The sequence below is a fragment of the Prochlorococcus sp. MIT 0701 genome (assembly GCF_000760295.1).
Taxonomy (GTDB): domain Bacteria; phylum Cyanobacteriota; class Cyanobacteriia; order PCC-6307; family Cyanobiaceae; genus Prochlorococcus.
On record NZ_JNBA01000039.1, the window covers coordinates 345525 to 401932 of the forward strand.

A 56408-nucleotide genomic window follows, 5' to 3' on the forward strand; every position below is an offset into this window, starting at 1 on the left:
CTCTGCTATTAGGTTGAATACGTATATTCAGTAGGACCTAAGTGTTTAGGTTTTTATTGATTAACGAAGAAGGATTGAAAGGCTTGGATTGAGATTGACTAGGGCCTTGATTTGCCAGGTTAAGGATAGAAGCATTAAGCTCCATCTCGGAAATCCCAATATTATCTCCACACACCTCAAAAATATTCTTAGAGATGAGTGAAGCCATATCTTCTTTTGGAACTGCCATGACTTCTTTTAAAGCACCTGAGCGCATTAAGCTACTTATCATTTGACGGCCAGCAACTAAGGCCGCTTTATCTGCAGTGCTTCCATCTGAAATCGCGACACAGTACTTATCTGAGAAAGTCTCGCCTATTTCAGATACCGCAGGGGATAACTCGAAGTCACTTGCGAATGCTGGAGGCGGGGTGAGAACAGAAGAGAACAGAAGTACTGTTGCAAGAAAGATGGGCAAGAAATACTTGGAAAAATTACGCATCGGGCACATAACCTATTTTAGGTCTTGACTAACTCAAAGATAAGTGATTGTGGGCCAACAAACCGCCTGGCAGAGTAAGCTGAAGTGATTATTGATTTAATGCTGAGGGCAGAGCAAATCTATCTCATTGATTTTGAGTGCGATTGCAATTAACTTAAGTAGTGGTACTAATTCCACTATTTGACAATCAGATTCAGCTTGTCAAAAAATGGCTAAATGGCCTGTTAAAAAGTTATGAGCCTGGACTCATTTCTAGTTTATTTGTTCACAACCCATGCAAAGGCAGAGGCTGTTGTTGCGTTGCTAGTCCGACCGCCAGAGCACGCATAGACTTCAAGGCTGTTGCCTATATCATCAGCGACAACACCATCGATGCTGAACCAAGAAATTCAGCGGCGCATTAGCAACATTGCGGTAGTCAATCATGTTGGGGCTAAGCAAGTTGAATTAAAAGCGCTGCAGCAGCCACTAGAGATGCATTGATCAACTTTTTTCGTCGCATCAACAATAGATCATGGGTAGAAAGACCTAATGATTATTGCTTTATCTAACCGCTGATCAACCTTTAAAACCACCATGCTTATGCCAGATTAAGCTGAGTGTACTATCGGAAATCTACAATGTTGGCTGAATTCAAGACTCTTGTCGAGCTTAGCCAAGAAGGATACTTTAAAAAGCTGCTGGAATCAGTCAGGGAGTCATTAGATGTCCCAGTCACTACTTTTAGTAACAGCACAGTTAGCAGTCAAATCGTGATTGGAATTATCGCAATTGTAATCCTGGGTGTAATAATTTTACCCTTTGGAGCAACCGAAGCTTCTATCAAGGCTTGTCAAATCAATACAGACAAAAAGCTTGTCAAGGTTGGCGGCTCTGTAATCGTTGTGATGACCTCCCTTAGTGCCATACTCTACCTAGAAGTTTTGAAGCTATATGGAGTGTTTGGCAGTAGCTAAAGATTGAGGTCTGCATCTCACTAACAACCAGCAGGCACATCTTTAAATTTATCATTAACCTCATAAGGCATGTCTTCTTGTCAAAAAAAGCTGGTTTCTATCCATTAAAGAATGCTGAATATGTTGATGGGCGTCAAGTAAAGGCGCTGACTTACTATGCTTACTATGCAAGCCTAGGTCATCTTCTACTTCAAGAAATGGAGCTGTATTGACTGCAGGAGAAGCAATCATTCTCTATCCGCAGGGTTCCGATCTCTTCAATCTACCCAAAGTATTTATTTATGAAGGTTGAAAAGGGATAAGGGCACTGGAGACATTTAGCTTAGATTACCCTATATCTCTTAATATATTGCGCCTCGCTTTGCAGTTCCTTGACTTAAACTTAGCAGTCTCTTTCAACCCCATTGCATCTGAAGCCATGCCTACTTACACACCTAGGATGTGAATCCCGGTCAATTTTTTAGCTAGACAGCTACCGAGACAGTGTCCCTAAGCTGCCAAAGCATCAGGCCACGCGTCACAACCAGAAGAAGGGAGAGGAATGCTATTCCAACGCATAAAGGACAATGTGGAAATCCCACTCAGCACTTAGTCAACTAATCAATTATTAGCCAGAGCTTCAAAAAATGTCCTCGAATAATGACACATTGATACTTAAAGGTCCGGTTCGCTGATCTGCCAATAGGGTAGCAACGCCAAAAAAATCACCCCCTAGCGTGCCTCCAAACTAGCGATAAGCTTGATCAAAATCTTCTAGCGAGCACTCTTTCACTATTAAGAGCCGTCACATCCATTGCATTAAAAAGGGCACCCGCGTCGGGTGCCCTCAAGTCCAGGACTCATTTTCAGGGTATCTGCGTCCTCGGACTCCTATTTGATCTCTAGCCAGGAGTGGAACATGGCGTCATGAGTCAAAACACTTGTTCTGGCTATGGGCTACATCTTTGAGATGCATCTTGCATCGCTGGTTCATGCAGGGGGGCTCTGAAGCAATAGCATCCCTTTTGCCAGACTGAAGAGCATCGATGCTATGCAGCCAAATCAAGTCATAGCAATAGTTTTTTTACTCAAAGGCCTCAGTGTGCAAGATCACAGCAATGAGTGAGTGAGATCATCACATCCATCATTGATCGAGGTGATGGTGTGTTGATTGGGTACACGCAAAACCCACACCCCACACCATCCAATGAACTTCAAATCCGCCCTTGCTGGTACCGCACTAGCACTGATTAGTACAACATCCGCACTGGCCATCAGCACTCCAGCACAAGCAGCTGATGGTTGCGGTCGCGGTTGGCGCTATTCCCACACTTACCGCGGCTGTGTCGTGAAGCGCCACGTGCGACCTGTTTATGTTCCTGTATCACGCCCTTATGCCCCCATTTACCGTCATTCGATCTATAGACCCGCCTATCGCAACGTCTATAGACCCGCCTATCACCCTTATCACTTGCGTCGTAGGCCGGGAATTGGTGGTGTCATTTCGATTGGATTCTAAGAATCAAACATATTAAAACCCAGCACATAACCCGCCCTAGTGCGGGTTTTTTATTTGACAACATTTAGCCCTGCCTGAAGATCGGTCGGACCTTTGAAAGATCACTGATTGCTATCGCGGCTCGGCAAACGGGGCCTCTAGGAGGAGGTCTGTTGTCGATCACAGATTCATCAGCGCATGGTTGCAAGGCCGCCTGGAAGGCGACCTTTGCCACGTCGTTTTCTCTTGTCCTACTCCCTTGCTGCCAGCGCGATATTTAATTGCCGCCGTTGCAAATCTGGACTCGCTTCCAATTAGTATCGAGTTGGCCATCAGACTCTGCCATAAGTTCCTCCACGCAACGATGAAAGAATCGTGACTGCTGGGCAATCGGTTCAATCTGAATCGCGAAATAGATCGTTGAAAAGGTTGCTAGTCCTGTTGCAAAGATCGCCAGGGTGGGATAAAGGTGAACACGAGTAATCTCAAGCAGTGTGAGCTTCTGTCCTTCGAGCTCGGTCAATAGTGGTTCGCAGGATCGATAGCGGGTTCTCTATTTTGCCGCTCGACACACCTTCGTCTTCAAAACTTCGCTCTCAGTAGTGATTCAGCACAAGAAGGGGCTGCTCTGACGAGGGAGTCTGGATAGCAGATATGAATACAAGTAGGACAGGGAACTAAGCGGAGAGATGCGATAATCAGACAATCTAGACTCAATAAGTCCCTCTCCAGAGGGACTTATTGGGGAATAGACCTTGAGAGAAGCAGCATTTCGGGGTCGCTCAATGAGCACGAATCAATCCATTCAATATTGATTGAACCCAAGATTCACTTTGCCGAAAGGAAAATGAATCCTCATTATGTAGAGAAAGCCTCCATGGATAGGATGGCCCCAAATGATTCATAATGGTTCACCGTAGGCTTATTTTCATCACAGGTCATAAGAGGTTTCATCTTCAATGATTTGTAGTTGGTAAAGATGTCAAATCTGCTTGGGCGAACAAATTGATCCGAACTAGCCCTATATTGCATCGTTTTGAAATAGCGGTCAAAAGCATTGCAATAAGAACAAAATAGCTATCTGCATTGGTTGGGCCTTTGTAAATAGATGCTGTCTCACATACAGAGCGTATGACGTGCCTGTATCGCCGTCTTCGCTGCATTGTTTTTGAGCTATCGTTGAGGAACTTAGGTTGGCGCGCTGACAGAGAGCTGGCTATAGACAAGACAATACCCTGAATTGTCGAGTTAAAATGGTGACATAAATCTAGTTATGGCTTGTAGACTCAAACTGAAGTGACGCTAGAGACTCCTGAAGCAATGGTAAGCGATTCATCCAATCAATCTGTGTCTGGGCAAAGTGCAAATTATTACTTTATAGATGGCGAAAGCAAATTTCGTTCAAATGATTATCAAGGGGCAATTGACAGTTACACTAAAGCAATCGAGATCAATCCATATAGTGCCATTGTCTACAATAATCGAGCGAATATTAAAGATGAATTAGGCGATTATCAAAGTGCACTTAATGATTATGATAAAGCAATAGAAATAGACGCATTTGATCCTAGTTATTACATCAACAGAGGCGTTACCAAGAGACACAAGAATAACATCGAAGGAGCAATCTCTGATTACACTAAGGCTATTGAACTAGATCCACAACATGCAACTGCCTATTACAATAGGGGGATTGCTAAAGTCAGTTGCTGCGACCACAAAGGTGCAATCTCTGATTACACTAAGGCACTTGCCGCAAATCCAAAACATGCTAAATCATACTACAATAGGGCGATTAGTAAAATCAATATTAATGACATAAAAGGGGCAATTACTGATTACACAAAGGCAATTGAAACCATGCCACTTTTTGCCTCTGCCTATCACAATCGCGGCAATTTAATGGAGATACTGGGCCGAAGACAGGCAGCGATTACTGACTTTGAGAAGGCGCTAGAAATCAAACCACAACTTATCACTACGAGGAACGAGCGTGGCAATAATAAAAGCGTTGTACAGAGTAAGATTGTAAAAGATTTGAGCAATGAAGAAGACATCATTCAGCAAGATGCATTTGATTGTTATAGACAAGGGAATATTGAACAAAAGCGAGGAGAAAGCCAATCAGCTATTACCTTTTACACAAAGGCGATAGAAATTGATATAAACTATGCCGAGGCATACAACTACAGGGGGCTCGCTAATTACAAACTTTGTGACTATCAAGCTGCTCTTGATGATTACAACAAGGCAATAGAGATTAACTCGACATATGAAGATGCATACATTGGTTGCGGTCTTGCAAAGTCTGCTTTAGGTGATTACAAAGGGGCCATTGGGGCATATGAGAAGCTACTAGTAATTAACCCTAAGAATGTTGCTGCCTATAGAAATCGTGGAATTGCTAAGGAATTGGATGGAAATCTAGAGGGTGCTTGTTCTGATTGGGAGCAGGCCTCCTCTCTGGGAGATGCAGATGCTTCAGACTGGGTGAAGGAACAATGTTGTTGATGATTCACTCTTCTGCACTCTGTGCAGTCACAAAAGATGGGCGGGGCAGAGCCCATACAAGAAGCTTACAATTTAACGCTACAAAGATGCTAATAACATGGGTCTATGACACTGATACTGCTAAAAAGTTTTCTCTTGTTGCTGGATTGTCAGCTATATTCAGAAGCCAGTCAACTCTGTAACATCAAGATAGCTTTGGTTATTGGCATATGCGACGATAAGATCATTCATCTAAAACCATGACAGCACTTATGCCATATGCTGCAGGCGAAAGTCTATCCCTACGGAAAAAACACATGCGCGAATTCTGTCGACTAGCGATGTACAGCGCTATAAATACTTGCTTAGATGGCAATGGCAGTAAACGATTACATTTGCAATCACATGTCTGAGGCCCTCCTAAATGAACTAATCGATACAGTTCAACAATGCTTAGCTTGTATATCCCATCAGATTAAAGGTGAACCAAATATTGAAAAAGCTGATCTTAATTTCTGGCTTGATCCAAAGTCAGTAATTTTCATGACCTCCCCTGAAACGGATGACATCTATTGTGCGCAACTTGATGATTTGGATACAAAGAGTGAATTTCTTGAGATCATCCTAGATCAGGCTATTATCTCTACTTTTCTAACAACTCAAGATTTAATTCTAGTACTTGCTGCTCAGGACTCACCAAATTTATATGATGTCAGGATGGCCGCTATTGATAGATCTACAGGATGTGCACTTATTCGCACTGAGAATCTGTTTAATAAAAGCATGCTGGAGCGTAATATCGACAAGACTATTGAAGACTCCACAGAACTATCAAATCAATTCTGGCTGCGTCGCTACTCCGATAATAAATCATGGCAATTTAGACAGCATGCTTACAAGCGAATCTCATATCCAGGCAATAATTTTCACAAACGCTTTATTAGTAATTCATACCGCAGACTGCAGTCTTTTCTTTTGGATATCGAGGAACATATCCTTTCTAAGTTTAATGGAGTCTAGAGACAGGAGAATGAGCAGCATGGATCATAATTCTCCGACAAATTAGCTGCTCTATCTTTATTCGATAAGAGACACATCATTTTGGATGATCCTGATTCCTTACATTGTTTTTTCTGGCTCTCCAAATAAACAAAAGAGGTATACCGACAAGCATCAGCCCTCCGTCTGCCAATAAGAAATTGTTCCATAAATCCATTGGGTCTATCCCTTTTAATGCTCAATCTTAAATCAAACATATAAAACTTTAGGAAACCATGCCAATATTGATCAAAAAAAAGACGTGGAATGTCTAAGGGCCGCCCATGGCGTGGTTAGAAGAAAAAGTTTTTATTATCTAGATCAGCAAAATAATTAATTAACCAAGAGACCTCTGCTGATCTGAGTCACCTGGACACCTAGTCTATCAAATTGAGCGAGGAGAGTTATGGCACTTAGAAATTGCAAAGCTTGCTCATGCTGCAGCACAGCAGTTTAGAATTAACTCTTCTACTTGATGTATCATCGCTGATAAGGGAGCTAACTGATGGGTTGGAAAGTTGAAGACATCCCTGACCAGAAAGGAAGGGTGGCATTAGTCACAGGTGCCAATAGTGGCCTAGGCCTTGAAACGGCTAAGGCATTGCTTAACAAGGGTGCCAAAGTCATCATGGCTTGTCGCTCACTACCCAGAGGTGAAGCTGTTCGACAAATTATTCTTCAGAGAAATGATTCCACAAACCTTGATCTAATTGAGTTGGATCTCGCTGATTTGGCGAGCGTTAGACGTGCAGCTGAGCAGGTTGAAAGTCAATACTGCAGACTAGACCTACTAATCAACAATGCTGGAGTGATGGCTCCTCCAAAGACCCTCAGTAAACAAGGTCTAGAACTTCAGTTCGCCGTTAATCATCTTGGCCACATGGCTTTGACACTAAAGCTCCTACCCTTACTCGCAAAGCAACATGGAGCAAGAGTTGTTACTGTCACCTCTGGCGCACAGTACATGGGTCGAATCGCATGGGAGGATCTTCAAGGGATCAAGCGCTATGACCGCTGGGCGGCCTACTCCCAAAGCAAACTTGCTAATGTGATGTTCGCCTTAGAGCTCGACAAGCGAGTGCGCAAGGCAGCAAGTGGGATCGCATCATTGTTGGCACATCCAGGCCTTGCACGCACTAATTTGCAGCCTAAATCTGTTGCAGCGAACAAATCCTGGCCCGAAGGCCTTGCTTATCGGTTAATGGATCCCATGTTTCAGAGCGCTGCAATGGGATCCCTACCGCAATTACATGCTGCAACCGCGCCAACTGCTCAGGGCGGCGAACAATATGGACCTAGATTTAACTTTAGGGGTTACCCGAAGCTTTGCCGCATTGCGCCGTTGGCACTTAGAGAGGGAGACCGTCAAAGGCTTTGGAGCATCAGTGAAAAACTTTTAGAGATTTGAACTTGCCATTAACAAGTATTTTAACGCTTTACTTTGTTTAAACTGTCAGTTTGACTCTCACAGCTATGATCTAAAGACAGTGAATTCCGCCCATGCCTGAAGAGCCCATTGAGAATCCTTCAGACAATCCAGCCGTTGAACCTGAGGCTGATGAAAAAGTAGAAGCTGAAAAGACCATTCAAATCCCAGAGGGCTCTAGGGTGGTGACAATCATTATTGACAAAGGAGAGGTGACTGAAAAAGTGTATCAATCACCTGATGGAGACAGGATAATCGTGAAGTACTAAAAATATCCTGATCACACTCCCTAAAGTATCAATCCTTGCAACTCACTCAAACCAATACTAGTGACCATTGCAAAATCATACGTGTACCTGTAAAACAATAGATAACCCATGAATCCTTAGGCTATAGCTTCTCCAAACCAATGACAATCAAGTTTACTGCCTAAAAATGAAAGCAGCTAATATCTTGGCTTGATTATATTAAGTAAGCGCTTATATTATTCATCAAGTCAAGCACCTTTATTCAATTCATCTGGGTCTAATGGGATTTTCTTGTAAGCAAGTGCTGTACGTCGGGCCAGCTTTAGGAAAGGATATATCAGCCTCGAGCGAAATGGTGAAGACATCAAAGTCTTAAGAACAGATAATAACTGAGCGGATGGTTCCATTTTTTTACATAACCACTGAATGGCCTCGGCCCCATGAAAAGCCTCATCACCTACGATTAATATAGCTCCATCGCTGAGATCTAAGCCTCGAGATTTTAAATTATCTCGTAAAGGCTTTTCTGCTCGTCCATCACATATCTCCAAGCCCTGAATACCACTACGTAACTCACTCAATTCTGCAAAGTGGAGACAAAAAGGACAGCCGCCATCATAGATAAGTAACGGAATTGATGAGTATTCATCAAACAATGGTGTTTGCAGTTTCATGCATTCATCTGAAGTTCGTGATTGAGGAGGCGAAAGGTGATTACCAAGAATCTTTTCAATCTCCTGAATTATTTTAGTCCGATTCTTTAGGCACTTCGAGAGTTCCAACTCGAAGTCTCAACTGTTCTAAAAGCATGACAGGGTCAAAAAGGATCGGCATCAGATGAGGGCTTTTGACTTCGCGGAAGAACAAGATCCCTGGTATTTCCGGTAAGAACATTCGCCAGGCCAGCCAATTGGCAAATGGGAAGCGACGTAACTCCTCGTCTACTCGCCATATCACGAGATCTTTATCGGTTAATTCCAAACGCAGCAGATAGGCTTGCACCAGCAAAAACACTGCGAATCCACACACCACAATCGTCGCCCAAGGATGTAGAGGGAGAGGTAGCATTGCCAGGCCAATAACGTACACCAATACGGGTAAGCGGATGCTTGGTTTGAGAATCACGCTCTGGCTTTGATCAGGCTGGCTTTCAGGTGTCGATGACATTACCACTGAATTGAGGTTGTTATTAGGTTTTTGCCTCTAGCTCTTTTTAGATGAGTTTCTGCTAAAAGAGTTTTAAAAGGTGTTTTTCGTTATAACTTTACGCTCCATTGTCAGCAGACAAAGAGCTTGTGAAAGCTCATCCACATCCTTATTTTCCTAGGATTAGCAACGGGATGTCACCAGTGTTCTGGAAGGGAACGGAGCTTGCAACAACGAATCGAAAGTGTTTTTTTGGCTTAGCTCTTTAGTCGGGTTCCTTCTTCGCAACTTAGCCACAACAAGATCATCACCAGGATTGGCATTGAAAGGTCTGTAAACAAGGTTGTTCCAACATTGGGGGGAGCGTCATTTGACTGGACAACCAGCGAATCAACATGCCCGAGCCCATCGGCGAAGAACCAGCTGGTATAGGCAACTATTGAGGCCACCAGGTAGTCACGACATCGCCGCCAAAACCACTCAACCCAAGGATGCCAATGGTGAGATTGGTGAATGCCACTTCATTCTGGGATCGGCTATTTGGCCAGCCGATCTGCTCGGCGATGAACTGGCCAAACACTATATGCATTGCGAATCCATAAAGTCCCCCTAGACCCATGACCCAAAAGGCGATCCAGAGCAGGGGTTGCTTCCGACCAGCGAATGATGTTCCCACTACGGCGAACCTGCAGGGCCCCGCATAGCAAAGCAATTAATGCGGTCCAAAGATCGATATGGCCAAAGATCAAGCGGACCAAGTGATTCATCAGATTAATTATTTTCCTCAGGATATTTGAAAAGCATATTGAGAGGTTCTTTTAGAGGGATATAGCCCAAAGAAGCAAACTTCTGCATTTCAAGATCATTTTCTAAGACTGTAAACGTCTATGGATTGATTGATCTGATCTCAATCAGTTTGATGGAACTCTTTTCAGCCAAGCTCTTTGGCGAAATGGTGAAACACAATGTTGAACCCTTGTTTTGCATAAAAGCGATGGGCTCCAAATCGCTCCACTCCTGCATCTAGATGGATCTGCCTGCAACCCGCATCCCTTGCGATCCCCTCCAAGTGGCGCAACATCTGAACTGCCAGACCCTGGCCCTGATAGGTGGGGTTGGTCACAAGATCTCCCAGATAGAAGTAGCTGCCAAGCGATAGGGAAGAAGCCAAGCGATATCCCGCCAGGACTGCCAATGAAGAGGGTTGCTTCTGATCAGTTGGATCGAAGTCTTGAAAGAGACCCAAAAGCACGTAGCCATGATCATTGCGTTGCAGCCCAAGACGGCTGATGAAATCAGCTTTGCCGAGTTTCGGATGAAGGTGGCGGATCAGGCCATAGGCCTCGTTCAACTCCGAAGGGGTGTTGAGTTCATGGATCATCAACCAACTCAGTTGTTTGTTATTGCACCTCCCATCTTGCAAGGCTTCCTTGCTCAAGCAACGTCGTTAAGGTCATACATAGACACAAGAAAAAAGCATGACCATACATCGTTCCAATCCCCGCTCTAACGATCTGGAGGAGCATGCCATTGGGGAAACCGTTGATGAATTGGTCTCCCCCTTACCCTGCGCGACTTTCCCGCAAGAGTGCCGTCCAGCCTTGACGACATTTAATTTGCTCAAGGATGAATTGTTGCTTGACGGCAACAGCAAACAAAATTTGGCCACCTTCTGTCAGACCTACGAAAGCCCCCAGGTGGCTGAGCTGATGGCCCTCGCGGTTGACAAGAACCTGATCGACAAGGACGAATATCCCCAAACCGCAGAGATTGAACGCCGTTGTGTTTCGATGATGGCTGATTTATGGCATGCCCCCAGTGAAGCTGTGGGATGCTCCACCATCGGTAGCAGTGAGGCCGCCATGCTGGGTGGCTTGGCTGCCAAATGGCGTTGGCGTGAACATCGCAAAGCGGCAGGTCAGTCGATCGATCGCCCCAACATCGTTTGCGGCAGTGTACAAATCTGCTGGACGAAATTTGCCCGCTACTGGGACGTTGAGTTGCGGGAGGTGGAGATGACCTCCGGCGAGCTCTGCATGTCTCCAGAACGAATGCTGGAGCAAGTGGATGAGAACACCATCGTTGTGGTGCCTACCCTGGGCGTCACTTATCACGGCCTGTATGAAGACGTACAAGCCATCAGTCAGGCCCTCGATGAACTGCAACAGCGAAAAGGGCTCGACATTCCTATCCATGTGGATGCAGCCAGCGGTGGCTTTCTTGCTCCTTTCTGTGCCCCTGATCTAGCTCCCTGGGATTTCCGTTTGCCGCGCGTGAAGTCAATCAACTCCTCTGGCCATAAGTTCGGCTTAGCTCCTCTGGGTGTGGGTTGGGTTCTTTGGCGTGAGTCCAGTGATCTACCGGAAGGATTGGTTTTCCATGTGAGTTACCTAGGAGGCGATATGCCCACGTTTCAGATCAACTTCTCGCGGCCAGCGGGGCAGGTGATCTCCCAGTACTACGACTTTGTCCGCCTAGGTCGCGATGGTTATCAAGCCATCCATGGAGCGAGCTATGCCAATGCTCAATACGTTGCTCAAGAACTCAAAAAGCTAGGCCCATTTGAGTTAATACATGATGGCAACCCAGCTCGTGGGATCCCCGCGGTGGTATGGACATTGCGAGCCGGCCAAGAGCTTGGTTTTAACCTTTACGACCTCTCTGATCGACTGAGATTGCGTGGTTGGCAGGTGCCGGCTTATCCATTTACAGGTGAACTTGCTGATAAAGCCTTTCAGCGGATCTTGGTAAAACGCGATTTCTCACGTGAAATGGCTGATCTCCTACTTACCGACATCCGCAACGCTATAACGCATTTCGAGAGTCATCCTGTCAAGATCAGTCTTAATGCTGCTGAAGCAGCATCTACTAATCATCTCGGCCGTTCAATGGTTGAATGCCTTGATGCGCATTGATGATGCCCCCCCATTGGGGGCTTTGAATTTAAAGCGGGAGCATCCTCCAAACCTTCAGTCGCATTATTCGAGTCCATGGGGCACGACAGCTTGGCGGGAAGATGTTCCTGTTATCGACAGACCGCATGATTTAGAAGCTCATTCACGTTGGGGGCTGTGGACAAGTCGTCGTCTGCGAAAAGGCCATGGACCGCTGGAGCAAGGAAAGTATCGAACCTTGGCTCCGAAGCATATGGTTCAAGCATTACTGCGTGGGAAAGACGTCCATCGTCTTGAAGTGCGAACGGCCGTGGCGTTCATCATTGGTCCGCTGTTGTTCGTTATTGGCAGTGTTTTGCTGATGAGCAAACTTGGCTCGGGTGCAGCGCTCTTGGCAATTGGCTCCGTTTTTTTTACGGCAGGAGGTTGGTTTCAGTTGGAACAGGCTTTGTTGGTGACCCGTGGTTTGCTCAATCGGAAGCAGCGCTGGGGCTGGTGTGGGATTTGGTGTGCGCTAACGCAAAGCATTGGCACCGTTCTTTTCAACATGGAGACATTTTCAACCTGGGGGTTGCCTACGCTGAATGGAACACCATGGCTAATGCTGGAGGTTGCTCCCAACATTCTCGGGTCCGTGCTGTTTGTTATTTCGGCGATCTTCGGGCTTCTGGAGGTGGGTCATGGCCGCCTCTTCGTCATACAGCCGCACCATCTTGGTTGGTGGGTGGCTGTTGTGAATGCACTCGGATGTCTGTGGTTTATGCAAGCAGCCATCGCTGCTATCCCTGTAGATCTATCCATAGCCACTGTGCTTGATCCTCAGGTTGCAATCAGAGCAACCTTATTGGGAGCCTTAGCTTTTACTGCTGTAGGTGTGCTGAGCCTTGCCGAGTGTAGTGAGGATGAGGTTAAGACCTGAAATTGCCTTAAGGAGGGTGTTATCTCTTTGCTGATGACCAATAAAACTTATCTTACGACATAGAAATCAACTCCTAACTAGAAAGTTAAGGAGTTTTTTTCTTCAAAGTAATATATTTCCATCTCTAGAATGCCACTATTAAGAAGATCGGTGTGCTCGTCTAAATATCCTATGGAGTTTCAGAATCGTCTTTGTGAGAAAACACTCATCTGTACAACTCCTACATTCTGGGGGATGGGATTAGGGCCCCAAGGGATAGCAGAAACCGAATACACGTACAAGCCTGCGGGTGGATTCGTCATGACATTGAAAGCCACAGTGACCTTGGCTCCGGGTGGAACAGCTTCCTGAAAGTTGATAGCGATCGATCGATTGCCGTCCTCGAAATTGGCTGATACCGGTACGGAGGGTCCAACCTGACGTGGCATTCCCAAAAATGCCTTTGGTTGAATAGGACCGTAATAGAAAGCAGGCTGAACACCGCGAATCTGTTTTAAGCTGATTCCGCCGAGACCAGCGTCTGCTCCTTGTGGTAACTCGATCACGAAATAGAACTTTGCTCCACCTTCAAATGCATAGCTGCTGTAGTTAATTAATTTTGCCTTAGTCGGCACTGCCACAAAAGATGTCTGACCATTGATCTCAAGCGCTGGCGTATGGATTGGGAACAGCAAAAACGCCGCAGCCAATGCTGAAGGGATCAGTTGCATCAGCTCGTGAGGAAAGGCTTGGGATTCTGATCAAAGCGATCGTAAATCGGAATTGGAGCTCCCATCTCAGGGCTATCGAGCTGGGCTGTTTGTTCAAGGGCTTGACGCAGCCGTCGAGCTGATATCAGTGGCATGTCTCGCGGAACTGAGATGCGATCCCTGAGGTAGCGCAATCCTCTAGCACTACCTGGATCTGGTGAGCAAGAGGCCCCTAAAGCCATTCGTGTGAGCGTGGCCCTTAAGGGTTGATCGAAGCGAATAGCTCCAAGCGGGTTGAGTTCCAAAAGTCGTTGGTGATGCTTTAACACCCTTGACAGAGCAAGACCATCTGGCCGCGTCTTTGAGTTATCGGGATCAGCCCAGCAGGTTTCCAATTCTGCAAGGCCTTCACCACAATCAATAGCTTCTGCCAGTTCTTGTTGTTTTGGATTAGGTGCAACCCAGCATCCACCCATCTGAGGCGGCAAGTCGTGGGCATGGGTATGGAAGTCACCCTGTGTACCTCGATACACCTCCAATTCTTCGAGAGCCTTAAACCACTTGTGGATGGCGGGATGTTCTTCCCGCAGGCTGAAACCTTTGTAATACGCCAATGAGGCATTCATCCTTTCGACATAGGGGATAAACACCACATCGGCGCTTCCTGGACATGGGCTGGTTGGTGTATTGCTAGCTGGATCCAGCCAAGGTCCTTGTTCTGCTGACAGCTGGTGTTCCATCATCCGAGCTTTGATCTGGAATTGTTCTCGGCAAGCCTGTTCCTGCCTCTGATTCAATCGAGCTGTGCAAAGCCACCGACACCAGGCTCCAAAAAGTTGCCGTTCCAGATCTCGCAACTTAAGGGTGCGCGGTTCCTCCAACTGATGACCTAGAGGACCAAAGGCATGCTCTAGAGCTAACAAGATCTGATCACTTTCCGTAATCAAGCGCCCATCAAGCTCGAGGGCAGGAAGCATTCCTGAAGGCACTTTTTTCTTGAACCAGGCTTCCTTTTCCCCATAGCAGCGCATGGTGACTTTGCGAATCCTGTAGGGGATCTGCTTCCATTCGAGCCAAAGCCACACCTTCTGGCAGTAGGGGCACCAGGCGTGATGGTCCCGATAAAGAGTGACCCTTAAAGCTTTTTCAGATTGCCCAAAGAGGCGCAAGGTGGCTTGGGCATTGGTGGGGCCATTGATTCGATCAGCCTCCGGCACTGTTAGCTCTGCTAAGGCCTGCCAGTCAAGAGCTTTTGTCGACGCTGCAGGAGGCATAAATCCTTGATTTGAAGCCGCATCATCATGCCTGTTTCGAGTGCCTTTAGGTGCTTAGGCAAGAGGTTCTCGATTCAAATCAAATGATCAACCATTGATGTTGGATAAGCCAAGAGTTTCGGCCAATGCTCGATTGCAGAGAATCCATAACTCGTCGTTTTGAATGAGTCATGACAGGTTTACTGATCATTGTCGTCACGATCCCTGAGTAATCCTGGCGTTGCTTTCTTAAGGAGTTGACAATGGATGCAGTGATCCTCGTCTCTTGGAGCATCCTTTTGATCTGATCGTGCTTGGCGCTGGCTCTGGTGGACTAGCCGCTGCTAAGCGAGCCGCAAGCCATGGTGCCAAGGTCGCCATCGTTGAAGGTGACCGTGTTGGAGGGACCTGCGTCATTCGCGGCTGTGTACCGAAGAAGCTGTTGGTCTACGGATCTCTTTATCGGGAACAGCTTGAAGTTGCCCCCAGTTTTGGAGTTGAGTTGAGTGATGCACACATCAATGCGGGGGTGTTGCTAGCCAATGTGCGTCAGGAGGTGGATCGTCTCAATGCTCTTCACATTGACCTGCTAGCCAAAAACGGTGTTGAGCTTGTGACGGGATGGGGGAGTTTTACGAGCCCAAACAGCGTGGCTGTCTCAAGGAACGGAGCCATCGATGCTTCACAGGAACTTCACGGCGATCACATTCTGATCGCGGTCGGTGGGCGTCCCCATCGTCCTGATATCCCAGGTGCGGAGTTGGGCTGGGTTAGCGATGACATGTTCATGCAAAGCAGCTTCCCCGACCGAGTGGTGGTGGTGGGGGCTGGATTTATTGCCTGTGAATTTGCCTGCATCCTCCATGGCCTTGGCGTCGAGGTCATCCAACTGGTGCGAGGGGATCACTTGCTGCGTGGCTTTGATCGGGAGCTCTCCACTGCAGTACAGGAGGGAATGCAGGGGAAGGGCATTGATCTTCGTTTTGGAGAAAACCCAGCCGCTCTAAAAGGCCAACCTAGCGATCTCGTCTTGTCAACCGAGAGTGGGGAACGCTTCTCTTGTGGGGGAGTTCTTCTTGCTACAGGACGACGACCCTTTTTGCAAGGACTCAACCTTGACGCTGCTGGGGTTGTTTTAGAAGGTCGACGTATTTCAGTGGATGCCAACCAATCCACAAATATCCCTCACATCTTTGCCGTAGGTGATGTCACAGACCGCATCAATCTCACTCCGGTTGCGGTTGACGAGGGCAGAGCTTTTTCGGACACTGTTTTTGGTAATAAGCGACGTCAAGTTAACCATGATCTCGTCGCTAGTGCTGTATTTAGTCAGCCTGAATTGGCGACTGTAGGACTTAATGAAGAGCAGGCGATTGAACGTTATGGGGAAAACCAGGTCAAAGTGTATCGAGCTCGTTTTCGTTCTATGGCACAAGCACTACCGAAACGAGGCCCGAGGTGTTTGCTTAAGTTAGTCGTTGAGATCAATACTGACAAAGTTATTGGCTGCCATATGGTCGGAGAGCATGCAGCGGAAATCATTCAAATGGCTGCAATTGCTGTAGGGATGGGTGCGACAAAAGCTGACTTTGATCGCACCATGGCATTACATCCCACGGTTTCTGAGGAGTTTGTCACCATGACTTAGGGAGTATTGCTGAAGATAAATTCCATAGATCCTTTTAGTTGATCACTTGCGCCATTTGAGTCGTCCAGGCAAGGCCTTAGGGGATCTGTTACGGCTCGGCAAACAATGATCTTGCCGATGTATATGTTCTGATGTTCGTGTCACATGATATCGGTATCTTCGAATCAGTTGACTCGATTAGTCTCCATCTTCAGCAGGATGTTTGCTAGATCAATCAACACGATGAGTTATTCGTTCTCTGCGCAGTTGACGCCAATACAACAAGGCTTGAAGCACTATCATAACGAGAACAATCGGTAGAACAATGCAGAGCATTGTCAATCGAAATCCATCCTGCCAAGTGGGTAGGGTGCGGGGGAGAACTTGATCGATCACATAAAAAACGTAGAGCCCTACGAGGATCCCTCCTTCAAGCCGGCTAATTCGTCCCTTGGTCCAAAAAATTGGCATGCAGGCAAGCGTGGTGAGCACCATCACAGGTAGATCTCGCTCAATGATCAAGCGATCGACTTGCAGCCCAGCCCCACCAGAGATCAAGGCACAACTACTCAGGACCAGAAGTTGATTAAGCAAGCTGCTGCCCACCACATTGCCGATCGCAAGATCTGTGCGGCCTCGTAGAGCAGCCACCAAAGATGTGAACAATTCCGGCATTGAGGTGCCAGCAGACACGATCGTGAGTCCGATGACGGTCTCACTCACTCCTAAGAGTGAAGCAGCATCGCTTGCCCCTTTAACCAGCTGGCTCGATCCGACGGTCAACAACAGGATGCCAAGCAAAAGGCGGATACAAGCTTTGATCCAACCGCCATTGGCAGTTTCGCTATTGATCTGCGGCTCAGCCTCCACCATTCCATCCGGTTCCTCACGGGCCGTACGGATTTCCCATACAGAATTGATCACGAGAGCTATCAAGAGGGCTACTCCGGCCTGCCATGTCACACGACCTGCTGAAGCCATTCCCCATACGGCTGCAGACACCGCTAGTAGCAGAGGAACATCACGTCGCACTAAACGACTCTCCACCCTGAGTGGCAGCACAAGGGCACTGCTGCCGAGCACCACCATCACATTAAAAATATTGCTACCAACCACATTGCTCATGGCCAGGGCATCGGAGCCCTTGAGCACTGAACTCACACTGACGAACAGCTCGGGGGCACATGTGCCCAAGGCCACCACAGTGAGACCGATCACAAGCTCGGGTATACCGAAGATCAGTGCAAGGGCGACGGAACCCTGCACAAACAGTTCTCCGCCCCCAAACAACAGGCCGATTCCTGCCAGCACTTGTAAAGCCGGTTCAAGGAATTGCGGCATGTGATCCGAACGGACTAAAGGGATTCTGCATCTGAACGCAAACCCTGACCCTCTCTCTCAAAAATCATGGTTGCTTGCGTAAGACGATCTTAAGGTTTTGGTCTTCATACTTGCAAGATTCGCTGTTGCTCAATCGAACTAACGCTGATTCTCAGATGTCGCTCTACTTAGAAAGCCTAACGCTGCAAAAATGCTTCTATCGATGATCTTGATTTTCGCTTCTTGCTCTTCTGCGCTGGCCAAGGCTCTCTCCTGAGAACACAATGTCATTGTCTGTTCTCAGGAATGACTGAGCCATAGCGTCGAAAACATCATTTTTGGGAGCACTTCCTGAAAGGGTGTATCACAGCAAATTTATTTTTGGGTCTTGCTTCGGTGCTGAAATCTCTACACCTCATTCTGGGTTGATGGCTTTGGATTCTTTGCCCGACCAACTCATTTTGCGTCAACCGGATGACTGGCATGTCCATCTGAGGGATGGTGCCATGCTGCATGCGGTGCTAGGCAGCACAGCTCGGGTGTTTCGACGAGCAATCGTGATGCCCAATCTCAGGCCACCGATCACGAGTGTAGAAGCAGCAAAAACCTATCGCGACCAGATTTTGGCAGCCCTTCCTGATGGTGTTCCGTTTACGCCATTGATGACGGCCTACCTCAACGAGAGTTTGGCTGCAGATGTTTTAGAGCAAGGGCATCAACAAGATGTTTTCATCGCCGCCAAGCTTTATCCAGCCCATGCCACAACTAATTCCGAGCAGGGAGTCAGTGATCTAAGAGCGATTAACTCACTTCTAGAGACGATGGAGAGAATTGGGATGCCATTGCTCGTTCATGGTGAGGTGAGCGATGTCGATATCGACATTTTCGATAGAGAAGCCTTTTTTATTGAGCACCACCTGGCACCACTAATAGCGCGTTATCCAAATCTTCGTGTAGTGATGGAGCACATCACGACCCAAGAGGCAGTTCAGTTCGTGGAAACAGGTGGAGCGAATCTGGCAGCCACTATCACTCCTCATCATTTACATATCAACCGCAATGCAATGTTTCTCGGTGGTTTTCGTAGTGATTTCTACTGCTTACCAGTAGCCAAGCGTGAACGCCATCGACTCGCCCTGCGTCGAGCAGCGACAAGTGGCAAACCATGCTTTTTCCTTGGCACTGATTCGGCACCACATCCTCGCTCTGCAAAGGAGAGTGCTTGTAGTTGTGGTGGCATTTTCAATGCTCATTATGCGATGGAAAGTTATGCCGAAGTCTTTGAGCAGGAAGGAGCACTTGATCGTCTTGAGGCCTTCTCCAGTGAATACGGGCCAGCGTTCTATGGTTTGCCCCTCAATAACACCTCAATCAAACTGATACGACGAGCTCATGTTGTACCAGCTACTTTTACCGGACAAACCAATGCAGATTCTTCTGAACACTTAGTTCCATTTCATGCTGGCGAACTGTTGGGCTGGTCTGTTTCGGTTGATTGATAAAGCACGCCTCAGAGCGCATTAATTGCACCATTGCTCGACCTGGCAATCAAGGATCCGATTGGGGTCTGGCTAGCAACTTGAATCTCTACACAAATGGGGAAAATATTTGGCTCGTTGCGATGATCACCAGTGGGGGCAGGGGGACTTGAACCCCCACGTCCTTTTCAGGACAAGCGATTTTAAGTCGCTTGCGTCTACCAATTCCGCCATGCCCCCGGCAATGGCTGGGCCAAGGCCCGCAATGGCATCCTAGATTTAACACCAAGCAGTTTACTGACAGTGTTTCTACAGGCCGTCACCAGTCCAATCTCGATCAACTCGCTGATGGTGCTCGCTGCCTATGCCTTTTTAGGTGGCCTCTATTTGGTTGTTGTCCCTTTGCTCCTCTATTCCTGGATGAACAGACGGTGGCACTGTATGGGCAAATTCGAGCGTCTAAGCGCCTACGGAATGGTGTTCCTGTTCTTTCCCGGTTTAATTCTATTCGCGCCTTTTTTGAATCTTCGCCTTAATGGTCAAGGAGAGGTTTAAACATATGACGCGTGCCAAGGTCATTCAGCTGGGCTTTCTTGTTTTGATACTCGGAGGGCTCGCTTACAGTGTATTCAGCTTTGCGGGCCTGGATAGTATTTCTGCCGGTATCGCTGCTCAATCACTTCTTGTTGTGGTTGTTGTCGGATGGACGGGATCATATCTACTTCGAGTGGTTTCTGGGAATATGACCTTCATGCAGCAACGTCGTCGTTATCAACAGGCCTATGAAAACCTTTCAACTGCTGAACTTGAGACTCGCTTCGATGCATTACCTGATGCTGAGAAAGTTTCCTTGCTGAAGGATATTGAGGATGAGAAGCCTAAGCAACAAGCCCCCTCCGACCAATAGGTTCTAGGGCGTTTGCCACCCTCACGACTTCTTCTAATGATTGCTATGGCAGATTCCTTGGCACCGAAATCCAATACACAAGCCACAATCAGCAGTCGCTTCCAACGAGTACAAGCTGAGGGACGCCTTGCACTCATGCCATTTCTAATGGCTGGTGATCCTGATCTGGCAACAACTGCTGAAGTGTTGCTCAGCCTGGAGCAATCTGGCGCGGACATGGTCGAGCTGGGCATTCCCTATAGCGATCCTCTCGCCGATGGTCCGGTGATTCAGGCAGCTGCTTCTCGAGCACTGGCTTCTGGTACGACACCAGCTCGGGTCTTGCAGATGTTGATTGACTTGCGGGGCAAACTTTCCATTCCTGTGATCCTGTTCACCTACACCAATCCATTGTTCAACCGGGGCATGGAGCGTTTCTGTGATGAAGCGGCTGAGGCTGGAGTTGCCGGTCTTGTGGTCCCAGATCTTCCACTCGAGGAAGCTGAGCGTCTTTCTCCCTTGGCTTCTGCTCGTGGACTTGATCTGGTTCTTCTGGTGGCTCCTACTACACCTGCGGAACGCATGGCAAGGATTGCAGAAAGCAGCAGGGGGTTTACCTATTTAGTGAGCGTGACGGGAGTTACCGGCGAACGTTCTGTAATGGAGGAACGTGTTGAATCCTTGGTGCAACAACTCAAATTGTCCTGTTCCAATCCTGTAGCAGTCGGATTTGGAATTTCTGGGCCTCAGCAGGTACGGCAGGTGCGAAATTGGGGTGCTGATGGAGCCATTGTTGGCAGTGCTCTAGTGAAACGAATGGCTGCTGCTGCTCCTGGATTTGTTGCTCAAGAAGCGGGTCTTTTCTGCAAGGAGCTGCGCAACGCTGCTGGATGAGTTTTAACTTGCTCATGTCTATCCTCCTGCCTAAAGACATCAACAAAAAAAGCCCTGGAGGATTTCCAGGGCTTGAGTGATTCAAATGAGGTTGGCACGATCTTGGCTGAATCTCCCTTAGCTCAAAATATGAATCAATCGTCGTCTTCGTCGCTTCCTCCAGCGGGAACTAGGCGAATCTGCTTGCGTCCAAGCTTGATTTCAAACTCATCACCAGGCTTGAGATCAAGTAAGGCTGTATAAGCCTTGCCAATCAATAGATTGCCATTGCCCTGAACAGTAGCTACGTAGCTAAGCTTGCGTCCACCCTTACCGATACCTGCAACACCAGTTATACCAAGGCTTACACCTTTAGCTTCTAGTAGAGCTTCGTAGAAAGCAGTGAAATTAAGGCGTTCTCCACCATCCTTCTTCGTGGAGACGTAGCCACAGGCGCGAACAAGATCGGATTTGCTGACATCACCCAGGTCTTTGACTTTCGTGAGGAGGTCGCTGCCGGTGAGCATGATTTGTAAAACAGAAATCTACTTCAACAACATAGCGTTTAGTTACCCATTTGTGCCATCCTTTAAGAGACAAATTTTAGCGATGAGTTTTAAGCTGCAGACATGGCACGATTTGTTCTTTGGGGTACTTACTGCGAGAACGCACTTGAAAAGCGAAGCCCTTTTCGTGAAGAACACCTCAATAGGCTTACCACTCTTAAGAAGCAGGGCATTCTGATCACTCTTGGTCCAACAGAAGGGAGCACTCATGTTTTTGGGATTTTCGAAGCCGCAAGTCTTGATGTTGTTAGGAAGCTTCTAGAGCAAGACGTTTACTGGAAGGAAGGAATATGGACCTCTCTTGAGGTTTACCCTTGGGTCCAAGCATTCTGAGCTTGAGCCCATATCCAGGCCGCCACGAGCTGATCTCCACTATCGCCGAGAACATCCTCATAGCCAGACATTTGCCCGATTCCTTCTCGAGCCACTCTGGCGATTGCTTGAGGATTATCTAGACCGTTTCGCTCTAGTGCTTTGAGCCTAAGGGTTTTGTTACGTCGAATGATATTGCCACCATTTACATGACATCCTGAACAGTGTTGCTTGAATAACGATCCTCCAGCATCGGTATCCAATGCAATGGTGCCAATAGGATGGCTCAAGAGTGTAGAGATCAGGATTAGCAATCCTGCAATTTGGCCCCCAAGTTCAAATACAAATCGCCTCAGACGAATCTGTAGATTCATGCAATCATCAGTAGTAACGCCTCAGTCTGCCGTAGTGATCTGTTTTGGTCTGCTGATAACGCTTTAACAGTTGCGTATGGGCTTGGCATCCCCGTGAAAGAGTGGACTGGGCTATCACAAAGACTTAGAGCAGATCTTCAGCCGAATCAACTGCTGTTCACTGCTCTCATAGGCTGGTTGATGTAGAGCATGGGAATAGGTTTTGAATCCTATTCAGAGGTTTGCATGGTTGAGTATTTCTATGCGTGTTGTGATGAACAAAGCTGGATGAGGCAACCAAAATTTTTCTCGCTGATGCCTTGAGCAATTTGTTTTCAGCATCATTAGTTGGCAATGAATTCTGGAGAAATGGATGGCAGAACAGGATCTGTACCGATTCCTCGACAAGGTGCAACAGCTTCAAAAAATGATTCAGTCGCTAGAAAAGGTCCCTGGCCGACGGGAGCTGCTAGCTGCTTGTGGAGATCACAACCAAGTGGTGAAGTTAGCTCGATCTTGGGGCTTTGAGATTGGACGCCGTTGGGGTGAACTTGATCCTGTCGAGCAGCTTCCTTCCGATGCCAATCTGCTAACGCGGCCATTACCTCCACAAGGACAGGAACAACAGCATCTTCTCCAAGCTGGTTCAAATTGGCGCCTAGAGCTAATTCTCTCTTGTGCTGCATCTAGTCCAGAGGGGTTCTGGTATGACCAGGCTGATCACGAATGGATTGTGCTAATCAAAGGGAGTGCACGTATGCAACTGAAAGGTCCCGATGGGTGGGTTGATCTCAGCGTGGGAGATCAGCTGCATTTGGCCCCTCACCGTCTGCATCGTGTGGAACGAACCGATCCTCACCCTGGGACAATTTGGTTGGCTTTGTTCTGGAACGAGCAGAAAGAACCGGATCAATTGTCGCTCTCTTGACCAGCCAATAAGCCCCGGCCAAAGCAATCGAGGCAATCCCCAGTCCAGCCAGTAACTGAGGTTTATCATCAGATCCTGGTGGCAACACGATCACTTTGCGCGCCACGGCTGTCAACGCTGTGACAAGCACCAGCTCAATCTGTACCACGTGGCGGCGGAGATAACTGGTGACGTTCTGAAGCACTTCAAGAGCAATCAGCACAGTTAACAGATCACCAAGAACCTTGATTAAGTCATCCCCAAGCCAGCTGTGCTGTGAATCAGCAAACAATTCACTGCCAACATTCACGATGAGCTGTGTCAATGCCGCAATGATCACAACAACGGTGATCACTGTGAGAACCTTGACTATTACTGTTTCTCCCCAATCCACTAGGTTGAGGAATGAAGGCATTGCCCGCTTAAGACGGCGCAAGGCGGATCTCAGTTATTGAAAGGATTGTAGGTAGGCCTAGCCGGGGTATCGCCGCTGGGATTCTCAATCTTGGTATCGCAGGTAATGGATCCATCCGCCTCTTCAATGCAGTCGCTGGGCACGACTTTGCTGTTTTCACCTGTACGGCTGTTCGGTCCCAGCAGCCACCCCTCCGACTGTGCCTGCAGGCTTAGAGGAGCAGCTAATTGCACACTGGCAGTCATTCCAAGGCAAGTCACAAGTAAGGGCAAACGCATGATGGAACTGTCATTCAGATCCACTTTGCCTGTCATCTGGTTCAGCTGCCGCAGTCGTCGCGAATTTCTTGCAGAAGTAGGTCTAGTTGGCTGAAAGGATCGGCATCTTTTGGGTTGTCAGATGGAGATGATGCATTCGTTCCAACCCATTCAGCTTCAATTTCACATAGACGTGCGGCCACCCGTGGTATTCCGCCCAGGCGATGTTCACGTTCCAAGACCTCAAGCAAAGCAGGCATGCGAGTCGACACAGCCTGGAGGCTTCGACGCAGGTCTGCCTGGGTACGTCCCTGCTGCTTCAACCAATCCTTCAGCAGGAGGGTCAGCTCATCTTCAACTTGACCAGACCAGCCTGACATCAGCCGCCAACTGGAAACCACCGATCCAGTTTGCGTCGGGCACGATCACGAATCTGGGGGGTCATGTGATTGCTCCAGAGGCCTACGACTGCGGTAAGTGCAACAAGGTCATCACTGAATCCTGCGACAGGGATTAAATCTGGCACCAAATCAATGGGCATGATGAGGTAGGTAAGTGCAGCGAGCATTGTGAGTCTGGCCTGTGCAGGTGTTGATGCATCCAAGAGCATTTCCATAGCTTCTAAAGCTGGCCTTGCAAGGCTTCGCCCAGCCTGACGCAACACCTTTTGAAACAGACTCTGATCAATAACGGAACTTTCCAGCACCGTTGCATCGACGGTGGTGTGAGTTGCGGTGGACTCATCAACCATGGTTTGTCGGCGCCGATGTCATTCCATTTTTACCTGATTTATGGGGATTCATAAGATGAGCACCGCCCCTGCTTGGGGCGGATTTCCTACTTTTCAGTGACGTTTATCGCTTAAAGGGTGCTTTCTACCAAACCACTCTGAATTCCTGTTTTGCGTAATTTTCGCAGTGCCCTTTGTACCACCTGCCTGCAGTATTCGCGACTGCAGCTCATATGTCGTGCAACTTCCGCGAGGGTGCGCCATTCATGAGATCCGTCGAGTCCAAAACGAAGTGTGACCACCATCCGTTCTTTAGGAGTGAGGTTCGCACGATTGAGCAAAGTCCATACCGATGCAGTCCTTTCCGCTATTTCGGCACGCTCCATAGGAGGGATCTCTTCGCTGGGAAGGAGATCCACAAGTTCTGAAGGATCAGATTTTGACTTCACAACTCCTTGAAGGCTCACTGTCACACTGCGTAATTCACAAGCAAGCAGATCTTCCACTTCGGCCATCGGCAGTCGCATGGTTTTTGCCAATTGCTCAGCAGTGGGAGGCAATCCGTTGCTCTGCATCAGTCTTGACTTTGCTGCTCTTAATTTCGTGAGCTTCTCATTCACATTTACGGGAATTCGTATCGTCCTGCTCTGGGTAGATAGTGCCCGGTTAAGCCCCTGGCGAATCCACCAATAGGCATAGGTCGAAAATCGATGGCCACGGGTTGGGTCATATTTCTCCACTGCTCTTGTAAGTCCAAGCGTACCTTCTTGAATCAGATCGAGAAGATCAAGACCCTTGCCCTGGTAGCGCTTGGCCAGATTCACTACAAGTCTTAAATTGGCAGTGATCATCTGATTTTTGGCTTTTTCTCCGCGACGAATGGTGAGGCGCTGATCATCTGAGTATTCGCATTCGGGCCCCGCTCCGCCAGCGAGATGGCAGCGATCAGTAAGCGCAACCATGGCCTGAACCTTCCGACCCATTGTGAGTTCCTGTTCAGGTGTCAGAAGTTGGTGCCGCCCGATCTCCCCAAGATAGGCACTTAAAGAACTCACCATCTAGAACTCAACTCTTAATTGAACCTAGAGCCAAAGTGTTTCCATCCTGGCTGCGTAAGGAAGAGTGCGGAATTAACTTTTTATGCGTTATTAAACAGTTTCTTCAGGATGTCGTGTTGCTTTGATTGGTGCAGCCCCCCCTCACTCCCTTCTTCTATTGAGATAGCCGTTCATTGAGCTTGATGTCGCTAGCGTCAAAGCGAATTTCATTCATCCCATCCACTTGGGAGTCCTCCTCATGCCTGAGATTGTCAACAATGCTGGAATTGCCTACGTCCACTACCTGAGCTTCATGGTTTGCTTTGCTGCCTTGGTGCTTGAGCGAAAGCTGTTGAAGGCTTCCCCAAACCGTGGAGAAGCCACGGCCATGTTAATCACTGACATCGTTTATGGCGTAGCAGGGTTGGCGCTATTGATCAGCGGCATTTTGCGGGTGTTGTATTTCGGCCAGGGAAGTGACTTTTATACTCAAAACCCTTTGTTCTGGTGGAAGGTAGGAGTCTTTATTGTTGCGGGGACTCTTTCGCTTTATCCAACTGTCACCTATATCCTCTGGGCTATTCCACTGCGCAAGGGAGAACTTCCTGAAGTGAGTTCCTCTTTAGTGACTCGCCTCGGTTGGTTCATTAACATCGAAATCATTGGATTTGCATTCATTCCCCTTTTGGCAACCCTGATGGCCCGCGGCGTCGGTCTTCCTTCTCAATAAGCCAAATGGTTCCAGATCCCTGTCCACCAGCGCAAGACGTTCGTGTTTTAAATGGTGGGCTTCAATTACCCGAATCCAGAAATGGGCTCGGGTATGTCGACAAATTAGCGACCACCAGTTTTGGTTATCCAAGCCTGCCGCATTGGTGTGTATGGGTTGAACCAAACCCCAAAGGCTCTGTTGCGGGCCACCGCTGGTTAAAGCGATGGGCCAATGCTGTTGATGCTGCATTCAATAGCTGGTCTGAAGTGATCCCAATAACGAGGGTCGCTGAGATTGAACGCGCTCATGTGATGGTGTTTAGAAAACGCCCTCCGCTGCGACAGCTCCCCTCCGGTTGGCGTGCCAGCAATGGCCGAAGTCTGCTGACAATCGTTGAGGCTCGACGCAAAAAGGCAACCCAACTTGAGCCAAAAGTGAAGGTCTTGGTTTCACCAGAACTAAGAGCGCCTGTCCTTCAAGCGACAGCCTTGCATGAGCTAGGTCATGCTTTTGGCCTATGGGGGCACAGTGATCATGCTGGCGATGTCATGGCCGTATCCCAGGGGGCATTGCCTGTCTTGACTGTTTCCCAAAGAGATCGGCTCACACTTGAGTGGATCCGTTCACAATCCACCAACTTTGGGCAACCACGTTGATGGGAATTTCACTAAAAAGAATCACTCAGTCAGCAACAGTTCAGCATTCAGCTTCGACGTGGTGCTCCACGTCTATTAGCGAGCACCTCAAGCACTTCTCTCCAGTTCACACCGTGGTGGGCAAGAGCGACTTGCAGATGAAAGAGAAGATCAGCTGCTTCATTAGCAATTGCCTTCCCATCGTCGTCTTTGCAAGCCATCACAAATTCCGCACTCTCCTCACCAATTTTTTTAAGGATGCGATTGTCACCACCTTCTAAAAGCTTGTTTGTGTAACTGTTGGTTTCGGGTGTGGTCTGGCGTTGATCAATGACCCGAAAAAGTTCACTGCAGGCATCCATCGGAGGAGGGAGAGTCAGTGAGTCTCCCTGCGAATGATGGTTTACCTCTGCGAAGAAACAGCTTCGAGCTCCGGTATGACAACTGACCAAACCGGTTTGTTCGATACTGAGTAAAAGCACATCAGCATCGCAGTCATAACGAATTCCCTTAAGGATCTGCGTATGACCGCTAGTGGCACCTTTATGCCAAAGCTCCTGGCGCGAGCGGCTCCAGTAATGAACTTCGCCACTCTTTAATGTCTGCTCCAGGGCAGTGCGATTCATCCAGGCCATCATCAAAACGGCTCCATCAAGCCAGTCTTGGGAGATCGCTGGAATCAGACCAATATCGTCAAAACAAAGTTGGTCGATGAAGGCGGGGCTGAGGGGTTGCATTCGTCCTCAAAGAGTGGAGGTGCTGCCGTGCAATCATCCCTCAGCACCAAACGAGTCATCAACTGCTTCGCTCTCGCATGACCCACCCCTCTTAAGGTCTCATAACCTAAAAGCGAATGGAGCCGTGCATCAGCATCTCGAATGCTATGGGTGCTGATTAGAAATTTCACTTCTAGCCATGACTAGGGTTCAGGATCAACAGACACCAGAGACATCAAGGGACGATGGGTGGGGTTGAAGACTGATAAGACCTACTCAAAGCATTAATTACTCAGTATCAAGCAGATAGCTTGTCTCAGGCACATCTAAAAGGGGACGATCCCAACTGCTGATAGGTTGAATTTTAATGCAGCAAGTTTAGCCAATCAACAATCAACTCTTAAAGACCAGTCCGTCGGACTTTTCAAGGTGAAGGCAGCTATCAGCAATTTGCACTTTCAGAAGAAAATAATCTAACCTCAAGCTTCTCGTCAATGAAGGTAGAGATGAGGCATCTTTTAGCGATGACTCTCGCAAGCTTGCACCTATGCTCAAAAGCACAATCAAAGAAACAAAAATAAATTTTCAACTTGCTATTGATGAAGCGAATCCAAATAGGAAAGAAGTCTTAAGATCACTTAGTGATGATAAGTATGGATTTAAAGGCAGCCTCTCCGATTATGTTGGTTTCAATGACTATATCATCGATAAAGTTCTCAATGGAGACCTTCCCGATTTATTTTCTGCTGATGCATGGCAACAAGCTACGCCGATCTTTAACTGGCAACGCATCCAAGCAAATAAATTCAATGAATTCTCGCCCTCTTCTTAGATCAGAGCAATTCAATTCTCCAGATTTCTTAACTGCTATCTCTCATGTCTTATTTGTCACCATAAAACGCCATCCAAGATATTACGACTGATCACAGATCTCAATTTTTCAAAAGAAATCTAATCTGGGTTCCCGCTGAAAAGAACTTGCCACTTGCGGCGAACAGCAAATCTCATGCTTCTTCTTGCAATCGGATTGTAGGCACCAAATTGAAAGCCTTGATCGGAAATCAATGAATACCAGTAATCATGCCGAAATATTGCCTGAAGAGTGTTTGTTCAATTAGGTATACTTTTCCAAATGAGTTAAGGGTCAAACTAAAGAGCTTTGAATCTACACTATGGAATTCAGATGAGTCTTTAGATCTTCTCTCTAGAGTCCATTCCCCGAGGAAACTCCCTGCAATAAAAAGTATTTACAATGCATTGCCTTAAAGATTGGCTTCTATTTGAACATGATTTTATTCGTCGCTTAGGCTGATCCGTATAGTCACATAGATCGATTCACGACATCAAAGTCACTCTCTACTCATAATTTCAAAACACACGCCAATTTCAGCAACTCTCTGGATGAACGACCGTGACTAAAACACTCAAAAATTCTTACACTTGTAGCAAGAATTTTGCTGGATATCCTTGCTGTCATCGTCAATGGCGTCATCCAGGGCACTGTCGATTCGTGCATGGCTATAGCCGCAGTTTTACCTTTTGGTTTGCAGCTCAAGAGCTTGACCCCTACGGGTTTGTCGTCGATTTTTCCAGTCTTAGGCCCCTGGAACAACAACTCAACAACCAATTCGATCACACCTTCCTCGCCAATGCTGATGATCCGCTCCTCCCTCAATGGCAGAGCCTGAATGATCAAGGCGCTATCGATCTAAGGGTGATGGACAATGTGGGCATGGAGTCCAGCGCAGCACTGGTTTGGCAATGGGCCAATGCCCTTCTGCTTGATCGAGATGCTGGGCGCAGCTGTTGTTGGCGGGTAGAAGCGCGTGAGAATGAGGCCAATGCAGCTTGCTACGAAGCAATACCTCAGTGGTATGCGACCAAAACTATGCTCTGATCAATTTGCCCGATCAACTCCCCTGGTGGGCGCACTAATGAAAGGAGGATTAGCGGAAGCTCAGATGCTCCTGATCCACATCCACATGCACAATCTGACCGTCTCCATAAAGGCCCGCCAGGATACTTTTGGCTATTGGAGTTTCAAGCTCGCGTTGTATCGCTCGCTTGAGGGGTCTGGCCCCATAAACAGGGTCATAGCCAGCATTGGCGAGCCAATCAGCTGCTGTATCACTGATCTCTAGGCCAAGCTTGCGATCGCCAAGACGCTCACGCAGCCGATTGACCTGAAGGGCAACGATCTGACGCAGTTCCTCGCGCCTGAGGCTATGAAAGATGATTGTTTCATCCAGGCGGTTGAGAAACTCAGGCCTAAAATGAGCATGCAAAGCATCATGAACTCGACGCTCCATTTCCCCGTATTGACAATCATCCCCTGCCAAGTCGAGGATCGACTGGCTGCCAATATTACTCGTAAGAATTAGCACCGTATTTGTAAAATCAACTGTGCGACCCTGACCATCGGTGACACGTCCATCATCGAGGATCTGTAACATCACATTGAACACATCTGGGTGTGCCTTCTCCACTTCATCGAACAGGATTACCGCATAAGGGCGTCTGCGTACGGCTTCGGTGAGCTGTCCACCGGCTTCATAGCCGACATAACCTGGAGGTGCTCCGATCAGTCTGCTTACACTGTGCTTCTCCATATACTCAGACATATCGATTCGTACCAAGGCAGCCTCGCTGTCAAACAGTTGAGAGGCCAATGCCTTGGATAGCTCCGTTTTACCTACACCAGTGGGGCCTAGAAATAAAAAACTTGCGATCGGGCGGTTGGGATCACTTAAACCTGCCCTGGAACGCTGAATCGCATCCGCAACAGCTTGCACAGCCTGTTCTTGGCCAATCACACGTTGGTGAAGTTCTTTTTCAAGTCCAAGTAGTTTTTCCATTTCCGACTGCACAAGCTTGGCGACTGGAATCCCAGTCCATTTAGCAATGACATCAGCAATATCGTCTTCCGTAACCTCCTCTCGCAGCAGTGATTTATCGCCTGCATCTTCATCTTGGGCCAGGGCAGTTTCTTTCTCGGTGAGTTGTTTCTGCAATCCCGCCAGAGTTCCATACTCCAGTTCAGCTGCTTTGTTGAGGTCGTAGCTACGCTTGGCTTGCTCAACTTGCAATTGCACCCGTTCGATTTCTTCTTTGAGCGAAGAAAGGTCGTCAATCGCACCTTTTTCTTGTTGCCACTGTGCATTGAGCGCGCTTTGTTGCTCTGCTAATTCAGCAAGTTCGCGCTCTAGTTTCTCCAACCTTTCCTTACTAACGGAGTCGGACTCACGTCCTAGGGAAAGCTTCTCCATCTCGAGCTGCAAAATCTTGCGATCGATTTCATCAATTTCCTCCGGCTTGGAAGTGATTTCCATTTTTAATCGTGCAGCAGATTCATCCATCAAATCGATGGCTTTGTCTGGCAAAAAACGATCGGCAATATATCGGCTGCTGAGCACAGCTGCAGCAACTAGGGCGTTGTCAGCAATGCGCACACCATGATGCACTTCGTAGCGTTCTTTAAGACCACGCAGGATGGAGATCGTGTCTTGCACTGTGGGTTGATCCACAAGCACTTGTTGGAATCTTCTTTCTAGAGCGGGGTCTTTTTCAATATGCTGTCGGTGCTCGTCGAGGGTCGTTGCACCAATGCAGCGCAGTTCCCCTCGAGCCAGCATTGGCTTGAGCAAATTGCTTGCATCCATCGCCCCACCGGTGGCTCCAGCTCCTACCACGGTATGGATCTCATCAATAAAAAGTACGATTTGTCCTTCAGATGCGGTGACTTCTTTGAGCACTGCCTTGAGTCGCTCTTCAAATTCACCTCGATATTTCGCCCCTGCAATCAAGGCACCCATATCAAGAGCGATTAACTGTCTGTTCTGTAGGGCTGCAGGTACATCGCCGTTAACAATCCGCTGTGCGAGGCCTTCAACAATTGCGGTTTTTCCCACCCCTGGCTCCCCAATGAGGACAGGGTTGTTTTTGGTGCGCCTGCTAAGAATCTGAATCGTGCGTCGAATCTCATCGTCCCTTCCGATTACAGGGTCGAGTTTGCCTTCACGAGCAGCGGCAGTCAGGTCTCTGCCATATTTTTCGAGAGATTCGTAAGTTCCTTCTGGGTTCTGATCGGTCACCTTCTGGTTTCCGCGTACCGCGTCAATTGCAACCTTTAGTTTGCCCACATCCACGCCCGCTTGATTGAGCAGCTTTCGGCCGCAACGATTGTCCCCGGCTAAGGCAAGCAACAGATGTTCAATCGAGATGAAGCTATCGCCAAAAGCTTGCTTATGTTTCTCAGCTTGATCAAAGAGATCATTGACTCCTTTGCCCAGATAGACAGAGTCTGGCGTGGCCTGCAAAGTGGGCTGTTCCTGCAGGTGTGCCTCTACGGCTGTTTGCAAATTGCCGATCGAAACACCTGCTTTTTCTAGGATTCTCCCTGCTAAGCCGTTTTGCTCTAGCAGCGACAACAGCAGATGCTCTGTTTCCAGTTGCTGCTGCTTGCGTTGTTGGGCAAGTTGTTGGGCCAAAACGATTGCTGCCCAGCCTTTTTCGGTAAATTGATCCGCCTTAGGTTGCATGTGGTCTTTTACGTTGAGTCAACCGTATGTCGACTAACCAATAGTGCCAAGCGGCAAACCGTTCTGATTGGTACGGCTCTTTCGGCAGAGTGTGGTAAATACCACCCTGAGGCAAATCAAAACTTACTGCTAGATTCGTTATCAATGGCTGTCATATATGCATTAAGGCGTTTAATTACTGGCTTCAAGAAGCTTATAGATCAACCATCTAAATAGGATTAGACCATCTCTTCATAGCTTAATCTTTGACCATTCTCTTGATCCAAATAACACAGCCAACCCAACATTCACCTTGCCCTTTGCGTTAAGGAGAGTGTATTACTACTTACACTAATCATACTTATAACTTGATTTAACATAAGCGCTGTAATCTTCAACAACTTCGCCCATAAATCCTTGAAGCCAATTGGATTGAAGTGAATTACTTGCGAATTGGAGAGATTTTGCTATTTCTAAACCAATCTTCTATCCGCTGTGACTCGACCTCATTTTGAAAGTCGCAAAGCTTGACAGTAAAGCCATAATCTGTAGCTATATCTATTAGCTCCTGATAATTAGAGCAATTTTTCAACTTGCTTCGCAGGCTTAAACTATGCTCAGCAGCATGGAGAAGATTAGATAATCCTTCTCGTGTCATTGCGGCAAGCGAATTACGACTCTGATGCTACATCCAAGCTTTAATGCCTGCAAACCTGAGAGAATCCTTTGCATGCTTGCATGATTGATCAAACTTATGTCATCAAATAAAAAGGCTGAGGCAACAAAGCAAGGATTGTCACCTCAGGTTTGATATTTTTAGGATCTTTAAAACTTACTTATCGGCCAGTCAATTCAATTCAATTCAATTCAGTTAACAGTAACCGTTCCAACCATGCCAGCTCCACGATGGGGCTCACAGTAGAAATCGTAGGTGCCGGCAGTTGAGAAGGTTTCTTCCCAAGACTCACCAGGTGCAAAAGCTAAATCTGGATGGCTTAACTCATCGTGGCCTTCAAATACAGCGTTATGTGGGGCCAGATTATTGTTGACGAACTTAATCGTGTCTCCTTCTTGAATCGTTATAGAGCTGGGATCGAAAGCAAGCATGCCTGAATCGCTACCTAGCTTCACTTCAGTAGTGGCGGCCTGAACGGAAGAGACTCCAAGTCCAATTACCAAGAGCAGGGTGCAGCAAGCTGCAGCAATAGAGCGAAGCATTGAGGCCATGAGGGCTTACATCGTGTCTGAGAACACTTTACCCCTGATTATGAACTTTTCCTCGCCGAGGCAGTCCTGAATCTGCCAACACTGCTTTAAGTGTGGCGGCATAACTGTGACCTCCGAAACGTTCTGGTGTAGTAATTGGATCATGCACAAAGTGCCGTTGCTTGATACTGAAGCGATCCCAGGCATTGATTTCGATCGGTAGCACCTTGATCAGAGCCTCAATCAGCCAACCCCAGAGGGGTAGACCAGGCGTCTGCCTGAGCCCACACCAGCGACAAAGAGTCGCTACAGCTTGATTCACAGAGATCGCGGGTTGGCCCATAACCAAACGCCGAACAGCTCCCTGCCCAGCCTCGCGATTGGCATGATGGGGGGTCGTTGCCAAGTGGCCACAAATCCAAGCAATATCTGCTGCGTGAATGAAATGAAAGCTGGCATCAGCCCTTAGCCAGCGTGCCAACCAAAGCCAGCGGCTTGCCTCTGCTAACCCTTCAGTGAGATAGCTGGTAGGGAATGGGCTCGTGCCATCAACCCTTCCCCCGAAAACGAGCGTAGGGAAAACAGCTACGATCCGATCTGCTAACGGATGATGCTCCAGGTCCTGGAGGCACTGAGCCTTGGTTTGAATGTATTCAGTGCCATATGAGAGAGCTTCTGGCAATGGCTGGAGAGCCCGGTTGAGGATGCTTGCCGTAGAGAAATAGGTAATCTGCTCAAGAACCTCTGGATTGAGAAGCCCAAGCAGAGTTTTAACAGCCACAACATTCACTTGATGGGCTCGCTCTGGATCCCCCCAGGCCGTTGCTGTATGAATCACACGGCTGACCGTGGCTAACTGTTCAGCAAAACAATGGGGATCACGTAGATCTCCAACCAGTAGTTGTACACGTGGGTGTTGCGGTGAGATGGCCATGAGTTTGGCCGGATCTCTTAGCCAGAGAAGTAACTCGGCATCGGAGTTTTCGAGTAGCCAGGCGGCTGTGTACTGCCCAACACAGCCGCTGGCTCCTGTTATCAGGATCCGGGCAAGAGTCAAGCGGCAGATCCGATCAGATTGTCAACAGTCTTGCCAGTTTCGAAGAACACCTTGGCATTTTCCTCAGGTGTTCCAGGCAGGATGCCATGGCCGAGGTTAAGGATGTGCCTGCGACCTCGAGCCTTGCGGACTGCATCAACAATTCGCTCTCGAATCGCTTCTGGTGTACCAAACAAAAGGCCAGGGTCAACATTGCCTTGCACACCTAAGTGCTCGGGAAGGCGAGCGCAGCCATCGGCCATATCAACAGTCCAGTCAAGAGAGATGATGTCGACACCTGTGCGCCCCATTCGTTCCAATACTCCAGCGCTACCAGAGATATAGAGAATCATTGGAGTGTCGGGATGAGTGGATTTCACCAGGTCTACGACTCTTTTTTGATAAGGCGCTGCAAAGGTGTCGTAGTCGATCGGGCTGAGCTGACCAGCCCAGGAATCAAACATCTGCACGACCTGGGCGCCGGCATCAATTTGATAACGCAAGTAGGTGGCAATCGATTCAGCGAAATGGTTGAGCAAACGATGCAGAAGATCTGGCTGCTGGAAAGCCATCGCCTTGATAACGGCGTAATTCTTGCTGCTTTTGCCCTCAACCACATAGGCAGCAAGGGTCCAAGGAGCTCCCACAAAACCCAACACAGCAGCCTTATTACCAACGCTCTCGCGCAAGCGTCCGAGCACCTCGCCAACAAAAGGCATGGTTGCGTTGGGTTCCAGTGGATGAAGAGCCTCAATTTGGCTGAGGCTACGAATCGGTTCTTGGATTAGGGGGCCCTTGCTTTCAACGATGTCGAAATCGATGCCCATGCCTGGCAATGGCGTGAGGATGTCTGAAAACAGAATCACCCCATCAGGCTGGAAGGCTTCAAAGGGCTGCATCGAGATCGCGTAAGAGAGATCTGGATTTTCGGAACGCTCTCGAAAACTGGGGTAACGGTCCCGGAGATCCCGGTAGACCTTCATATAGCGTCCCGCCTGGCGCATCATCCATACAGGGGTACGCTCGACCGACTCACCACGCGCAGCGCGTAGCAACAAGGGCTGGGAGTCGCTCATTACAAGAGTCAGGATCAGTCAGAAAACCTACCTGAAGGCCGTTGTTGTTAAGGCCATCAGTGATGTTGAGAACGCAGCTTCGTCACATGTCCATTGGCTTTGGCTGAATTCAAAGACTTCGCTTCGGGTCATGACGGAAGACCAGCACGCTCAGAGCTGGTAGGCAGAGTTCAAGAGACTGCTCATATCCATGAATATTGAATCCATCAGTGTTTTTACCGCCCATATTGCCGAGGTTTCTACCGCCGTAACAAGAACTATCCGTGTTGAAAACTTCCTCATAATAGCCACTAATAGGCACGCCAATTCTGTAATTTGAATGAGTTTGCGGGGTGAAATTGGCGACAACGACAAGCCAAGTTCCGCCACTACTTTCACGACGCATAAAGCTGATTACAGAATGACTATTATCATTGCAATCAATCCATTGGAAACCGTATTGATCAAAGTCATCTTTCCATAGAGCAGGCTCGGCTTTATAGAAAGTGTTGAGGTCATCAACCAATCTCTGCAGACCCTTATGAGGATCATGTGTCAAGAGCTCCCATTGCAGATCTCCCCATACATTCCATTCCGATCGTTGACCAAATTCCATTCCCATGAAGATAGTTTTCTTGCCTGGGTGGGTCCACATGTAGGCAAGCAATGCGCGAACATTTGCACATTTCTGCCAGTCATCTCCTGGCATCTTATGGAGAAGGTTACTTTTACCATGAACAACCTCATCATGACTAAGTGCCAGCATGAAATTTTCGGTGTAGGTATACCAGATAGAGAAAGTGATGTTGTTCTGGTGAAACTGCCTAAACCAAGGATCTAACTCGAAATAATCGAGCATGTCATGCATCCAACCCATATTCCATTTAAGGTTGAACCCCAGGCCGCCCATATCAGTGGGCTGAGTAACCATGGGCCAAGTTGTTGACTCCTCCGCAATTGAAAGTGCTCCAGGAAAATGCTGGAAGAGAACGTGATTGGCCTGTTGGAGGAATCGAACAGCTTCTGTATTTTCTCGCCCTCCATCTTCATTGGCAATCCATTCTCCATCAGGTCGAAGGTAATCGCGATAAAGCATCGAAGCCACCGCATCAACACGAATGCCATCAATATGGAATTGCTCAAACCAATACACAAGATTGGCAACGAGAAAGTTGCGAACCTCGTTGCGGCTGTAGTTGAAGATCAACGTGCCCCATTCCTTGTGTTCACCAATGCGTGGATCGGAATGTTCGTAAAGATGAGTTCCATCAAAGAAGGCCAGGCCATGATCATCCTTAGGGAAATGGCCTGGCACCCAATCGATAATCACACCTAGACCTTCGGCGTGGCAGCGATCAACAAATGCACGGAATTCATCCGGACTTCCAAATCGGCTGGTGGGTGCATACCACCCTGTGACCTGGTATCCCCATGAGCCATCAAATGGATGCTCTGAGATTGGCATCAGTTCGATGTGGGTGAATCCCCGATCTTTCACGTAGGGGATTAACTGGTCGGCTAGTTCGGGATAAGTCAGGAGACGAGCTCCAGGCTTCATATCAGCAGCGGGTACAGGCGCCCGGGGGGTGCCATCCACTTCGATATACGGTTCATCTGCTGCTGCATGAATCCAGCTGCCTAGATGCATTTCATAGACAGAAATCGGCTGATCGAGAGCATTACGGCTATCCCGTTGCTGTAACCATTGCGCGTCCTGCCATTGATAGCGATCAAGCCTTGCCACTACGGAGCTTTTCGCTGGGCGCACCTCGTGCTGGAAACCATAGGGATCAGCTTTCTGATAGCAATGGCCGTCTTGGGTTCGGATTTCGTATTTGTAAAGGGTCCCTTCTTTAAATCCAGGGATAAATAGCTCCCAAAGACCTCCCTGGCGACGCTGCATCGGATGATGACGTCCATCCCATCCGTTTAGATCACCGAGAACAGCCACACTGCATGCGTGGGGTGCCCACAGGCAGAACATCACTCCTTGAACACCGTCACGCTCAATCAGATGGGCGCCCATGCGTTGCCAAATGTGGTGATGATTGCCCTCCGCAAAGAGGTGGCGATCCATCTCCCCCATCCATTCATCTTGAAAGGCCCAAGGGTCGTGCTGCTCATGCTCGATCCCTGCGCGTTTAACCCGCAGCTGGTATGTGCGGCCGGGATCTTGGTTGAGAGGCGCTTCGAAGATCCAGGAGTGATTGGTCGTTGTCATGGCAGTCGTTCTGCCATCACAGAGGAGCTCTACTTGGCTTGCCTCTGGCATCCAGATCCGCACGATCCATTGCCCCTCATGGGATTGAGGACCAAGCACCGAGAAAGGATGGTCATGGCGGCATTCAGCAAGTCGTTGGCCGTCTTGAACCACCCAGTCGAGGGCAACACTGGTGGTCATGGGGCAAGGACATCGATGGCCGGGAGCTTAGGTCGATTCATGGACCTCAAGGGCAGACTGAGCACCAGAGTGAGCAGTTGAATCAGCGAACGCTGATCAATCAGACCAGATCAGCTGAGAAATCCACGTTGATGATCTCCCCTTGACTGTTGAAAATGACAAAAAGGTTGTCTATTAAATCGCCGAACTCAATGGTCACCAGAACAAGCTGCTGTTCCCCTCCTTGGCTAGCAACAATCGCATCTTTCACCTTTTGGAAACCTCCAGTAACGCGGTTGAGTTTTGTCCACTTGCGTTGCAAGTCTTGTGGTTTCAACTCCTGTTGAAAGCTCAGTTCAAGAAAGGAACGTGCAGCGATCCAGCGAGCAGATACCAAATCGTTAACGAAATCAATGGCTGATTGCTCGATCGGCAATGCTTGACCACTCCATTTCCATGCGATCAATTTCCCTTTCTGATCGAGAACCATGATCAAGGGGACGTCTCCGTTAATGGTCTCAACCATGGCGTCGACAGTGGTGTCGTCTATCCCTGATGAGACGTCGACAATGCGACTTGACTTGACTTGAGGGCGCCTTTTCAGACGTTGTTGGATCCGTTCAGTGGTGGTGCTGCTGCGCAGGGCTTCTGAAAGTTGGCCATAGATGGTTTTGGCGTCTTGCACCACTAATGCCCTGAGCAGGATTTGCGCTGTTTTTGTCGCCTCAGCAGGGCTCAAGGTGGTCTTTTGAATGCTCTCCTGCGCTGCCACAGTCGGAAGGGTTAGTGCACTCAGGCCCATGGGCAATCCAAGGGATAGGCTCAGCAGGCAAACAGACAGCTTCAAAACTCTTGGGGCAAATCGAAATCTATTTTGCCGGAGTTCCATGGCAAAAGCCTCAACTTGGATCCATTGAGCTGCAGTGTCATGGTCACCACTTGGCAATGGGGTCCTGGAGGGCCACAGGGTTGACGGTCGTGGCCTGGGTTGACACCGATGGCCGGCCAGGCTGCGCCTGCCAGAGATAGCCGCAGATGTTCTCCTCGCTGCAGGTCTGCAAGTATTGGTTGAAGTTTCACCTTGCGCGGCAGCATGCGCAGGGCCTGCTCTCCTTGCACACGCAGAAAACCTGTTGAGAGTTGCTTCACCTCGCTCTGGCTGCGATTAACAATGGAAAGGGCAACGCAAAGGTCAAATCCCGGTTGATCTGACTGCACGGTCAGCTGCAGTAATGGGATCCCATTCAATTGGAGAGCTTCCTGAAAAGCAGTGCTGGTGAAGGTGGCCACATCGGCGCGCTGGTCCACGGCGCTGCGCTCAGCAACTCCTGGTTTTGGGCTGAGATGTCCTCCCACTGCTTGAACAGGTCGCCAAGGGTCATGGACCACATAAACCACGCCGCCACCTTTCTTGTTCTGATGCAGGGTGCCTTCTGAGGGGTCCAAGCAGGCCATCCCTCCACTGACAAGACTCCAGCCGGCATGGGCTGATGTTGTGGTCTGGGTGGGGCTTGCAAATTTCTGCCAAGAACAAGACGTGATATTCCAGATCCGCCCATGGGATCTTGAATTGGTTGAGGCTTTCGAAGATTGCAGATGGCGATCAAAGAACTCCAGCTGGAGTTGCTGTGCATCAGGCCACCACTGCAGGTGAGTAGCTGGACCGATGTGAAGTTCTGGACTACCACCTACTTGGATTGATCGTTGATAGAGATCAAGCAGGCCATTCAAATGGGGGTCCCACCAGCCACCCAGAAGCAGCATCGGTTGACGAAGCCAGGAATCCAAGGGCTTGTGTACAACCCAGCCTTGATCGTTTTGGCTCGATTGATGTAGCCATCTCAAGGTCATTCCATCGGGATCGTGGCGTTTCAGAAGTACCGGACCCTCATACAGGTAGCTGTCGTCTTCCAAACTGCGGCGAAGCTCTGTCCATGCTTCCCAGTTGCCACAGCGACGAGCTTGTAGTGCTGCAAGTTGCAGCCCCCAGGCCAAGCCAAGATGCCACCAGTGAGCACCTCCATCACAACTCCAATGGTTGCGCTCATCAACTCCTGCCATCGCTGGTGCCAGACAATCCGGTGGCGGCGTCCCGGGTTCGGCAAGCAGCTGTGTTAGGCCCTGATAAGAAAACCCATAGGTTCCAAGGAGGCCATTGCATTCTGGTAACTCCCGAACCCATGCATGCGTCTGACTGGTATCAGAAGCTTCTTGAAGGAAGCCATTGAAGTGGCCTTCGGAATCCCCTTGACCACGTACGTCCTGGACCACGACCAGATAGCCGTGACTTGCCCACCAACCAGGATGGATGTAAGTCACAGTTGAGGCGAGCGCACGTCCGTAGGGCTGACGCATCACTAGCGCAGGCCAGGGTCCCTCACCTTTCGGGACCCATAACCTGGCAACGAGCTTGACCCCATCAGTGAGTGACAGCCAGGCATCGTGCCAGTTCACGGATCCAGAGCTCGTTCGACCTTCAACGCACATCCGGGCAGTTCATTCCAATCACATAGGTGGCCAGAATCTCAGCGTTATTGGAGCTGAGATTGCGTTGGCGGGCGACTTCTGAGATCGCTTGAGATGAGTAAGCAGAAACCCCTTTGGTATTGAGAGCCTTAAATTGACCGCACAATTCGCGCGCTTCGCCCGGGTTGTTTTTGACGCTTTCAAGAAGGCTGGACTGCGCCTTGATATCCGAAGCACTTGCAAGGGCTACGACGATCAGCACTGGCAAATAGCGCATTGGTCTCAAAAATGCACGCTTTCATCATTTGAGACACTCTTGGCGGGGTTGTGTGGCTTCGCTAGGTCAGTTCTGCAGTTGCCTAGTACGAGCAAGCTGTATCCAGCGATTCGCCATAGCAAGGTCCACGCTCGATTGTCGATGGTTATTGAGTTGGCGTTGTAACCGTCCCGTCTGATGCACGACATCCTGTGGAGTCGCAGCGGCCAAAGCGGCTGCAGTGGCTAGCCCGGAGTGGATCAGCAAGGCAGCATCCGCCAGTTCTAGATCTAGATCACAAACAAGTGCAGCCATGCCTCGCAATCGTTTCAGGTTGCGGGTCGTAGCAAGCCCTCCCTTAGCAAGTCGGTTGAGTTCCTGGTTCTCGAGGCGTTTCAATGCGCTCCATGTTGTGATCCCTGCGGCCACGAGCAGTGCTTGTTCGTCACGAAAGCTCTGAGGTAAATCTCCCAAAGGTTGATCAACCTGCATCGCTTTTTTCGGCTAATGGCAGCGTGATGTTCTGACGCAAGTCGCGTATGACTTCACCGAGGATGACGGGTTGACTAACACCCTCTCCAGCCGATTCCAGTCTGCGTAGCCGCACATGCACTTCGCCACCGTTATATCCACCGCTATGCAGGTTGCCTGCTAGTTGCTCCAATGTGGCTTCGACCGCTTCATCCGGAAAGTCGTCAGGTGCCTGGGCAACAACAAGGTCCGTGCTGTTGTCAAATACCACGGGTACCACAAGAGCTCCTTCCACCTTGAGGGGGGGGGTATAGCTCACTCCAAAAGCCCAGCAGCTTGCCAAAAGAAGAAGGGTGAAGCTGGTAACTCCCACCAACCGGAAGCGTTGTACCCAACGCACCAAGAAAGCAATCAGGGTGATTACGCTTAGGGCTAAGCCTGACCAGGCAAGCCATCCGGTTGCGGTTTCAATCAGCTCTGGAATGGACATGGACTGGTGAACCTCAGGAGAACTACTTATATTTCGCACGCTCCCAGGAAGGTTGACTCAAATCGATGGGAGAGAAGAGTCAATCTTTGGCTAAAGGGCGATGGAAACGCCCTGCTGTTCTACTGCTAACGAGCAGCTTGGTTGTTTGGGTTGGCGCCGATCGAATTGTTGCTGCCCTTCTTGAACGTCTGCGTCCGCAACTGGAGCAACAGCTTTCAAAACCTCTAGGCCATCCTTTAAGAATTGGTTCCTATCAGGGCCTGCGGCCCTGGGGTATGGCCATTGGTCCAACTGAAGTGCTGTCTGGAAATGATGACGATTCCACAGCATCGCTCTCTGGTCTAACCGTCAGCCTTGCCCCAATGGCCAGCCTGTTCCGTTTGCGACCCGTTGCCGTACTCACCCTTGAAGGATCACGGTTAACGCTACGTCGTAATCACAAGGGTTTGTACTGGGTCCCTGGTCCATCCAAAGGCGAGCCTCCCCCAAAGGTTGATCTTCAGCTGCGGTTGACGCAGCCCGCGAGGGTCCGCATCGAACCGGCAAACTTGGAGTTCACCGCCACCACACGGGCAGACCTTCAGTTGGCGGAGGGATGGGCCAATGGCTCTGTCCAAGTTGTATTGCCAGATCGTGGAAGATTCTTCCTAAAGGGCCGTGGGCGCTGGGATCGTTTAGAGCTTGAGGCCCATGCTCGTTTGGACAAAATCAGCCTTGAACCATTGCAGGGGCTTTTGCCCGGAACGCTGCCCATGCAAATGCAGGGTCAGATTGGTGGTGATCTCCAAGTGAGTCTTAATCAGGAACGTATGGGTTGCAAGGGAGCCCTGTCATTGGTTCGATTCCAATTAGCGGGTGGTCCCCTCAAAAAGTCACTCTCATCTCGTGAAGCCAAGATCAACTGTCGTCAAGATCGTCTTCAGTTACCTCTCAGCCAGTGGCGTTACGGCCCTTGGACCGCTTCTCTCAAGGGAGGTGCTCGTCTCAATCACTCCTACAACCTCGACCTCAAGGTCAACCAGCGGCAACAAGGGCATGCCTTCCAAGCCCGGATCAATGGACCTTGGCATGAGCCCAATCTGCATGCCAATGGCCGCTGGATTCTTACCCCAAAGATCCCCGTTAATGGTCCGCTGCAACTGAACTTGCAGATGCGCACCAACTGGCGCAATCCCAAGGCCTTCAGGGCCGTTATTGACACTTTTGATGTTCGTGGTCCAGGTCTTCAGGTCCGTGCAAGGGGGCCCCTATATCCCGAGCTAGGGCTGAGCACCCAGCGCCTGGAGTTTGCCGGACCTGCATGGCAGCGCATCCCTGTGCTTGCTGAACTTCTCGGCAGCCAATCCTTGATCAAAGGCAAGCTTCAGCTTGAGGGCCCTTCATCGAGCCCCCAACTTCAGCTAAGCCTTGCTCAGCAACGTAATCCTTTACTGGAGACCTGGTCTCTGCGAGCGGGGTGGTCGGCAGATTCCGGTTTGCTCCGCTTAAGGCAGTTCAACAGTCCCCTGCTCAAAGTTGTGGCGGACTTGCCTCTCTCAGTTGATCAAGGACGCCTACGCAGTGGAGAACTGCAGGCCAATCTGAATTTGAGTCCTTTCCCTTTAGCACGTGTTGGTCCGCTTCTCGGCACCTCTTTGGCTGGAACCCTTGCTGCTTCGGGTCAGGTGAGAGGACCATTGTCGGCTCTTCGTCCAAATCTTTCCCTCCGGGTGGTGAATCCAGAGGCTGGAGGGTTGCGGTTGTTGGAAGATTGGCAAGGGAACTTGGCCGGACTCCCTGCTGGGGGCGGCACTCTGCTGATGGAATCTGTAGGGGCGGTGATCCCTGGGCAGCTCTCATCTCGATTGGGACGCGACTGGTTGCCAGAGGAGTTGGCGATTAACCGTGGAGACGGTCGTCTCTCTCTAAACGGCATACCAGCTCGCTATCGCTGGGAGTTGAACAACTTCAAAGTGGATGGGATTGAGGCTGCCCTGTCTTCAAAGCAGCGATTTGAAGGCGTTTATGGTCAACTCAACGGGTCAGGCAGCCTGGGCCTTCAACCCCTGGCCATGGAAGGTCAAGTCACCATCAGCAATCCAGGGCTGATGGGTCTGCAATTTCAACAGGCTTTGATTCAGGGGAGGGTTGCCAACCAGCGCTACAAGCTGACTGGTGAGCTGCTACCAGCGGATACTGGCCAGATCACTCTTGCAGCGGGAGGTCGCCTGGGAGGCGAACTCTCTGCTACGGCAAAGGCACTCGGTCTAAGCGCGCGTTGGCTGACCTCTAGCGCACAGCAACTTTCTAAGCTTAATGATGTTCTTCCACCTTCAATTGGTCGCGCCCAAGATCTGGGCACGCTGTTGATCCAAACCTTGGGAGGGTCTCTGGATGATCAGCTCAAAGTCTTGGCAGCGGCGCAGGCGTCCTTAAATCGTTTCGACCAGCGAAATCGTCGTAGCAAGATCATCCATCCAGAAGATCTACGTGGGCAGATTGATGCGGTGATCGATCTGAAGGGTCCCGATCTGGCCAAGCTCAATCTGGAGCTAAAGGCAAGCGGTCATCTCTGGACAGAAGGTGAGGATCAGGATCACGCCCTACAGGTCAAACCCTTTTTCGCATCGATTCAAGGACCACTGCATGGTGGGGAAGGGTCGTTTTCACTGCTTCACGTTCCCTTTTCTCTGCTTGCGTTGGTTGCACCTCTACCTCAAGCACTGCGGGGTGCTCTGGGGCTTTCGGGTCGATACAACCTGAGACGGGGAACCCCTGAGATCACAGCTGATCTAGTGATGGAAAGCGCCAGGTTGGCTGAAAACACATTGATCTTGGACAAAGGGCAGATCCTCTTGAATGATGCCCTCCTGAACCTCGACCTCGCACTGCGAAGCTCTTCTTCCAAAGAGGCTGTAACCATTACCGGTCAAGTGCCTCTGGATCCCTCCTTGCCGATAGACGTCAGGGTTGAGAGCCACGGCGACGGCCTACATTTTCTGGCGGATTTTGCTGAAGGTGCGGTCGACTGGAAGGGCGGTAACTCCGACCTCAAGTTGTTGTTTAGCGGCAGCCTTAACGCTCCTCAGGCGAATGGATTTTTGGTGATGCAAAACGGCGAATTCGTCGTCATGGAACAAGTTGTCAAGGGGTTGGAGGCTGCCATGGTTTTTGACTTCAATCGCCTTGAGGTGCAGCGTCTCAAAGCAAAGATTGGTTCGAAGGGCATCTTGCAAGGTGCGGGATCCATTGCCTTGCTTCGCCCTGCACCAGAAGACCAGCCCCTGACGATCGAGATCAGTAAGTCCCGTTTTAAGTTGCCAAAGGCTGATATAGGGGTGGCCGCCAAGCTCAAGCTCACGGGTGCCCTACTGAAACCCTTGATTGGCGGTGAGCTCACGATCAAAGAAGGAACGATCTCGCCCGCCGGCTCAGGGTTTCTGCGACCGATCAACGCTGCCATTCAATCCACCAAAAGGCCTGGAGCCGGAGGGGCGATAGCGACTTCCAGCAGCCCCAAAGTTGTTAATGCCAACACCCTGCTTGAGGAGCAGTGGGATTTCAAGAAACCCTTGGTCTTGCTTGGACCAGATGTAGAGGTCAGTCGGAGGAAGATGTTGAGCTCCGTTATGCCAAACATCCCCTCTATCAGCTTCGACAACCTGCGTTTAAAGCTGGGACCAAATTTGCGCATCACTGCTAATGCGCTGGCCAATTTCAGTACAGAAGGGTTGCTCAGTTTGAATGGTCCCCTAGATCCAAAGCTTCAGGCTCGTGGTGTGATTCGGCTACTGAATGGGCGGCTGAATCTATTTACAACGTTCTTCAGTCTTGATCAGCGAGCTGCGAATGTCGCTGTGTTTACTCCTTCTCTGGGCCTAATCCCTTACGTTGATGTCGCCATGAACAGCCAGGTCTCCGACAGTATCAGCATCGGCACCGACAGTAATGCCGCATCTGCGAATGTATTTGATACCAATGGAACAGGTGCTCTTGGGGCCGGAGGACAGTTCCGCTTAATCAAAGTGATAGTGAAGGCCGAGGGACCTGCAAATCGTCTTTTCCAAAACATTGACTTACGCAGCTCGCCGTCACTGCCTCGTGCTCAATTGCTGGGGTTAATTGGAGGAAATTCACTGGCAGGGTTGTCGGGAGAAGATGGTGGTGCGGCACTAGCGACTGTGATCGGTCAATCTCTTCTCACGCCTGTTCTTGGAACAATCTCTGATGCTTTCAGTCAACGAATGCAAATTGCCCTTTATCCTGCATACGTCTCGCCGGTTGTGACGAGTCAACAAGAGCGAGTATCTGGGCAAGTTCCACCCACGCTCGAGTTAGTCACAGACATTGGTATTGATATCACTAAGCGACTTAACGTTTCTATTTTGGCGACACCAGACCGCAACGATATTCCTCCGCAAGGCACGCTTACTTATCAAATCAGTCCCAGCATGAATCTCTCAGGTTCTTTAGACAGCCAGGGAATTTGGCAGAGCCAAGTGCAATTGTTTTTCCGCTTTTGACCAGTTGACAACCGACTTAGCTCAGTTCATCGGTGTCGATTTGGGAGGTACCGCGATCAAGTTAGGTCGATTTGATCAGCAAGGCCATCTGTTAGCAGAAACCGAGTTGCCAACCCCTCAACCCTCGATGCCAGGTGCTGTCACAGTTGCTCTTTGCGAAGCCATCGAAACTGTTGATCCAAACCATCATGCTGCATTCGTGGGAGTGGGCTTGCCAGGACCAATGGATGCTGAAGGGCGGGTCGCCAGGGTCTGTATCAACCTGCCTGGATGGCTGGAGGTTCCTTTAGCCGACTGGTTGGAACCACGACTGAATCGGCACGTCACCCTGGCGAATGATGGCAACTGTGCTCTCGTTGGTGAAGCATGGCAGGGCGCAGCCCAAGATTTTCAAAACGTCGTTCTGCTCACTCTTGGCACCGGAGTAGGTGGGGGCGTCATGCTTGGGGGTCAATTGTTTGTCGGTCATAACGGGGCTGCAGCCGAGCCTGGTCTGATTGGAGTGGATCCGGAAGGTCCCAGCTGCAACAGTGGCAACCAAGGATCCCTGGAGCAATACGCCAGCATTGGCGCCCTTCAACGTCTATGGGCTGGGGACCCAGAAGAATTAAGCAAACGAGCTGCTTCTGGCGATCGCGAGGCTCTCGAGATCTGGGAAACCTATGGCCGCAAACTTGGGGTGGGAATCAGTTCTCTCGTCTATGTTTTCACCCCTCAGCTGGTGCTGGTCGGAGGAGGTCTTGCAGGTGGAGCAGTTCATTTCCTACCAGCGGTCCGTAAGGAAGTAGAGAAGCGGGTGCAAGCTGTGAGCAGGGAGGGTTTGCAGATTCGCTCCTGTGCCCTTGGCAATGGAGCTGGTCGCCTGGGGGCAGCTCGACTTGCCCTTCAACGTCTCTTAAGTGTCGGCAATGCCCCTTGAGGCGTAATGATGAGCACAGCTGTGCCGCGCTGTAATGACAACTTCTCCTGGAGTTCCTGAGCCTTCCGCCCAGTTGCTGCGACTTGCAGCAGAGGTGCGGCAAGCAGCCATGGCTCTTGGGCAGAGTGATGACAACCAGCGGCGTAAGGCCCTGATGGCAATGGCCAATGCTTTGCTGTCAAGCTCCGAGCAGATCGTGAGAGCTAACCGACTGGATTTAGAGAAGGCTCGAACGGAGGGACTTGCTTCTGCCCTGATGGCGCGGCTCAAGCTTGATGAAAGCAAACTCGTTTCGGCTATCAAAGGGCTAAGGCAGTTGGCTCAGTTATCTGATCCCCTTGGTTTGCGTCAGTTGCACCGTGAACTGGATCAAGATCTTGTGCTGGAGCGCATCACCGTTCCACTTGGAGTCCTGGGGGTAATCTTTGAGGCGCGTCCAGATGCGGTGATTCAGATCGCTTCACTGGCGATTCGCTCCGGCAATGGCGCACTTCTCAAGGGCGGCAGCGAAGCAAGCCACACCAATCAGGCCATCATTGAAGCCTTGAAGAATGGTCTAGCTGAAACAGAGATCGATCCCGAGGCAATTGCCTTGCTCACGACCCGTCAGGAAAGCCTTGCCCTACTTCGGCTTGATGGCCTAGTGGATTTGATCATCCCTCGCGGCAGCAACGAACTGGTGCGTTTCATTCAGGACAACACACGAATTCCGGTTCTTGGTCATGCGGACGGAATCTGTCATCTCTATCTCGATGCCGCGGCGGATTTGAAGCAGGCCCTACAGATTGCAATCGACAGCAAGACCCAGTACCCCGCAGCATGCAACGCTATTGAAACCCTGCTCATTCATCAGTCCATTGCACCGTCGTTTTTAGAGCTTGCTATTCCTGCCTTTCATCAGGCCGGGGTTCGTCTGCTTGGCGATTCAACTAGCCAGGCTTTAGGAGTAGAAGAGTCAGCTAGTGAAGAGGATTGGGCTACGGAATATCTCGATCTGATTCTGTCAGTGAAAGTGGTGCCTGATCTAGAGGGAGCCCTGGATCACATCCGTCGCTATGGCTCCCGTCACACGGAGGCGATTGTCAGCAATGATCAGGAGACGGCTGAGCGTTTTCTCCAAGCTGTCGATAGTGCCGGTGTTTTTCACAATTGCTCCACGCGTTTTGCCGATGGATTCCGTTATGGCTTTGGAGCCGAGGTTGGCATCAGTACTCAAACACTGCCTCCAAGGGGGCCGGTTGGCTTGGAAGGGCTGGTGACCTATCGCTATCGGTTGCGTGGACAAGGCCACATTGTGGCGGACTATGCCAATGGTGAATGCATGTTCACTCACCGGGACCTACCGCTGTGATCAATCGTCTCCCTTTAGGAGCCATTCATGTTAACGATGTGCGCTTGTGGGCTCACGTGGGCGTGCTTGACCATGAAAGACGTGAAGGTCAGTGGTTCAGCTTGGATTTCAGCCTTTGGTTAGACCTTGACAAGGCTGCCCTGGATGATGACCTCAATGCCACTGCGGACTACAGCTTGGCTATTGGTGCAATGCAACGACTCTCCTTTGAACTGAAGTGTTTCACCATCGAACACTTCAGCGAGCGATTGCTAGTGCTCTTGGAAGATCTCTACGGTCCTGTGCCGATGCGAGTGCTTGTGCGTAAATGTGCTGCGCCGGTGCCTGGGTTTAGTGGCAGTGTGGCTGTTGAAAGGTGTCGCCATTGGCCAACACCCTGATCTTTGTTAAGGCGTTTCGCGATGTTTACGCATGTCGCATCAGTGGACAAACCCCGTCGACCATTGGTGCTTGTACATGGTCTTTGGGATACCCCGCATCTTTTTAGGCGGTTGGTGAAGGCACTCGAACAGCATCAGCTACCTCTACAGACCCCCCATCTGCCTCATCGCCTGGGAGTTGTTCCGCTTTCCAAGCTGGCTGAGACGTTGGATCAACTCATCGTTGAGCAGTGGGGGGCCGAGACGGTTATCGATGTACTTGGATTCTCGATGGGAGGGGTGATCAGTCGAATTTGGCTGCAACAACTAGGTGGATCACGACGAACGCATCGTTTTCTGAGTGTAGGAAGTCCACAGCAAGGCACCATCACAGCCCAGTGGATTCCCGCCTGTTTGTTTGCTGGTTTGGCGGATATGAAGCGCGGCAGCCCCTTACTGCGCCAGCTCAATGGCGACGTTGCAGCCTTAGAGGACATTGAATGCAGCAGCTATTTCTGCCGATGGGATGTAATGGTTTTTCCAGGCTGGCAAGCCGTGTTACCGGTGGGTGAGCAACAGGCCGTTCCAGTAATCACGCATCAACAATTGATGTCTCATCCGCTGGCATTAAAGTTGCTGATTTCAAAGGTTCTCAGTAATTAACTTGGCGAAGTCGAATTACCTGACCAAACTGAGCTACCACTCATAAACCGGCACAAAGATGTGTTTCTCAGCTTCAGCCAGTTTTACGGCTTCAGCGGTCCTTATGCCCTTAGGACTTTATACTTACCATCTAGCGTCTGAAGCGAAACGTCCCGGTTACAAACCTCTGGCCCTAGTGCCGTTCTTCTTCGGGTTACAGCAATTTGTTGAGGGTTTTGTATGGGTGGGCTTAGGCCACGGAGAAGCAGTGGCTACACCGATCCAACCTCTCACAACAATTACTTCTGTTGGCTTTCTATTTTTCGCCTATTGCTTCTGGATGATATGGATCCCGTGGAGTGCATACTCGATTGGGCGTCATTCCGAAACTGAAGGAGTCAAGAGAGCATTACGCTGGGCTTGGATTATTGGTACCATCCTTGGGATTTCATTCTGGCTGCCTTTATTAGTACATCCACCATTGATCCAGCCAGGGCTAGAGACAGGCGGAAGAATCGTTTACAACGTCAACACCATCTTCCATAATTTTATCAATACAGAGCCTATTGGAGAACTGATTTATTGGTGTTGGATTGTTATTCCTTTGCTGTTGCTTAAAGACAAAGCCGTAAAACTCTTCGGGGTCTTAATCGTATTATCTATAATTCTTACACTGATGACATATAGCATGGCTTTCAATTCAGTCTGGTGCTTCTACAGTGCCATTCTTTCAATTGTTGTTCTCTGGATCGTAAACCGTCCGGAGATGCGTCGTGCCTGATGCTCTTCTGCAGGGCTTAAGTGGACTCAGTCAAGGCCTTGATTCCATGGCTGAGTTACTACTTAAAATGGAGGCCGGGGTTGGATTGTTGCTGGCAGTTGGCCTTTCAATGTCAGCAGCACATTTCTTTTCTCTTCTTGCCAATCGTCTAGGTCCTGTTCAAATTGCCGTGCATTTATTCTTTGATGCTCTTGGCCTAAGCCTAGCATTTCTAATGGGGATTTTCTGTGACAGCTTGATACTCACTTCTCTTAAAGCTGTACCTTTACATCCGATTAGTTTTGCGAACCATATGCTACCAGCAATTTGGCCAGGATTATTTTATATTCTTGTTGGGGCTCCTTATATTAGTGATCTAATTGCTGTAACACTTTTCGCCTGGATTCACCTCAATGTAGTTGTTTTATTAAAAGCTCTTTATGGTATACCTCTCCAGCAAGGATTGGTTATGGCCCTTCCTGGTTTTGCCTTGGCACTTGTTTTAATTGCGCTCTTGTTCGCTCAGCGGTGGAAATCAAGTTACTCCCAACTAGCCCGAGAAGTAGCTCTTAATCATTGAATTGGAGCTGATCTTAGATCATGAATAAGACTAGATCTTCGCTTCGCCATCATCGCGAACTGCTGCTTAAAAGCCGCAAGATAGTTGTTGTTTTGATGCTGTCCTCAGCCATCCTTTTGTTTCTGTGCGTAGCTGTAATTCGTCGGGATGCTATTGCATTAGTAACCAGCGAATCGCTTGATGAGCTTCTTAAGCTTGCGGCACTTCTGGTGATCATCTTGGTCCCTCTGTCAGGTATTTATTCAGTGATGCTTGACTTTGTGTTCTGGGAAGGGTGGCTTGATGGACTTCCTGACCCAAGTAATCTATTTGATGAACCTTCGCCTAATATTTCTGGACATCGGCATTACATCATTTACCTGGATGGCATTCATCAAAGTGAAGAAGACCATCCTCCACGGGTGAGTCGATTCCTCTCGCAACTAGAAGAGGGAATTGATCATGAGTCTATTTTAGTCAAAGGCATTGAGGCTTACACAATCATGCCTGTTGCACTGCGTTCAGATTCATACAGTCAATGGTTCTGGCGAAGATTATTTTCTCTACAGGAGCATCATCCTAATGCATTAATTCGTTTTCTAAGCGCCTTTTGTGTACAAGCCAATAATGTGATCAAAGTGGGAATTTCCTCTGACCGCCGTTATGGCCCAGTGATGAATTATGAGCTTGCCTTGAAAATCGCCCGTCGTCTTGAATCCCTTGGATTCCATCCAAGTACAGCTGTGCGCCTGGTGTTAGTGGGTTACAGCGGAGGAGGAGAGATGGCTATTGGGACAGCGGAGATATTGCAACAACTTTGTCGTGTTCCAGTGCAGGTGATCACTGTCTGTGGAGTGTTCAGTGGGAATGGCGCTTTAGAGGAGATCAATCGTGTTGCTATGGTCGTTGGCGGGAAAGACCCTGTTGCGGCTCTTGGTCAGGTGGCTTACCCCGGGCGTTCTCCATTGTTGCCATTTTCAAACTGGAATCTATGGCAACGCAAACGTAAGCTTACTCGCTATGAAATTTCCGGCATGAACCATTGTGGTCACTCAGGACCATTCAGTGATGATTTTAGTTCTAAGGTCGTTGATGCAATTTGTTCTGAACTATGTATGACTAGATAAGCGCCTATAAATTCAGTCTTTACATAGGGTTTTCGCTTTAATACAAGTTATTAGTACGACCAGATTTACAAGCGCTGATTGAAGTTTTTGGCGGAGGAACTAGCTAACATGTGAGCCAACTAAGCCACAACATCCCAACCTTCTCTCCACTCATGAAGAACTCTCGTAAGACGCCAAAAGGTGCTGAAGCCTCAGTTACTGTTAAGGCCATTTAAAAGTCAATCAGCTCCTGGAGCATCCTCTAACGCAGGCTGAATGCCTTGCATTCAGCCGTCTAGCAGCACTTGCCCCTATCCAGAGTGGAAATAAAATGACCTGTCTTGCGTTGCAAAGATCAGTGAAGTGTGTTCATCATTTTGCGAATGACGTGTTCCGAGCCAAGGCGTTGGTTTGATAATAGGAATATCCTGCTTGTCGACTGATAATAGAAGCTTGATAGTTTTCATAGTCTTATCACCAGCAAGATGGAACTCTATATTCAAAGTTTCAAGAGGAGTCGATTGTTAGACTATTTCTCTTAAGTCGTGTAGAATGCAATTCTACTAAATGAGGAAGGACAATGGATTACATTCATGACCTCATAAGACAAATCGGCAAACTAACGACTGCAGAAGGTGAACTACCTAGAGAGTTAATAGAGAAACTAGAGAAGACAGTTGAGGATTATTATGATGTTGAGAGAGACGCTCATGGAGCTTATAAGCAGAAGGAATGGAAACATCCATACACTTCATTCTGACTTAATTATCACTTCTTATTAAAGGCAATCCCTTTGGCTAGTCACATCGGAAGGAAGTGATAGTTTTCGAGTTGCCAGGCTCTCCATCCATGCTGATCACCATATTCATTAAAAGCTCTTCCTCTAACGACTCCAACAACAACATTCTCAAGGTTATTGCCAGAGAGCGTCTGCCTCCCTTCCTCTGGGATTGAGTCATTCTCTTTAGGATCAGTCATCGTTGCAAATATTTTATTGGCATCCAGTCTAAAAACGAAGAGGAGTTACATGGAGCAATTAGTCACGATCGAGCCAGTACTGTTATTTTCGCATGTTTTCGTTATATTCAAGGATTCAGCTAATATTATCTGAGCTGAATTCGATTGTCAGCTTAGATGTTGTTGTTTTCATTGACTTACGAAGGATCTGTAACGAGAGAAAGGTGAATCTGTATGTTCATCAGAATCCTGCTATGCAGTGGCTGTTTGGCCTTCTATTCGTTGTTGGATCATCTGCTTGGAATTGGCTTGCTCAGCTTCCGGTTGATCTGCCTATAAATGAAAGCCTTCGTTTGCATCGCTTCAGAGATCCACTTCGCCATTGAGTTTCCTCACAAGCTCAAATGGACTGTGGCTGGGTTGACAGATTGAAAGCCTCTGCATTGCCTCAAATCGTGCAGAGCCTTGCAGGCTCAGATCCTGGGGCAACGTGTCAAGGCCCCATCGGTAGCGATCTACCACACTAGTGTTGATACAAAAGCCCTGATCAAGAAGGGTGTCGAGGCTACGGCGTAGTCGTTCTCGCCATATTCCTCCCAGAGTCAATGGAAATAAGTGAGTAGAGCCGTTAAGGCATTGCTCCAGCAGGGCTGTTGAATCAATGCAGTAGCCCAGGGCTCCATACCCCCCTAGGCGCAGCTTTTGCGAGCTTGCCTCCAAATTGTGCACCGCTGCGATTAATTCGGTGATCTCTATTGCATCGGCGAGGCGTTGCTGTGTTAATGGCTCGCTGGGGTATGCGACTGTTCCATTGTGGCGATCGTTCTGCCAGGGCCGATGCAGGTCATTCATAGCAGCCCAGCCATTCATACCTTCTACTCCCTGGCAATACTGCAGTAGAATTGAATCATTGCCTAGTGGTTGCAGCTCAAGCTCGAAGCTGCAATGCGGCAACAAGCTGACGATCTCCTGGTTGCGATCATCCTCTAGACCCGTTCGATATGGCATAGCCAGAGGGACCTGAAGCCATCTCCCGCTTTCATTGGCTTGGCTAGCTCCCAGGCCGAAGCTGGCCACACTGGCCCTAATTCGTCCACAACAGTGCCAACCCTGTCGGCTCAGCAACTCAATGAGTTGACGTCCTGAGGATAGCCCCTCGAATAGGAAGGGTTCAGAGGGATGCAATGCCTCTGGTAGACGATTTGCGGCTAGGCAATTGAGCACCTGAGCCATGAGCTGATTCATGCGTTGAGAAGACTCGTTCTGAAGCATTGCCAAGCCCTCGTTGTGCCATACCAGGCCACTACCGAGTGCAGTGAGGCGTTTCCCTAAAGGGGTTGGACCAAGCTGTTTCGAGTCAAACAGTGCATCACTAATAATTGGCTGGTTGGCTAGTAATCGACAGTTCTTTAAATTGCCCGGCAACTCCACACCATGTCCTGGCTTTAGGGCAATTGAGGGTTGGCGCCAGAGTTCCAGGGCACTGGGTGGTTGGTTCTCCGCAGTCGGCAGCAGATGCTGTAGGTCATCAGCTAACGCTGCCAACAACAAAGGGCTTAGCAAACCATCTTCTAATAGGGTTGCAATCCCTCGTAGACGTTCAGGCAGAACGGCAGGGGCCATCCTCCAGCCTCTCGGCAGCATGCCTAACAGGGGGATCACACGGCGATGATCGAGGTCACGCAACAACTCACTTAGCAACTGTTCTCGGCTTATCCCGCGACGCAAGCTGCTTGTTTCAAGCACCTCCTCAAGCGCAATCAGTGGTGCCAAGTGGATATCGTCATGCTCGTCTTGGCCCCAACTTTGTGATAACGCTAGGGGGTTCAGAGAGTGCGGTATCTCTTCAGCCATCTCCTCACTGATCCGCAGCGCTTGCGGCTAAGCCGGAATGGCGAATCAATGCCTCGGTGGTCGCTGGTCGCCCACGGAATTCCTCATAGATCTCTGCTGGGGAATGGCTACCTCCCAAACTGAGAACTGTGTCGCGAAAGCGAGCACCAGTGAGTCGAACTTGATCTTCAAGTTCCAAACCAGCTTCCTCAAAGGCAGCAAAGGCATCAGCACTAAGAACTTCTGCCCACTTGTAGGAGTAGTACCCGGCGGAATAACCACCGGCGAAGATGTGGCCAAAGCTACAGAGGAATTGATCTTCGGCGATCGGAAGCATCACCGTGGTGGTCTCAGCAATCTGACGGCGAAGCTGATCTGGGGTCACGCCGAGCTCTGGGGTCCAGCGACTATGCAAGCGCAGATCAGTGAGAGCGAAATGCACCTGGCGCAGAGTTGCCAAACCGGCATTAAAGGTGCGGCTGGAGCGCAATTTTGCGAACTCCTCCTCCGGCAGCGGTTCGCCAGTCCGCCAGTGACGTGCCATCCCCATCAACGTGGTGCGATCGAGGCACCAGTTCTCCATGAACTGGCTAGGCAGTTCCACTGCGTCCCATTCCACGTTGTTGATTCCTGCAGCCTGTGGATACTCAACGGTCGTGAGCATGTGCTGAAGCCCATGACCGAACTCATGGAACAAAGTCTCCACCTCATCGAAGCTCATCAGACTTGGTGTATCTGCTTGCGGTGGGGTCTGGTTACAAATCAAATAGGCCACAGGAAGAATCGATTGGCCCTCGATGCTTTTGCTGCGTATCAGGCATTCGTCCATCCATGCCCCCCCTCGCTTGCTGGCTGGTCGGCTATAGGGATCGAGGTAGAACGCTGCCAGGTCTGAACCATTGGCATCCAACACCCGGAAATAACGTACGTCTTGATGCCAGATCGGAGCCTCGCCGTCGCCGCTTTGAATGCGAATGCCAAAAAGACGTTCACAAAGTCCGAACAAACCTTCCAAAACCTGTGGCAGGGGGAACCACGGGCGCAGCGCTTCTTGATCAAGGTCAAAGCGCTCTTGCCTCAGCCGTTCAGCCCAGAAGTTCACATCCCATGGTTTGAGCTGGCTGGCCTCTGGAGCTCCATGTTTTTTGGCACAGGCCTCAAGCTCAATTAACTCCTTTTGGGCTGCGGGTAAAGCTGCAGCACGCAACTCCTCCAGCAACTGCTCGACGGCCTCAACGCCCTCGGCCATTTTACTGGCCAGGCTGAGTTCAGCCCAGTTCATGTAGCCAAGCCTTTGAGCTTGCTCAAGCCGAAGGCTTAGCACCTCTTCAATCAATGGTTGATTGTTTAACTCACCTGCACTCGCTCTACTCACATAAGCCTTGTAGAGCGTTTCACGTAGCCCTCGATCTTTTGCATGGGTGATGAAGGGGATGTAGCGAGGCATATCTAGACCTAATCGCCAGGGACCCTGCTCCGCTGTAGGTTCTCCACCGTCTTCACGGTGATCTCCGGATTGCTTGGCTGCTGAGGCCAAAACCTCCAAGGCTCGCTGCGGCAGTCCTTCAACTTGCGCTGATCGATTAAGGAGCAGGCTCCATCCCTGGGTTGCATCCAATACGTGATTGCTGAAGCGAGTCGACAACTCGGCCAGTTGCTCACTGGTGGTATTAAAAGCCTGCTGTGCGTGGTCATCGAGACC

At 49.4% G+C, this 56408-nt stretch carries 57 protein-coding genes, 1 tRNA gene and 2 pseudogenes (1 of these 60 only partly in view); 27 read left to right on the forward strand and 33 right to left on the reverse strand.

Going from position 1 to position 56408, the window contains the following annotated elements; translation table 11 throughout:
• Nucleotides 1-37 precede the first annotated feature (37 nt).
• A complete protein-coding gene (locus EV12_RS11935) occupies nt 38-481 on the reverse strand; it encodes a hypothetical protein (RefSeq protein ID WP_241466550.1) in 444 nt (147 codons plus the stop codon).
• 620 nt (nt 482-1101) lie between these two features.
• On the opposite strand from EV12_RS11935, the gene EV12_RS11945 reads away from it, so the two are divergent.
• Nucleotides 1102-1437 carry a hypothetical protein gene (locus tag EV12_RS11945; RefSeq protein ID WP_241466551.1) on the forward strand — a complete coding sequence of 112 codons (336 nt, stop codon included), beginning with the start codon at nt 1102-1104 and terminating at the stop codon, nt 1435-1437.
• 1186 nt (nt 1438-2623) lie between these two features.
• Nucleotides 2624-2935 (forward strand): hypothetical protein, encoded by a 312-nt coding sequence (locus EV12_RS13780; protein ID WP_152562360.1) that lies wholly within the window; start codon nt 2624-2626, stop codon nt 2933-2935.
• A 64-nt stretch (nt 2936-2999) separates the two neighbouring features.
• On the opposite strand, the gene EV12_RS14465 is transcribed toward EV12_RS13780, so the two are convergent.
• Nucleotides 3000-3149 (reverse strand): hypothetical protein, encoded by a 150-nt coding sequence (locus EV12_RS14465; RefSeq protein WP_193742271.1) that lies wholly within the window; start codon nt 3147-3149, stop codon nt 3000-3002.
• Nucleotides 3150-3191: 42 nt separating this feature from the next.
• The gene (locus tag EV12_RS11950; protein ID WP_036915578.1) at nt 3192-3437 is read right to left on the reverse strand and encodes a hypothetical protein; all 246 of its coding nucleotides are present in this window, start codon (nt 3435-3437) and stop codon (nt 3192-3194) included.
• Nucleotides 3438-4210: 773 nt separating this feature from the next.
• Here EV12_RS11950 and EV12_RS11955 point away from each other — a divergent pair.
• The 4 genes from EV12_RS11955 to EV12_RS11970 all read left to right on the forward strand — a co-directional run bounded on the left by EV12_RS11955 (nt 4211) and on the right by EV12_RS11970 (nt 8137).
• Nucleotides 4211-5425 (forward strand): tetratricopeptide repeat protein, encoded by a 1215-nt coding sequence (locus EV12_RS11955; RefSeq protein WP_036915581.1) that lies wholly within the window; start codon nt 4211-4213, stop codon nt 5423-5425.
• A gap of 384 nt (nt 5426-5809) precedes the next feature.
• Nucleotides 5810-6424, forward strand: coding sequence for a hypothetical protein (locus EV12_RS11960; RefSeq protein ID WP_036915795.1), 615 nt, complete (start codon nt 5810-5812; stop codon nt 6422-6424).
• A gap of 523 nt (nt 6425-6947) precedes the next feature.
• Nucleotides 6948-7850 carry an oxidoreductase gene (locus EV12_RS11965; RefSeq protein ID WP_036915584.1) on the forward strand — a complete coding sequence of 301 codons (903 nt, stop codon included), beginning with the start codon at nt 6948-6950 and terminating at the stop codon, nt 7848-7850.
• A gap of 92 nt (nt 7851-7942) precedes the next feature.
• A complete protein-coding gene (locus tag EV12_RS11970; protein WP_036915588.1) occupies nt 7943-8137 on the forward strand; it encodes a hypothetical protein in 195 nt (64 codons plus the stop codon).
• Nucleotides 8138-8364: 227 nt separating this feature from the next.
• Here EV12_RS11970 and EV12_RS11975 read toward each other — a convergent pair whose 3' ends face one another.
• From EV12_RS11975 to EV12_RS11995, 4 genes and pseudogenes are all read right to left on the reverse strand, one after another.
• Nucleotides 8365-8790 carry a DCC1-like thiol-disulfide oxidoreductase family protein gene (locus tag EV12_RS11975; protein WP_052039529.1) on the reverse strand — a complete coding sequence of 142 codons (426 nt, stop codon included), beginning with the start codon at nt 8788-8790 and terminating at the stop codon, nt 8365-8367.
• A gap of 73 nt (nt 8791-8863) precedes the next feature.
• On the reverse strand, nt 8864-9283 hold the full coding sequence (locus tag EV12_RS11980) for a DUF3119 family protein (protein ID WP_036915594.1): 420 nt from the start codon (nt 9281-9283) through the stop codon (nt 8864-8866).
• Nucleotides 9284-9519: 236 nt separating this feature from the next.
• Nucleotides 9520-9881, reverse strand: a pseudogene (locus EV12_RS14970) (DUF6790 family protein).
• A gap of 312 nt (nt 9882-10193) precedes the next feature.
• The gene (locus EV12_RS11995; protein ID WP_036915796.1) at nt 10194-10685 is read right to left on the reverse strand and encodes a GNAT family N-acetyltransferase; all 492 of its coding nucleotides are present in this window, start codon (nt 10683-10685) and stop codon (nt 10194-10196) included.
• A 55-nt stretch (nt 10686-10740) separates the two neighbouring features.
• Between EV12_RS11995 and EV12_RS12000 the strand changes: the two genes are divergently transcribed.
• Both EV12_RS12000 and EV12_RS12005 read left to right on the forward strand, forming a co-directional pair.
• A complete protein-coding gene (locus tag EV12_RS12000) occupies nt 10741-12177 on the forward strand; it encodes a glutamate decarboxylase (RefSeq protein WP_036915602.1) in 1437 nt (478 codons plus the stop codon).
• On the forward strand, nt 12167-13075 hold the full coding sequence (locus EV12_RS12005; RefSeq protein ID WP_036915605.1) for an NADH-ubiquinone oxidoreductase: 909 nt from the start codon (nt 12167-12169) through the stop codon (nt 13073-13075). Before EV12_RS12000 ends, EV12_RS12005 begins: the two co-directional genes overlap by 11 nt.
• A gap of 179 nt (nt 13076-13254) precedes the next feature.
• Here EV12_RS12005 and EV12_RS12010 read toward each other — a convergent pair whose 3' ends face one another.
• Together EV12_RS12010 and EV12_RS12015 are read right to left on the reverse strand one after the other, a co-directional pair.
• The gene (locus tag EV12_RS12010; RefSeq protein WP_036915606.1) at nt 13255-13785 is read right to left on the reverse strand and encodes a DUF2808 domain-containing protein; all 531 of its coding nucleotides are present in this window, start codon (nt 13783-13785) and stop codon (nt 13255-13257) included.
• Nucleotides 13785-15038 carry a glutathione S-transferase family protein gene (locus EV12_RS12015; protein WP_036915607.1) on the reverse strand — a complete coding sequence of 418 codons (1254 nt, stop codon included), beginning with the start codon at nt 15036-15038 and terminating at the stop codon, nt 13785-13787. Before EV12_RS12015 ends, EV12_RS12010 begins: the two co-directional genes overlap by 1 nt.
• Nucleotides 15039-15303: 265 nt before the next feature.
• Between EV12_RS12015 and gorA the strand changes: the two genes are divergently transcribed.
• The gene (gorA, locus tag EV12_RS12020) at nt 15304-16665 is read left to right on the forward strand and encodes a glutathione-disulfide reductase (protein ID WP_036915608.1); all 1362 of its coding nucleotides are present in this window, start codon (nt 15304-15306) and stop codon (nt 16663-16665) included.
• 210 nt (nt 16666-16875) lie between these two features.
• On the opposite strand, the gene EV12_RS12025 is transcribed toward gorA, so the two are convergent.
• Nucleotides 16876-17985 (reverse strand): calcium/sodium antiporter, encoded by a 1110-nt coding sequence (locus EV12_RS12025; RefSeq protein ID WP_036915609.1) that lies wholly within the window; start codon nt 17983-17985, stop codon nt 16876-16878.
• A gap of 413 nt (nt 17986-18398) precedes the next feature.
• On the opposite strand from EV12_RS12025, the gene pyrC reads away from it, so the two are divergent.
• A complete protein-coding gene (gene pyrC / locus EV12_RS12030) occupies nt 18399-19463 on the forward strand; it encodes a dihydroorotase (protein WP_036915798.1) in 1065 nt (354 codons plus the stop codon).
• Nucleotides 19464-19596: 133 nt separating this feature from the next.
• Here pyrC and EV12_RS12035 read toward each other — a convergent pair.
• Nucleotides 19597-19682, reverse strand: a tRNA-Leu gene (locus EV12_RS12035).
• Nucleotides 19683-19790: 108 nt separating this feature from the next.
• On the opposite strand from EV12_RS12035, the gene ndhL reads away from it, so the two are divergent.
• Genes ndhL through trpA form a run of 3 tightly spaced genes read left to right on the forward strand, consistent with a single transcriptional unit; the run spans nt 19791 to nt 21222 of the window.
• Complete coding sequence (gene ndhL, locus EV12_RS12040; protein ID WP_413314848.1) at nt 19791-19997, forward strand: NAD(P)H-quinone oxidoreductase subunit L; 207 nt, start codon at nt 19791-19793, stop codon at nt 19995-19997.
• Complete coding sequence (locus tag EV12_RS12045; RefSeq protein ID WP_413314850.1) at nt 19978-20349, forward strand: DUF3007 family protein; 372 nt, start codon at nt 19978-19980, stop codon at nt 20347-20349. The genes ndhL and EV12_RS12045 overlap by 20 nt, the downstream gene beginning before the upstream one ends.
• 45 nt (nt 20350-20394) lie before the next feature.
• Nucleotides 20395-21222 (forward strand): tryptophan synthase subunit alpha, encoded by an 828-nt coding sequence (trpA, locus tag EV12_RS12050; RefSeq protein WP_036915804.1) that lies wholly within the window; start codon nt 20395-20397, stop codon nt 21220-21222.
• Nucleotides 21223-21356: 134 nt separating this feature from the next.
• Here trpA and EV12_RS12055 read toward each other — a convergent pair whose 3' ends face one another.
• Nucleotides 21357-21728 (reverse strand): AbrB family transcriptional regulator, encoded by a 372-nt coding sequence (locus EV12_RS12055; RefSeq protein WP_011129843.1) that lies wholly within the window; start codon nt 21726-21728, stop codon nt 21357-21359.
• A gap of 102 nt (nt 21729-21830) precedes the next feature.
• Between EV12_RS12055 and EV12_RS12060 the strand changes: the two genes are divergently transcribed.
• Entirely contained in the window at nt 21831-22100 is a 270-nt protein-coding gene (locus EV12_RS12060; RefSeq protein ID WP_011129842.1) for a YciI family protein, read from the forward strand.
• Here the strand turns inward: EV12_RS12060 and EV12_RS12065 are convergent.
• Entirely contained in the window at nt 22076-22453 is a 378-nt protein-coding gene (locus tag EV12_RS12065) for a c-type cytochrome (RefSeq protein WP_036915611.1), read from the reverse strand. The genes EV12_RS12060 and EV12_RS12065 overlap by 25 nt on opposite strands.
• Nucleotides 22454-22859: 406 nt before the next feature.
• Between EV12_RS12065 and EV12_RS13315 the strand changes: the two are divergent.
• Nucleotides 22860-23261 (forward strand): annotated as a pseudogene (locus tag EV12_RS13315) (Nif11 domain/cupin domain-containing protein); the annotation flags it as partial.
• On the opposite strand, the gene EV12_RS12075 reads toward EV12_RS13315, so the two are convergent.
• The 5 genes from EV12_RS12075 to EV12_RS12095 all read right to left on the reverse strand — a co-directional run bounded on the left by EV12_RS12075 (nt 23224) and on the right by EV12_RS12095 (nt 25799).
• A complete protein-coding gene (locus EV12_RS12075) occupies nt 23224-23754 on the reverse strand; it encodes a phosphate-starvation-inducible PsiE family protein (RefSeq protein ID WP_036915613.1) in 531 nt (176 codons plus the stop codon). The pseudogene EV12_RS13315 and the gene EV12_RS12075 overlap by 38 nt on opposite strands.
• 29 nt (nt 23755-23783) lie before the next feature.
• Nucleotides 23784-24068: a hypothetical protein gene (locus tag EV12_RS12080; protein WP_036915616.1), complete on the reverse strand. Its 285-nt coding sequence runs from the start codon at nt 24066-24068 to the stop codon at nt 23784-23786.
• Between the two features lie 5 nt (nt 24069-24073).
• Complete coding sequence (locus EV12_RS12085) at nt 24074-24391, reverse strand: hypothetical protein (protein ID WP_036915619.1); 318 nt, start codon at nt 24389-24391, stop codon at nt 24074-24076.
• Nucleotides 24391-24762, reverse strand: a complete 372-nt coding sequence (locus EV12_RS12090) for a YkvA family protein (RefSeq protein WP_036915622.1) — start codon at nt 24760-24762, stop codon at nt 24391-24393. The genes EV12_RS12085 and EV12_RS12090 overlap by 1 nt, the downstream gene beginning before the upstream one ends.
• Nucleotides 24763-24872: 110 nt before the next feature.
• Nucleotides 24873-25799, reverse strand: a complete 927-nt coding sequence (locus EV12_RS12095) for a sigma-70 family RNA polymerase sigma factor (protein ID WP_036915624.1) — start codon at nt 25797-25799, stop codon at nt 24873-24875.
• A 238-nt stretch (nt 25800-26037) separates the two neighbouring features.
• On the opposite strand from EV12_RS12095, the gene EV12_RS12100 reads away from it, so the two are divergent.
• Both EV12_RS12100 and EV12_RS12105 read left to right on the forward strand, forming a co-directional pair.
• Entirely contained in the window at nt 26038-26508 is a 471-nt protein-coding gene (locus EV12_RS12100) for a DUF2214 family protein (protein ID WP_036915626.1), read from the forward strand.
• Nucleotides 26509-26513: 5 nt separating this feature from the next.
• Nucleotides 26514-27146 (forward strand): peptidase, encoded by a 633-nt coding sequence (locus EV12_RS12105; protein WP_036915627.1) that lies wholly within the window; start codon nt 26514-26516, stop codon nt 27144-27146.
• 47 nt (nt 27147-27193) lie between these two features.
• Here the strand turns inward: EV12_RS12105 and hisIE are convergent, their stop codons facing one another.
• Nucleotides 27194-27862 (reverse strand): bifunctional phosphoribosyl-AMP cyclohydrolase/phosphoribosyl-ATP diphosphatase HisIE, encoded by a 669-nt coding sequence (gene hisIE / locus EV12_RS12110; RefSeq protein ID WP_036915629.1) that lies wholly within the window; start codon nt 27860-27862, stop codon nt 27194-27196.
• A gap of 526 nt (nt 27863-28388) precedes the next feature.
• On the opposite strand from hisIE, the gene EV12_RS12115 reads away from it, so the two are divergent.
• Nucleotides 28389-28673 carry a hypothetical protein gene (locus tag EV12_RS12115; RefSeq protein ID WP_036915632.1) on the forward strand — a complete coding sequence of 95 codons (285 nt, stop codon included), beginning with the start codon at nt 28389-28391 and terminating at the stop codon, nt 28671-28673.
• A gap of 579 nt (nt 28674-29252) precedes the next feature.
• Nucleotides 29253-29738, forward strand: a complete 486-nt coding sequence (locus tag EV12_RS12120) for a 6-carboxytetrahydropterin synthase (RefSeq protein ID WP_036915634.1) — start codon at nt 29253-29255, stop codon at nt 29736-29738.
• 49 nt (nt 29739-29787) lie between these two features.
• On the opposite strand, the gene clpB is transcribed toward EV12_RS12120, so the two are convergent.
• From clpB to EV12_RS12170, 11 genes are all read right to left on the reverse strand, one after another.
• Complete coding sequence (gene clpB / locus EV12_RS12125; protein ID WP_036915637.1) at nt 29788-32379, reverse strand: ATP-dependent chaperone ClpB; 2592 nt, start codon at nt 32377-32379, stop codon at nt 29788-29790.
• A gap of 421 nt (nt 32380-32800) precedes the next feature.
• Nucleotides 32801-33016 carry a Nif11-like leader peptide family natural product precursor gene (locus EV12_RS14975; RefSeq protein ID WP_072014317.1) on the reverse strand — a complete coding sequence of 72 codons (216 nt, stop codon included), beginning with the start codon at nt 33014-33016 and terminating at the stop codon, nt 32801-32803.
• A 209-nt stretch (nt 33017-33225) separates the two neighbouring features.
• Nucleotides 33226-33585, reverse strand: a complete 360-nt coding sequence (petE, locus tag EV12_RS12130; RefSeq protein WP_036915640.1) for a plastocyanin — start codon at nt 33583-33585, stop codon at nt 33226-33228.
• 28 nt (nt 33586-33613) lie between these two features.
• Entirely contained in the window at nt 33614-34621 is a 1008-nt protein-coding gene (locus EV12_RS12135) for an NAD-dependent epimerase/dehydratase family protein (protein WP_036915644.1), read from the reverse strand.
• Nucleotides 34618-35676: a uroporphyrinogen decarboxylase gene (hemE, locus tag EV12_RS12140; RefSeq protein WP_036915646.1), complete on the reverse strand. Its 1059-nt coding sequence runs from the start codon at nt 35674-35676 to the stop codon at nt 34618-34620. The genes EV12_RS12135 and hemE overlap by 4 nt, the downstream gene beginning before the upstream one ends.
• A 109-nt stretch (nt 35677-35785) precedes the next feature.
• Nucleotides 35786-38056 (reverse strand): 1,4-alpha-glucan branching protein GlgB, encoded by a 2271-nt coding sequence (glgB, locus tag EV12_RS12145; RefSeq protein WP_036915649.1) that lies wholly within the window; start codon nt 38054-38056, stop codon nt 35786-35788.
• A 100-nt stretch (nt 38057-38156) separates the two neighbouring features.
• Nucleotides 38157-38924: a DUF3887 domain-containing protein gene (locus EV12_RS12150; RefSeq protein WP_036915652.1), complete on the reverse strand. Its 768-nt coding sequence runs from the start codon at nt 38922-38924 to the stop codon at nt 38157-38159.
• Nucleotides 38879-40522: a CocE/NonD family hydrolase gene (locus EV12_RS12155; protein WP_036915653.1), complete on the reverse strand. Its 1644-nt coding sequence runs from the start codon at nt 40520-40522 to the stop codon at nt 38879-38881. The genes EV12_RS12150 and EV12_RS12155 overlap by 46 nt, the downstream gene beginning before the upstream one ends.
• On the reverse strand, nt 40512-40778 hold the full coding sequence (locus tag EV12_RS12160) for a hypothetical protein (RefSeq protein ID WP_036915656.1): 267 nt from the start codon (nt 40776-40778) through the stop codon (nt 40512-40514). Before EV12_RS12160 ends, EV12_RS12155 begins: the two co-directional genes overlap by 11 nt.
• 66 nt (nt 40779-40844) lie before the next feature.
• Nucleotides 40845-41249: a DUF4332 domain-containing protein gene (locus tag EV12_RS12165; RefSeq protein ID WP_036915659.1), complete on the reverse strand. Its 405-nt coding sequence runs from the start codon at nt 41247-41249 to the stop codon at nt 40845-40847.
• The gene (locus EV12_RS12170; protein WP_036915662.1) at nt 41239-41718 is read right to left on the reverse strand and encodes a Ycf51 family protein; all 480 of its coding nucleotides are present in this window, start codon (nt 41716-41718) and stop codon (nt 41239-41241) included. Before EV12_RS12170 ends, EV12_RS12165 begins: the two co-directional genes overlap by 11 nt.
• Before the next feature lie 65 nt (nt 41719-41783).
• Between EV12_RS12170 and EV12_RS12175 the strand changes: the two genes are divergently transcribed.
• Genes EV12_RS12175 through EV12_RS12210 form a run of 8 tightly spaced genes read left to right on the forward strand, consistent with a single transcriptional unit; the run spans nt 41784 to nt 51937 of the window.
• A complete protein-coding gene (locus tag EV12_RS12175) occupies nt 41784-46220 on the forward strand; it encodes a translocation/assembly module TamB (RefSeq protein WP_036915666.1) in 4437 nt (1478 codons plus the stop codon).
• A gap of 4 nt (nt 46221-46224) precedes the next feature.
• Nucleotides 46225-47139: an ROK family protein gene (locus EV12_RS12180; RefSeq protein WP_036915669.1), complete on the forward strand. Its 915-nt coding sequence runs from the start codon at nt 46225-46227 to the stop codon at nt 47137-47139.
• 34 nt (nt 47140-47173) lie between these two features.
• The gene (locus EV12_RS12185; protein ID WP_036915672.1) at nt 47174-48490 is read left to right on the forward strand and encodes a glutamate-5-semialdehyde dehydrogenase; all 1317 of its coding nucleotides are present in this window, start codon (nt 47174-47176) and stop codon (nt 48488-48490) included.
• Complete coding sequence (locus EV12_RS12190; protein ID WP_052039530.1) at nt 48457-48870, forward strand: dihydroneopterin aldolase; 414 nt, start codon at nt 48457-48459, stop codon at nt 48868-48870. Before EV12_RS12185 ends, EV12_RS12190 begins: the two co-directional genes overlap by 34 nt.
• Before the next feature lie 21 nt (nt 48871-48891).
• Nucleotides 48892-49512, forward strand: a complete 621-nt coding sequence (locus EV12_RS12195; RefSeq protein ID WP_036915676.1) for an esterase/lipase family protein — start codon at nt 48892-48894, stop codon at nt 49510-49512.
• 58 nt (nt 49513-49570) lie between these two features.
• Nucleotides 49571-50272: a hypothetical protein gene (locus EV12_RS12200; protein ID WP_036915679.1), complete on the forward strand. Its 702-nt coding sequence runs from the start codon at nt 49571-49573 to the stop codon at nt 50270-50272.
• Nucleotides 50265-50831 carry a hypothetical protein gene (locus EV12_RS12205; protein WP_241466554.1) on the forward strand — a complete coding sequence of 189 codons (567 nt, stop codon included), beginning with the start codon at nt 50265-50267 and terminating at the stop codon, nt 50829-50831. The genes EV12_RS12200 and EV12_RS12205 overlap by 8 nt, the downstream gene beginning before the upstream one ends.
• Nucleotides 50832-50851: 20 nt before the next feature.
• A complete protein-coding gene (locus tag EV12_RS12210) occupies nt 50852-51937 on the forward strand; it encodes a hypothetical protein (RefSeq protein WP_036915681.1) in 1086 nt (361 codons plus the stop codon).
• A gap of 780 nt (nt 51938-52717) precedes the next feature.
• Here the strand turns inward: EV12_RS12210 and EV12_RS14340 are convergent.
• From EV12_RS14340 to EV12_RS12225, 3 genes are all read right to left on the reverse strand, one after another.
• Nucleotides 52718-52894, reverse strand: a complete 177-nt coding sequence (locus EV12_RS14340; RefSeq protein ID WP_193742233.1) for a hypothetical protein — start codon at nt 52892-52894, stop codon at nt 52718-52720.
• A 342-nt stretch (nt 52895-53236) separates the two neighbouring features.
• Nucleotides 53237-54727, reverse strand: a complete 1491-nt coding sequence (locus tag EV12_RS12220; protein WP_036915686.1) for a hypothetical protein — start codon at nt 54725-54727, stop codon at nt 53237-53239.
• 4 nt (nt 54728-54731) lie between these two features.
• Nucleotides 54732-56408 carry the 3' portion of a M3 family metallopeptidase gene (locus tag EV12_RS12225; protein WP_036915688.1) on the reverse strand. Its footprint extends 471 nt past the window's final position, so only the last 1677 of its 2148 coding nucleotides appear in the window; the start codon falls outside the window, past its right edge; it ends in the stop codon at nt 54732-54734.

What these genes read in the sequence shown, in the direction of transcription:
- EV12_RS11935 (WP_241466550.1), bottom strand. Translation starts at nt 481, where the DNA reads ATGCGTAATTTTTCCAAGTATTTCTTGCCCATCTTTCTTGCAACAGTA.
- EV12_RS11945 (WP_241466551.1), top strand. Translation starts at nt 1,102, where the DNA reads ATGTTGGCTGAATTCAAGACTCTTGTCGAGCTTAGCCAAGAAGGATAC.
- EV12_RS13780 (WP_152562360.1), top strand. Translation starts at nt 2,624, where the DNA reads ATGAACTTCAAATCCGCCCTTGCTGGTACCGCACTAGCACTGATTAGT.
- EV12_RS11960 (WP_036915795.1), top strand. Translation starts at nt 5,810, where the DNA reads ATGTCTGAGGCCCTCCTAAATGAACTAATCGATACAGTTCAACAATGC.
- EV12_RS11965 (WP_036915584.1), top strand. Translation starts at nt 6,948, where the DNA reads ATGGGTTGGAAAGTTGAAGACATCCCTGACCAGAAAGGAAGGGTGGCA.
- EV12_RS11970 (WP_036915588.1), top strand. Translation starts at nt 7,943, where the DNA reads ATGCCTGAAGAGCCCATTGAGAATCCTTCAGACAATCCAGCCGTTGAA.
- EV12_RS11975 (WP_052039529.1), bottom strand. Translation starts at nt 8,790, where the DNA reads ATGAAACTGCAAACACCATTGTTTGATGAATACTCATCAATTCCGTTA.
- EV12_RS11980 (WP_036915594.1), bottom strand. Translation starts at nt 9,283, where the DNA reads ATGTCATCGACACCTGAAAGCCAGCCTGATCAAAGCCAGAGCGTGATT.
- EV12_RS12000 (WP_036915602.1), top strand. Translation starts at nt 10,741, where the DNA reads ATGACCATACATCGTTCCAATCCCCGCTCTAACGATCTGGAGGAGCAT.
- EV12_RS12005 (WP_036915605.1), top strand. Translation starts at nt 12,167, where the DNA reads ATGCGCATTGATGATGCCCCCCCATTGGGGGCTTTGAATTTAAAGCGG.
- EV12_RS12010 (WP_036915606.1), bottom strand. Translation starts at nt 13,785, where the DNA reads ATGCAACTGATCCCTTCAGCATTGGCTGCGGCGTTTTTGCTGTTCCCA.
- EV12_RS12015 (WP_036915607.1), bottom strand. Translation starts at nt 15,038, where the DNA reads ATGCCTCCTGCAGCGTCGACAAAAGCTCTTGACTGGCAGGCCTTAGCA.
- EV12_RS12025 (WP_036915609.1), bottom strand. Translation starts at nt 17,985, where the DNA reads ATGCCGCAATTCCTTGAACCGGCTTTACAAGTGCTGGCAGGAATCGGC.
- ndhL (WP_413314848.1), top strand. Translation starts at nt 19,791, where the DNA reads ATGGTGCTCGCTGCCTATGCCTTTTTAGGTGGCCTCTATTTGGTTGTT.
- EV12_RS12045 (WP_413314850.1), top strand. Translation starts at nt 19,978, where the DNA reads ATGGTCAAGGAGAGGTTTAAACATATGACGCGTGCCAAGGTCATTCAG.
- trpA (WP_036915804.1), top strand. Translation starts at nt 20,395, where the DNA reads ATGGCAGATTCCTTGGCACCGAAATCCAATACACAAGCCACAATCAGC.
- EV12_RS12055 (WP_011129843.1), bottom strand. Translation starts at nt 21,728, where the DNA reads ATGCTCACCGGCAGCGACCTCCTCACGAAAGTCAAAGACCTGGGTGAT.
- EV12_RS12060 (WP_011129842.1), top strand. Translation starts at nt 21,831, where the DNA reads ATGGCACGATTTGTTCTTTGGGGTACTTACTGCGAGAACGCACTTGAA.
- EV12_RS12065 (WP_036915611.1), bottom strand. Translation starts at nt 22,453, where the DNA reads ATGAATCTACAGATTCGTCTGAGGCGATTTGTATTTGAACTTGGGGGC.
- EV12_RS12075 (WP_036915613.1), bottom strand. Translation starts at nt 23,754, where the DNA reads ATGCCTTCATTCCTCAACCTAGTGGATTGGGGAGAAACAGTAATAGTC.
- EV12_RS12080 (WP_036915616.1), bottom strand. Translation starts at nt 24,068, where the DNA reads ATGACAGGCAAAGTGGATCTGAATGACAGTTCCATCATGCGTTTGCCC.
- EV12_RS12085 (WP_036915619.1), bottom strand. Translation starts at nt 24,391, where the DNA reads ATGTCAGGCTGGTCTGGTCAAGTTGAAGATGAGCTGACCCTCCTGCTG.
- EV12_RS12090 (WP_036915622.1), bottom strand. Translation starts at nt 24,762, where the DNA reads ATGGTTGATGAGTCCACCGCAACTCACACCACCGTCGATGCAACGGTG.
- EV12_RS12095 (WP_036915624.1), bottom strand. Translation starts at nt 25,799, where the DNA reads ATGGTGAGTTCTTTAAGTGCCTATCTTGGGGAGATCGGGCGGCACCAA.
- EV12_RS12100 (WP_036915626.1), top strand. Translation starts at nt 26,038, where the DNA reads ATGCCTGAGATTGTCAACAATGCTGGAATTGCCTACGTCCACTACCTG.
- EV12_RS12105 (WP_036915627.1), top strand. Translation starts at nt 26,514, where the DNA reads ATGGTTCCAGATCCCTGTCCACCAGCGCAAGACGTTCGTGTTTTAAAT.
- hisIE (WP_036915629.1), bottom strand. Translation starts at nt 27,862, where the DNA reads ATGCAACCCCTCAGCCCCGCCTTCATCGACCAACTTTGTTTTGACGAT.
- EV12_RS12115 (WP_036915632.1), top strand. Translation starts at nt 28,389, where the DNA reads ATGCTCAAAAGCACAATCAAAGAAACAAAAATAAATTTTCAACTTGCT.
- clpB (WP_036915637.1), bottom strand. Translation starts at nt 32,379, where the DNA reads ATGCAACCTAAGGCGGATCAATTTACCGAAAAAGGCTGGGCAGCAATC.
- EV12_RS14975 (WP_072014317.1), bottom strand. Translation starts at nt 33,016, where the DNA reads ATGACACGAGAAGGATTATCTAATCTTCTCCATGCTGCTGAGCATAGT.
- petE (WP_036915640.1), bottom strand. Translation starts at nt 33,585, where the DNA reads ATGGCCTCAATGCTTCGCTCTATTGCTGCAGCTTGCTGCACCCTGCTC.
- hemE (WP_036915646.1), bottom strand. Translation starts at nt 35,676, where the DNA reads ATGAGCGACTCCCAGCCCTTGTTGCTACGCGCTGCGCGTGGTGAGTCG.
- glgB (WP_036915649.1), bottom strand. Translation starts at nt 38,056, where the DNA reads ATGACCACCAGTGTTGCCCTCGACTGGGTGGTTCAAGACGGCCAACGA.
- EV12_RS12150 (WP_036915652.1), bottom strand. Translation starts at nt 38,924, where the DNA reads ATGGAACTCCGGCAAAATAGATTTCGATTTGCCCCAAGAGTTTTGAAG.
- EV12_RS12155 (WP_036915653.1), bottom strand. Translation starts at nt 40,522, where the DNA reads ATGTGCGTTGAAGGTCGAACGAGCTCTGGATCCGTGAACTGGCACGAT.
- EV12_RS12160 (WP_036915656.1), bottom strand. Translation starts at nt 40,778, where the DNA reads ATGCGCTATTTGCCAGTGCTGATCGTCGTAGCCCTTGCAAGTGCTTCG.
- EV12_RS12165 (WP_036915659.1), bottom strand. Translation starts at nt 41,249, where the DNA reads ATGCAGGTTGATCAACCTTTGGGAGATTTACCTCAGAGCTTTCGTGAC.
- EV12_RS12170 (WP_036915662.1), bottom strand. Translation starts at nt 41,718, where the DNA reads ATGTCCATTCCAGAGCTGATTGAAACCGCAACCGGATGGCTTGCCTGG.
- EV12_RS12175 (WP_036915666.1), top strand. Translation starts at nt 41,784, where the DNA reads ATGGGAGAGAAGAGTCAATCTTTGGCTAAAGGGCGATGGAAACGCCCT.
- EV12_RS12185 (WP_036915672.1), top strand. Translation starts at nt 47,174, where the DNA reads ATGACAACTTCTCCTGGAGTTCCTGAGCCTTCCGCCCAGTTGCTGCGA.
- EV12_RS12190 (WP_052039530.1), top strand. Translation starts at nt 48,457, where the DNA reads ATGCATGTTCACTCACCGGGACCTACCGCTGTGATCAATCGTCTCCCT.
- EV12_RS12195 (WP_036915676.1), top strand. Translation starts at nt 48,892, where the DNA reads ATGTTTACGCATGTCGCATCAGTGGACAAACCCCGTCGACCATTGGTG.
- EV12_RS12200 (WP_036915679.1), top strand. Translation starts at nt 49,571, where the DNA reads ATGTGTTTCTCAGCTTCAGCCAGTTTTACGGCTTCAGCGGTCCTTATG.
- EV12_RS12210 (WP_036915681.1), top strand. Translation starts at nt 50,852, where the DNA reads ATGAATAAGACTAGATCTTCGCTTCGCCATCATCGCGAACTGCTGCTT.
- EV12_RS14340 (WP_193742233.1), bottom strand. Translation starts at nt 52,894, where the DNA reads ATGACTGATCCTAAAGAGAATGACTCAATCCCAGAGGAAGGGAGGCAG.
- EV12_RS12220 (WP_036915686.1), bottom strand. Translation starts at nt 54,727, where the DNA reads ATGGCTGAAGAGATACCGCACTCTCTGAACCCCCTAGCGTTATCACAA.